Origin of the sequence: Deinococcus hopiensis KR-140, assembly GCF_900176165.1 — a bacterium.
Lineage (GTDB): Bacteria > Deinococcota > Deinococci > Deinococcales > Deinococcaceae > Deinococcus > Deinococcus hopiensis.
The window spans coordinates 223,586-280,189 of the sequence record NZ_FWWU01000008.1; the positions used below are offsets into that span (position 1 = coordinate 223,586).

Annotated in this window: 60 protein-coding genes and 1 pseudogene (1 of these 61 running past the window's edge); 15 read left to right on the forward strand and 46 right to left on the reverse strand. The window is 61.4% G+C overall.

What is annotated here, in order from left to right:
• Positions 1–414: 414 nt before the first annotated feature.
• Positions 415–1,428, forward strand: a complete 1,014-nt coding sequence (locus B9A95_RS11570; protein ID WP_084047429.1) for a tyrosine-type recombinase/integrase — start codon at positions 415–417, stop codon at positions 1,426–1,428.
• Between the two features lie 490 nt (positions 1,429–1,918).
• Positions 1,919–2,188: a hypothetical protein gene (locus tag B9A95_RS32125; protein WP_139806710.1), complete on the forward strand. Its 270-nt coding sequence runs from the start codon at positions 1,919–1,921 to the stop codon at positions 2,186–2,188.
• A 740-nt stretch (positions 2,189–2,928) separates the two neighbouring features.
• Here the strand turns inward: B9A95_RS32125 and B9A95_RS32130 are convergent.
• The 4 genes and pseudogenes from B9A95_RS32130 to B9A95_RS32140 form a co-directional block, all read right to left on the reverse strand.
• The gene (locus B9A95_RS32130) at positions 2,929–3,345 is read right to left on the reverse strand and encodes a hypothetical protein (protein WP_139806711.1); all 417 of its coding nucleotides are present in this window, start codon (positions 3,343–3,345) and stop codon (positions 2,929–2,931) included.
• Between the two features lie 58 nt (positions 3,346–3,403).
• Complete coding sequence (locus B9A95_RS32135) at positions 3,404–3,841, reverse strand: hypothetical protein (protein ID WP_139806712.1); 438 nt, start codon at positions 3,839–3,841, stop codon at positions 3,404–3,406.
• Positions 3,842–3,854: 13 nt separating this feature from the next.
• Positions 3,855–5,210, reverse strand: a complete 1,356-nt coding sequence (tnpC, locus tag B9A95_RS11575; RefSeq protein ID WP_084047430.1) for an IS66 family transposase — start codon at positions 5,208–5,210, stop codon at positions 3,855–3,857.
• Positions 5,207–5,440 (reverse strand): annotated as a pseudogene (locus B9A95_RS32140) (IS66 family transposase); the annotation flags it as partial. The pseudogene B9A95_RS32140 and the gene tnpC, both read right to left, overlap by 4 nt.
• Here B9A95_RS32140 and B9A95_RS36230 point away from each other — a divergent pair.
• From B9A95_RS36230 to B9A95_RS11590, 5 genes are all read left to right on the forward strand, one after another.
• Positions 5,432–5,560 (forward strand): hypothetical protein, encoded by a 129-nt coding sequence (locus B9A95_RS36230; protein ID WP_281255868.1) that lies wholly within the window; start codon positions 5,432–5,434, stop codon positions 5,558–5,560. The pseudogene B9A95_RS32140 and the gene B9A95_RS36230 sit on opposite strands and share 9 nt — an antisense overlap.
• A complete protein-coding gene (locus B9A95_RS34590) occupies positions 5,557–5,718 on the forward strand; it encodes a hypothetical protein (RefSeq protein WP_212648328.1) in 162 nt (53 codons plus the stop codon). The genes B9A95_RS36230 and B9A95_RS34590 overlap by 4 nt, the downstream gene beginning before the upstream one ends.
• Before the next feature lie 502 nt (positions 5,719–6,220).
• Positions 6,221–6,436, forward strand: a complete 216-nt coding sequence (locus B9A95_RS11580; RefSeq protein ID WP_084047431.1) for a hypothetical protein — start codon at positions 6,221–6,223, stop codon at positions 6,434–6,436.
• Positions 6,437–6,732: 296 nt separating this feature from the next.
• Positions 6,733–7,251, forward strand: coding sequence for a P-loop nucleotide/nucleoside kinase family protein (locus B9A95_RS11585; protein ID WP_139806714.1), 519 nt, complete (start codon positions 6,733–6,735; stop codon positions 7,249–7,251).
• A gap of 161 nt (positions 7,252–7,412) precedes the next feature.
• On the forward strand, positions 7,413–7,673 hold the full coding sequence (locus B9A95_RS11590; protein WP_139806715.1) for a hypothetical protein: 261 nt from the start codon (positions 7,413–7,415) through the stop codon (positions 7,671–7,673).
• A gap of 207 nt (positions 7,674–7,880) precedes the next feature.
• On the opposite strand, the gene B9A95_RS11595 is transcribed toward B9A95_RS11590, so the two are convergent.
• Positions 7,881–8,843 carry a hypothetical protein gene (locus B9A95_RS11595; RefSeq protein ID WP_139806716.1) on the reverse strand — a complete coding sequence of 321 codons (963 nt, stop codon included), beginning with the start codon at positions 8,841–8,843 and terminating at the stop codon, positions 7,881–7,883.
• Between the two features lie 200 nt (positions 8,844–9,043).
• The gene (locus B9A95_RS11600; RefSeq protein WP_245808262.1) at positions 9,044–9,250 is read right to left on the reverse strand and encodes a hypothetical protein; all 207 of its coding nucleotides are present in this window, start codon (positions 9,248–9,250) and stop codon (positions 9,044–9,046) included.
• 277 nt (positions 9,251–9,527) lie between these two features.
• On the opposite strand from B9A95_RS11600, the gene B9A95_RS11605 reads away from it, so the two are divergent.
• From B9A95_RS11605 to B9A95_RS11630, 6 genes are all read left to right on the forward strand, one after another.
• Positions 9,528–10,595 carry a hypothetical protein gene (locus B9A95_RS11605; RefSeq protein WP_084047435.1) on the forward strand — a complete coding sequence of 356 codons (1,068 nt, stop codon included), beginning with the start codon at positions 9,528–9,530 and terminating at the stop codon, positions 10,593–10,595.
• A gap of 116 nt (positions 10,596–10,711) precedes the next feature.
• A complete protein-coding gene (locus B9A95_RS11610; protein WP_084047436.1) occupies positions 10,712–12,244 on the forward strand; it encodes a sensor domain-containing diguanylate cyclase in 1,533 nt (510 codons plus the stop codon).
• A gap of 120 nt (positions 12,245–12,364) precedes the next feature.
• Positions 12,365–12,784: a response regulator gene (locus tag B9A95_RS11615; protein WP_084047437.1), complete on the forward strand. Its 420-nt coding sequence runs from the start codon at positions 12,365–12,367 to the stop codon at positions 12,782–12,784.
• Between the two features lie 69 nt (positions 12,785–12,853).
• Complete coding sequence (locus B9A95_RS33615) at positions 12,854–12,997, forward strand: hypothetical protein (RefSeq protein WP_170928599.1); 144 nt, start codon at positions 12,854–12,856, stop codon at positions 12,995–12,997.
• Between the two features lie 513 nt (positions 12,998–13,510).
• Positions 13,511–16,057, forward strand: a complete 2,547-nt coding sequence (locus B9A95_RS36235) for a M23 family metallopeptidase (protein ID WP_084047438.1) — start codon at positions 13,511–13,513, stop codon at positions 16,055–16,057.
• 517 nt (positions 16,058–16,574) lie between these two features.
• The gene (locus B9A95_RS11630; protein ID WP_084047439.1) at positions 16,575–17,486 is read left to right on the forward strand and encodes a transposase; all 912 of its coding nucleotides are present in this window, start codon (positions 16,575–16,577) and stop codon (positions 17,484–17,486) included.
• A 217-nt stretch (positions 17,487–17,703) separates the two neighbouring features.
• Here the strand turns inward: B9A95_RS11630 and B9A95_RS33620 are convergent, their stop codons facing one another.
• Together B9A95_RS33620 and B9A95_RS11635 are read right to left on the reverse strand one after the other, a co-directional pair.
• A complete protein-coding gene (locus B9A95_RS33620; protein ID WP_170928601.1) occupies positions 17,704–17,862 on the reverse strand; it encodes a hypothetical protein in 159 nt (52 codons plus the stop codon).
• A complete protein-coding gene (locus tag B9A95_RS11635; protein WP_084047440.1) occupies positions 17,859–18,218 on the reverse strand; it encodes a hypothetical protein in 360 nt (119 codons plus the stop codon). Before B9A95_RS11635 ends, B9A95_RS33620 begins: the two co-directional genes overlap by 4 nt.
• A 54-nt stretch (positions 18,219–18,272) precedes the next feature.
• Between B9A95_RS11635 and B9A95_RS11640 the strand changes: the two genes are divergently transcribed.
• Positions 18,273–18,485, forward strand: coding sequence for a hypothetical protein (locus B9A95_RS11640; RefSeq protein ID WP_084047441.1), 213 nt, complete (start codon positions 18,273–18,275; stop codon positions 18,483–18,485).
• Here B9A95_RS11640 and B9A95_RS11645 read toward each other — a convergent pair.
• The 17 genes from B9A95_RS11645 to B9A95_RS11720 all read right to left on the reverse strand — a co-directional run bounded on the left by B9A95_RS11645 (position 18,482) and on the right by B9A95_RS11720 (position 41,073).
• Positions 18,482–18,823, reverse strand: coding sequence for a hypothetical protein (locus B9A95_RS11645; RefSeq protein WP_139806718.1), 342 nt, complete (start codon positions 18,821–18,823; stop codon positions 18,482–18,484). The genes B9A95_RS11640 and B9A95_RS11645 overlap by 4 nt on opposite strands.
• Positions 18,801–19,616, reverse strand: a complete 816-nt coding sequence (locus B9A95_RS11650) for a glycoside hydrolase family 19 protein (RefSeq protein WP_084047443.1) — start codon at positions 19,614–19,616, stop codon at positions 18,801–18,803. The genes B9A95_RS11645 and B9A95_RS11650 overlap by 23 nt, the downstream gene beginning before the upstream one ends.
• Positions 19,613–20,068 carry a hypothetical protein gene (locus tag B9A95_RS11655; protein ID WP_084047444.1) on the reverse strand — a complete coding sequence of 152 codons (456 nt, stop codon included), beginning with the start codon at positions 20,066–20,068 and terminating at the stop codon, positions 19,613–19,615. The genes B9A95_RS11650 and B9A95_RS11655 overlap by 4 nt, the downstream gene beginning before the upstream one ends.
• Complete coding sequence (locus tag B9A95_RS11660; protein ID WP_084047445.1) at positions 20,058–20,489, reverse strand: hypothetical protein; 432 nt, start codon at positions 20,487–20,489, stop codon at positions 20,058–20,060. The genes B9A95_RS11655 and B9A95_RS11660 overlap by 11 nt, the downstream gene beginning before the upstream one ends.
• Before the next feature lie 72 nt (positions 20,490–20,561).
• Positions 20,562–20,714, reverse strand: a complete 153-nt coding sequence (locus B9A95_RS33625) for a hypothetical protein (RefSeq protein ID WP_170928602.1) — start codon at positions 20,712–20,714, stop codon at positions 20,562–20,564.
• 382 nt (positions 20,715–21,096) lie between these two features.
• A complete protein-coding gene (locus B9A95_RS36240) occupies positions 21,097–21,219 on the reverse strand; it encodes a hypothetical protein (RefSeq protein ID WP_281255849.1) in 123 nt (40 codons plus the stop codon).
• Between the two features lie 101 nt (positions 21,220–21,320).
• Positions 21,321–22,790, reverse strand: a complete 1,470-nt coding sequence (locus B9A95_RS11670; protein ID WP_139806719.1) for a hypothetical protein — start codon at positions 22,788–22,790, stop codon at positions 21,321–21,323.
• Positions 22,791–22,809: 19 nt separating this feature from the next.
• Positions 22,810–23,154, reverse strand: a complete 345-nt coding sequence (locus tag B9A95_RS11675; RefSeq protein WP_084047448.1) for a hypothetical protein — start codon at positions 23,152–23,154, stop codon at positions 22,810–22,812.
• A gap of 2 nt (positions 23,155–23,156) precedes the next feature.
• The gene (locus B9A95_RS11680; protein ID WP_084047449.1) at positions 23,157–23,393 is read right to left on the reverse strand and encodes a hypothetical protein; all 237 of its coding nucleotides are present in this window, start codon (positions 23,391–23,393) and stop codon (positions 23,157–23,159) included.
• Positions 23,390–23,884, reverse strand: coding sequence for a hypothetical protein (locus B9A95_RS11685; protein ID WP_084047450.1), 495 nt, complete (start codon positions 23,882–23,884; stop codon positions 23,390–23,392). The genes B9A95_RS11680 and B9A95_RS11685 overlap by 4 nt, the downstream gene beginning before the upstream one ends.
• A 10-nt stretch (positions 23,885–23,894) precedes the next feature.
• Complete coding sequence (locus B9A95_RS11690) at positions 23,895–24,527, reverse strand: hypothetical protein (RefSeq protein ID WP_084047451.1); 633 nt, start codon at positions 24,525–24,527, stop codon at positions 23,895–23,897.
• Entirely contained in the window at positions 24,517–24,954 is a 438-nt protein-coding gene (locus B9A95_RS11695; protein ID WP_084047452.1) for a hypothetical protein, read from the reverse strand. Before B9A95_RS11695 ends, B9A95_RS11690 begins: the two co-directional genes overlap by 11 nt.
• A 55-nt stretch (positions 24,955–25,009) precedes the next feature.
• Complete coding sequence (locus B9A95_RS11700; protein WP_084047453.1) at positions 25,010–26,509, reverse strand: SGNH/GDSL hydrolase family protein; 1,500 nt, start codon at positions 26,507–26,509, stop codon at positions 25,010–25,012.
• Positions 26,506–27,324, reverse strand: coding sequence for a hypothetical protein (locus B9A95_RS11705; protein WP_084047454.1), 819 nt, complete (start codon positions 27,322–27,324; stop codon positions 26,506–26,508). Before B9A95_RS11705 ends, B9A95_RS11700 begins: the two co-directional genes overlap by 4 nt.
• Positions 27,314–29,395, reverse strand: a complete 2,082-nt coding sequence (locus tag B9A95_RS11710) for a hypothetical protein (protein WP_084047455.1) — start codon at positions 29,393–29,395, stop codon at positions 27,314–27,316. The genes B9A95_RS11705 and B9A95_RS11710 overlap by 11 nt, the downstream gene beginning before the upstream one ends.
• Positions 29,396–29,403: 8 nt before the next feature.
• Positions 29,404–39,159, reverse strand: coding sequence for a peptidoglycan DD-metalloendopeptidase family protein (locus B9A95_RS11715; protein ID WP_170928603.1), 9,756 nt, complete (start codon positions 39,157–39,159; stop codon positions 29,404–29,406).
• A 1,083-nt stretch (positions 39,160–40,242) separates the two neighbouring features.
• Positions 40,243–41,073 (reverse strand): class I SAM-dependent methyltransferase, encoded by an 831-nt coding sequence (locus B9A95_RS11720; RefSeq protein WP_084047457.1) that lies wholly within the window; start codon positions 41,071–41,073, stop codon positions 40,243–40,245.
• Between the two features lie 157 nt (positions 41,074–41,230).
• Between B9A95_RS11720 and B9A95_RS11725 the strand changes: the two genes are divergently transcribed.
• A complete protein-coding gene (locus B9A95_RS11725) occupies positions 41,231–41,536 on the forward strand; it encodes a DUF6232 family protein (RefSeq protein WP_281255862.1) in 306 nt (101 codons plus the stop codon).
• Between the two features lie 2 nt (positions 41,537–41,538).
• Here the strand turns inward: B9A95_RS11725 and B9A95_RS11730 are convergent, their stop codons facing one another.
• The 21 genes from B9A95_RS11730 to B9A95_RS11830 form a co-directional block, all read right to left on the reverse strand.
• The gene (locus B9A95_RS11730) at positions 41,539–42,024 is read right to left on the reverse strand and encodes a hypothetical protein (RefSeq protein WP_139806720.1); all 486 of its coding nucleotides are present in this window, start codon (positions 42,022–42,024) and stop codon (positions 41,539–41,541) included.
• Between the two features lie 44 nt (positions 42,025–42,068).
• Entirely contained in the window at positions 42,069–42,407 is a 339-nt protein-coding gene (locus B9A95_RS11735; RefSeq protein ID WP_084047460.1) for a hypothetical protein, read from the reverse strand.
• A gap of 237 nt (positions 42,408–42,644) precedes the next feature.
• Positions 42,645–43,118, reverse strand: coding sequence for a hypothetical protein (locus B9A95_RS11745; protein ID WP_084047462.1), 474 nt, complete (start codon positions 43,116–43,118; stop codon positions 42,645–42,647).
• Positions 43,119–43,166: 48 nt separating this feature from the next.
• Positions 43,167–43,385, reverse strand: a complete 219-nt coding sequence (locus B9A95_RS11750; protein WP_084047463.1) for a hypothetical protein — start codon at positions 43,383–43,385, stop codon at positions 43,167–43,169.
• Positions 43,386–43,391: 6 nt separating this feature from the next.
• Positions 43,392–43,802, reverse strand: a complete 411-nt coding sequence (locus B9A95_RS11755; RefSeq protein WP_084047464.1) for a hypothetical protein — start codon at positions 43,800–43,802, stop codon at positions 43,392–43,394.
• Positions 43,799–43,930 (reverse strand): hypothetical protein, encoded by a 132-nt coding sequence (locus tag B9A95_RS36245; protein WP_281255850.1) that lies wholly within the window; start codon positions 43,928–43,930, stop codon positions 43,799–43,801. Before B9A95_RS36245 ends, B9A95_RS11755 begins: the two co-directional genes overlap by 4 nt.
• Positions 43,927–44,316: a hypothetical protein gene (locus B9A95_RS11760; protein ID WP_139806721.1), complete on the reverse strand. Its 390-nt coding sequence runs from the start codon at positions 44,314–44,316 to the stop codon at positions 43,927–43,929. The genes B9A95_RS36245 and B9A95_RS11760 overlap by 4 nt, the downstream gene beginning before the upstream one ends.
• Positions 44,303–44,716: a hypothetical protein gene (locus B9A95_RS11765; RefSeq protein ID WP_084047466.1), complete on the reverse strand. Its 414-nt coding sequence runs from the start codon at positions 44,714–44,716 to the stop codon at positions 44,303–44,305. Before B9A95_RS11765 ends, B9A95_RS11760 begins: the two co-directional genes overlap by 14 nt.
• Positions 44,713–45,126, reverse strand: a complete 414-nt coding sequence (locus B9A95_RS11770; protein ID WP_084047467.1) for a hypothetical protein — start codon at positions 45,124–45,126, stop codon at positions 44,713–44,715. Before B9A95_RS11770 ends, B9A95_RS11765 begins: the two co-directional genes overlap by 4 nt.
• A gap of 3 nt (positions 45,127–45,129) precedes the next feature.
• A complete protein-coding gene (locus tag B9A95_RS11775; RefSeq protein ID WP_084047468.1) occupies positions 45,130–45,627 on the reverse strand; it encodes a hypothetical protein in 498 nt (165 codons plus the stop codon).
• 75 nt (positions 45,628–45,702) lie between these two features.
• Positions 45,703–46,815 carry a phage major capsid protein gene (locus tag B9A95_RS11780; RefSeq protein ID WP_084047469.1) on the reverse strand — a complete coding sequence of 371 codons (1,113 nt, stop codon included), beginning with the start codon at positions 46,813–46,815 and terminating at the stop codon, positions 45,703–45,705.
• A gap of 76 nt (positions 46,816–46,891) precedes the next feature.
• Positions 46,892–47,239: a hypothetical protein gene (locus B9A95_RS11785; RefSeq protein WP_084047470.1), complete on the reverse strand. Its 348-nt coding sequence runs from the start codon at positions 47,237–47,239 to the stop codon at positions 46,892–46,894.
• A 51-nt stretch (positions 47,240–47,290) separates the two neighbouring features.
• Positions 47,291–48,727 (reverse strand): S49 family peptidase, encoded by a 1,437-nt coding sequence (locus B9A95_RS11790; protein WP_084047471.1) that lies wholly within the window; start codon positions 48,725–48,727, stop codon positions 47,291–47,293.
• A gap of 9 nt (positions 48,728–48,736) precedes the next feature.
• On the reverse strand, positions 48,737–50,209 hold the full coding sequence (locus tag B9A95_RS11795) for a hypothetical protein (RefSeq protein WP_139806722.1): 1,473 nt from the start codon (positions 50,207–50,209) through the stop codon (positions 48,737–48,739).
• 105 nt (positions 50,210–50,314) lie between these two features.
• Positions 50,315–52,090, reverse strand: coding sequence for a hypothetical protein (locus B9A95_RS11800; protein ID WP_084047473.1), 1,776 nt, complete (start codon positions 52,088–52,090; stop codon positions 50,315–50,317).
• The gene (locus B9A95_RS11805; protein ID WP_084047474.1) at positions 52,087–53,037 is read right to left on the reverse strand and encodes a terminase small subunit; all 951 of its coding nucleotides are present in this window, start codon (positions 53,035–53,037) and stop codon (positions 52,087–52,089) included. Before B9A95_RS11805 ends, B9A95_RS11800 begins: the two co-directional genes overlap by 4 nt.
• A 45-nt stretch (positions 53,038–53,082) precedes the next feature.
• Entirely contained in the window at positions 53,083–53,286 is a 204-nt protein-coding gene (locus tag B9A95_RS11810; protein WP_084047475.1) for a hypothetical protein, read from the reverse strand.
• 128 nt (positions 53,287–53,414) lie between these two features.
• Positions 53,415–54,527 carry a hypothetical protein gene (locus B9A95_RS11815; protein WP_084047476.1) on the reverse strand — a complete coding sequence of 371 codons (1,113 nt, stop codon included), beginning with the start codon at positions 54,525–54,527 and terminating at the stop codon, positions 53,415–53,417.
• 36 nt (positions 54,528–54,563) lie between these two features.
• Positions 54,564–54,947 carry a hypothetical protein gene (locus B9A95_RS11820; RefSeq protein ID WP_084047477.1) on the reverse strand — a complete coding sequence of 128 codons (384 nt, stop codon included), beginning with the start codon at positions 54,945–54,947 and terminating at the stop codon, positions 54,564–54,566.
• 150 nt (positions 54,948–55,097) lie between these two features.
• The gene (locus B9A95_RS11825) at positions 55,098–55,748 is read right to left on the reverse strand and encodes an HD domain-containing protein (RefSeq protein WP_084047478.1); all 651 of its coding nucleotides are present in this window, start codon (positions 55,746–55,748) and stop codon (positions 55,098–55,100) included.
• 247 nt (positions 55,749–55,995) lie between these two features.
• Positions 55,996–56,604, reverse strand: partial view of a LysR family transcriptional regulator gene (locus B9A95_RS11830; RefSeq protein ID WP_084047479.1) — the 3' portion only. The gene runs 312 nt beyond the window's last position; only the last 609 of its 921 coding nucleotides appear in the window; the start codon falls outside the window, past its right edge; its stop codon occupies positions 55,996–55,998.

The window sequence follows — 56,604 nt, forward strand, 5'->3', positions numbered from 1 at the left end:
CCTGGGCTGGGGCCGTGAATTCGAACCCCACCCTGAGCGTGCCTCCTGACTCCACATCTGCAAGCGTGTCATTCCCCGCACCCATTACGTCGCATGCCTCCCATTGACCGCTTCACCACATCCCCCTCCTTTACCCCTCAGAACCTGCTGGAGGCCCCTTCCTGGCCTTCCTGTGAGCAAGTGATTTTTGCCGCGTCTGGGACGGCGTTTTGCCTACCTTGTTTTCGGCCATGGCAAAGAAGACCATTCTCCTTCTGCTGTGGGACAAAAGAAGGTTCGGGAAAGGTGCCCCGCTTCCTGTCAACCTCGGGAGAGGTCACGATCTGGCGAGTTTCTGGGGGATGGTCAAGCCTTGGGGAGGTTTACCAATAAGTGCCCTTATTGATAAAATCACAGCAAGATGGAGGACAGGCCATGACGCTCGCGCAGTACAACGCAGACCTCCACCACCGGACCAGCAGCTGGTCCAACCTCCACCGTGACGAGCGGCGACGCCGGGCCGTGAAGGCCTGCGCCGAAAAAGATGCAGAAGTGTTGTGGGAGATCGTCGAGTGGTACCTCACCCAGCACGCTCAAGCTGGGCTGCTCGTCAGTCCACATACCCAGCTGAGTTACCGCACAGGCACCAGGCAGCTGGTTGCCTTCATGGCTGAGCACGCCTGGAATGTCCTGTCCCCGGAACGCGAGGACGTGCAGGGGTATGTCAACACCCTGCTCGCTTCTGGCAAAAGCATCGCCACTGTCCAGGCCCGCGCCGCCGCGGGGCGTACCCTCTACGCCGCCCTGCGCGAGGTCGACGCGACAAAGGCCGTTCCCTTCGAAGGACTTCGCGTGCCCAAAGACCGCCGGCACCCGCTGGAGAAGAATGCACCGTACCCGAGGCGACGGATGGAGGACGTCCTGGAGAAAGCGCGCGACCAGGTGGGCCGTGATCCGAAACGTGCGGCGCGCCACCTGGAAGTGTGGGCGCTGCTGCTCCTCCTGGCCCACACGGGGTTGCGGATCGATGAGGCGTTGTCCCTCGGATGGCGTGACGTCCACCTGGACGAGGATGATGCCCGGTTGGTGGTCCGGTCCGGCAAGGGGCGCAAATCGCGCGAAGTACCGGTCTCACCGCGTCTCGCTGCAGCCCTCATCCGCTTCCAGGCCTTGCCGAGATCCAAGCGGCACGTGGGTGACCAGCTCTTCCCATACCGGACCTGGCGAGGGGCGGCCTACCATGTCAAGCCCTTATTCCAGCGTGAGGACGGCAGCAACGACTTCCGGGGCTTTCACGCCATACGCAAGTTCATGGGTTCACGTCTGTATGACACCCTTGGCGACTTCACGGCTGTCGCGGAGGTGTTGGGACATGCCAGCGTCGACACCACGCGAGGCTACGTTCGAGTGGGGGTGAACCGGGCAAAGAAAGCCGTCGCGGACTGGTGAACATCCTGCTCTCCTTCACTTGCCACTTCTGCTCAGCAGGACGCGGTTCTACCGGCCTGTCATCGGCGGCAGGAGCGGCGCAGGGCGTTGCCATTGAGCGTCCGTGATCTCTTTTCGGCACGGGGCTGCTTAGCGGGGGGCCTGAACTTGGGAGAGCAAGTAGAGTAGGGGCATCTCCGACGACGCCTGCCCGAACTGCAACAAATTTGAAACTTAGGTGGCTAAAATGCTCGCTAAGCTACTGGAAATCAGAGCGCGTCTGGGGGTGAACAGCCCAACCTCGAATCAATCTCCAAGCCAGGACAAGCCGTGGACGCCGAAGAGAGAAAAGCGCGTGACAAGACTAATGTGTTGCTTGATAACAGTCCTTACCGTAGGTATGTATTCATGTACCAAGGCTAGCGGGCCAATGAAACAGTCTGATGTTCCTGGTACCTTCATTAGCGGGTTTGTATCTAGCTCAAGTAAATACGATAGCTTCGATAGGCCTATGAGTGAAACTATCACTTTCAATGTTGATGGAACAGTAGATTATGCTCTTCAAGGAGAAGAAAGGAGTCATTCTCAAAAGGCAAATTGGGTTTTCTGCGCCGACTGCTACAAAGATGATTATGGAAAACAGTCTACGATTAATCTAGACATAGAGCTAAGCTTAGGCACTTGGCAAGTCAAAGACAGGTTTGTTCTTTTTGCCGTTGATAAGAATACGCTGTGCTATGATGTCATAGAAGAGTCAATATGCCTGCACCGACAAAAATAAACTGATTGAGTAGTCTTTAGAATGAGCAACGGCAACTATTCAGCGCAAGAGTTGCCCAACACAGTATTTACGACCTTGTAATGATAACTGAGGAGAAATGCCCGGCTATTTTATTTTTTCCTTACTACTAATCGCTCTTCTTATATTCTTTGGCGTTATTGCTACTTACATCATACCGAGGCGCTACTGGTTTTGGCTGTTAATAATTGCATGTCCAATCTTAATATTCTGTCCTGTCGCATGGGCAATATTGCAAGATCGTTGAGTTCGGGTAAAAGGATACCGTAAACAATATTTGCTTACGGCCACATACGATGAGAGATAATCCTCGAGATCGTCTCTTTTTCATTTACTCACATTCTCGCTGAATTCAAGACGACGTACGTCCAAAATATAATGTATGACGTTAGAATCACGAAGTTAAAAACAGTCCAAGATTTGCTTCTTATAATCATATTTATAATTAGGAATAAGATTTGGAATAGGAACGAAGCCAGCATGATACTAATACTTAGATTGGGATCAATATCCATCATAAATCCGAAATAAGATATATACAATACCAAAACAATAAAGTTAAGTAATAGGATAACGGATAATAGATTTACTGTACCCAGTAGTAAGGTGCGATGTGACTCATTCATAAGTAGCATTTCAGCGCGAGAACGAGAGGTGAGGAAGAAGGACGTCGTTCCGGAAAAGTAACTACTCAGCACGAGTCAAAAGCTTTTATTAAGCAGCTATCCAGCTTCTTTAGATATCAGCCTTGTCAGATAAGATATGTCATTATAAGAGTTTATTATAAGTTCTTGATTGTGTTTGCTAAATAGTGCTTGCTCTTTTATGTCTAAGATGTTGGACCCTCTCTTTTCTATGAATAATACATAATCAATTATCGTAATAATTGGAATACTAGGCTTGGTGAGGTTTTCCTCCAATGTCCACCTTGTATACCCTTGAAAATTTCGAACAACCCAACGGAGTTTCCTTAGAAATTCAACGTCATCATCATAAAGCCTAAAAGCTATTATTGGAACGCTAGCTATACCGCCTGCGGCAGACATCTGATCATCTAGATTAGAAAATCTGTATGACCATTTAACTCTTCTGAGAGTATCAATAATTTGAACTACTTCGCTCTTGAATATGCCATTCATATTAAATCCTTGATCAGACGGAAGACTGGAAATCAAGCGAAAATGGCTAAGTTTAACATCAGTGTGGAATAAATTCGTATTTGGTATAGCCATACAAGCTATCTGTGTCGGGTACGGCCTCTAACTCCAAGATGGTCCCCTCATTGCGCTCGTACCTCACTATCAAGGCGAGTGCATTGTGGAGAAATTCTAGAACAGTGCTTTCAGACATTAGTAATTCTCCTTGTTCATCAAATTCGCTCGTTCTGAATAGGTAGTCCTCTCCTACTCTCCTGACACTTTCGCCGGAGTTGTTGGAAAAGACCCTTACTTCTCCGCGTTCAAAAATACTTATAAGATGATTTAGCGAAGAGGAATCTGAGCTCATATCTGTTGAATTAAGCCATCGCAGAAATATCCAGTATTCTTCATTGCCCGTGAAAACAAGCTCCTCAATTATGAGGTCCGCATCTCCTATTTTCACTGAGGAGAAATACCTACATAGACGTGGTTTCATACCTTGTAATAGATCAGCATGAGAACCGAAGTCGAGGAAGAATGATGTTATTCTGGAAAATGCCTATCAAACCCTTGTAAATTGAGAGTTCTTGCTTCTGAAGTGTAGAGAGATAACTGCGGATGCGACAGAAGTTCTTCCCTCCCGCAGCAGAACGAAAGCCACCCGAGATCTTGCGCTTCACACACACCATCCGAATGTCTCGCTCAGCTTGATTATTGTCGAACGGGACATCGTCCTCGTGGAGGAAGCGCAACATCTTGTCCCGGTGCTTCTGACATCGAAGGGCGAGGTTGCGTCCAGTGGACTGCTTCACTCGTCCCCGCTGCTTCGGTACCGGCTCTGCTGCGGGGTTGAAAACTAACCCCGCTTCCACGAGGGCATTAAAGCGAACCAGGAACGCGGCTTTCTCCGGTGGAGTTAGGGTGCCTGACTTGTGTTGATGGTAGACGCCTTGCATTGCGGCCCGCAGTTCTCCTGCCCAGTCTTGGTGCAACTGTTCGTGGAGGAAACGCAACTCCCGAAGCAGGTGGGCGTTACACAGCGCGTGTCGGGCAGAGAGTTGGAAGTACGTGAGCCAGGCATCATGCATCAACAGCCCGCGGTACTGGGGCAGGACCCCCATGGCTTGGATAGCAGCCGACCCGCGGTGCGGGTCGTGCCCATACAGAGTGAGTTGCTTGCTGCTGATGACATGCACCCAGGCGAGCTTGCCCTTCACCTTGCTGCCCGTCTCGTCCACATGGAGGACAGGTTCTTCGAGCAAGGCTTCTTTCAGGCCGGCCTCAAACCCAGCCAGTCGCTCTGTGGCGAGGTTGAGGTGCAGCGCGAGTGTCCCTTCACTGGGACGCTGACCGCACAGCGTCTCAAGCACATCGCCCACCCGCTTGAAGGGCAGGAACTGGGCGACATTCAGGTACACCGCCAGGCCTTGGAAGCGAGGGCCGTACTGCACCTGACCGCGCACGTCCGGTGGGAACGCCGCCTGTTGTCGGTGGTGACAGCGCGGGCACACCTTCACTTCGGCCTGGTACTCGGTCACGTGCAACTGGACTTCCGGCAGGTCCAAGACCTGCCGAGCCAGGAGGTCGTGCACTTCGACCTCGTCCCAATGCTGTCCACACGTACAGCTTCCCGTCACGGGGAGCACAACCACCTCGTCGGGCGAGGTGCTCATCTTCAAGGTGGTGCCAGGGTGTCCCACCTGACCACCAGAGGAGCGAACGCCAGAAAGGCGTTCGCTCTTGGGCTTCTTCTTCCAAGCCTGGTCCTGGCTGGGCGGCTGATGGGACGTCTCGCTGGTCCGTGCGACCTGCGCTTCCAACTCGCGGATGCGCGCTTGGAGTCGTTCGCAATTCGGGCAGGTCACGTCTGAGATGGTTTCACGTTATCGCATCCCAACCGGGCGTGTAGGGGCTGCTGAATAGTCACCCGGAAAATACTAACCAACCCCCTGTAGGCGGGGAGGCCTTGCTTCTGAAGCGTCGAGAGATGACTCCGGATGCGGCAGAAGTTCTTCCCTCCCGCAGCAGAACGAAAGCCACCCGAGATCTTGCGCTTCACGCATACCATTCGAAGGTCTCGCTCGGCATGATTGTTTCGGAGGTGCTGGGCGTCGAGGTGACCAGCTTGGCTGCCCTGACCGCTGCGGACGCCGCCCTGGTCCGTGACTACGCCTACGGGCAGTGGAGCCTCGTAGCTGGGGAGGTGGCGGCGTGATCCGCCACCCGAACCAGCTGGTCGAGTACCGGAAGGTGTTGGGGCTGCCCCCGCTCCCCGAGATGTTCGTGCTCGTCGAGGACGTGCTCGAGAAGTCATTGAGCAGTGACAATCACGGCGCACTTATGAGCTTAATCTCACTTGAGAAATTGTCCTAGCCACAGAAAGAGAAAACAGGTTCCGCTTGCTGTACCTGCAACGATGGCAGGAGCTAAGGGCAACGTCATGGGGCCGGAACCCCTGCCTAAGCGACCCTGGTTCATGGTGTTCACCTGATTCGTCTGGACGGCACCGAAAATCATCGAACCGGCGACAACAGCCAAAACAGTTCCCGCAACATTGAGTCCTGAGAGCACACCAGCCAGCCCCGACGCATGGACAAACAGCCCGAGAAGTCCACCCAGGAGACTTGCCCCAGTCCCCCAGAAAACCCCCCGGATCAGCAGGTCTCTTAGGGCTCCCCAACTCGTCTGAGGGCGTAATGACTTCATGTGCTGACTATAGGCATGCGTCCAGCAAAAGTTAGATTGTCTCGCCGTCCAAGTACAAGAGCAGTGACACTCGCCAGGAGTCTTTGGGGAACCGCGACAAGTTCGAGGTCCAGGGCTTCGAGGATGGTCTTCACGAGGGCACTTCTAGGAGGAGGGACATGAGGCGCGCGTGCGCGAAGCCGAGGTGGCAGGGAACTGGGAGGGAACGTTCAAGGCGGCGTGTGACCTGACCAGCACCCTTGACTACCTGTTGAACCGCGAGGTCCCGTACGGCGAATGGAAGAACCTGCGTGAGTACTGGCAACGCAATGAGGAGCGGAACACCGAAATCCGGGAGCTGGTGGCGCGCCTCCTGGCCAGCGCTGCGCACAAGGTGGCGTCGTGAAGCTGGTCCCCGTGCAAGCGTGAATACGGGCGCCGTAGGGGTCTGTGCCACCCTCTTTGAGGACCGAGCCAGCTCTCGACGCCTGCATGTCAGCGCCCGCGAGGGCGCTTTTCTTGCGTACTGACCAATCCCATCCTGAGATTCACTTTGGACTTGCCCCAAAAAGCCCACCTCACGGCGGGCCTGAAACTGGCGTACCAACGATCACTGGATGCCGAATTCTGGGCACAGTTCTACTTTGACAACACGCCATTCTGCCCATCCCACAGGCTGGCTTCGCTCAGTACGCTGCAAGTGTGAATGATGAACCAAGCACGTGCGACGAGCGACCGACGGCAACCGGGGGGCGCATCATCATCCTGTGTGGCCTACCGGGATCTGGGAAAACAACGATGGCGCGACGACTGGAAGCTGACGGTGCGGTGCGATTCAGCCCTGATGAGTGGGTGTTGCGGCTGGCGCTGGACGAGGTGACCGACGAGGTGCGCCATCGGGTGAACATGCTGGCCCTGGATATTGCCGAACAGGTCGCCGCAGGCGGAGCGACGGTGGTACTCGAGCACGGCTTCTGGCAGAAACAACACCGGGACCAGACCCGGATACGTGCCCGTGAACTTGGGATTGCCGTTGAATTGCATGTGCTGGACGTGCCCATTGACGAGCTGGTTCGGCGGGTATTCGAACGCAACAAGCGTGTCTCGGCGTCGTGGCAGCGCATCGATGAGTTGAGCCTCCGCACCTGGGCAACCTGGTTTGAAGTGCCGACCGACGAAGAGCGCGGTTGGTTTGACCCGCCGCGCCTCGGCGCGTCGTAATCCTCCGCACGAATCGGGGGCAGCCTCGATACCAGTGATTTAACAACTCTTCAAGCAGGTCTTGCATCCCGGACTTCTCAGCTCCAAATACCCTTAGGCAAAAAGGCTGTTGTACTCGGTCAGGTGCCAGTCGTGGAACAGCCCAGCAGTATGCTTGGTCTATGAACGAGCAGAGGCTTCGACGGAACTCGTCCGACTGGGTCGATTTCTTGGGAGTAGGTGGAGGTTTGCTGGCCATCTTAGGTGCTCTTCACGCCTTGCCAGCGTGGTGGACTTCCGATTACACCCTGCTCTACTGGCTTGGTTATGTCGTTCTGCTTGGACTCGTGGCTTGGCGCACGGGAAGGACGAGAATGGCAACAAATTTTGGCATTCTCCTGGCGTTCTTCCTACTGATCACTCTTGCCATCAAATTCGCTTAGCGCCGCTCCTGGCCTATTCGGCGCTTGAGCTGATAGACGGTTCAAGGCTTCAGGCTGACTGAACGACAAGGAGTTATTGATAGCGGCTTGAATCGGAGACGAGTGGTAGGCTGAGGTCATGGTGCGGGTCTGGCGACCCTCAAGGCGACCGGAAGCGACGGCAAACGGCCCCCTGCGACGAGGGGGCGTTCTCTATTTCAGACCGGCTCAGTTGGTCTCCAGATCCAGGAGTCCTCCCTGATAGAGATAATCCGGTTCCTCCAGGTAGGGGAGGAAAAGGCCCTTCAGTCCTGGGAGGTCATGGTATTCACGTTCCAGCCAAATAGCGGCCTTCGCCACGTCCATCACGGTACCCCCGTGCACCATGCCCCGCCAGACGGTCGTCTGCCGACGTCGGAGACGACCTGACATTTCATCCAGGATGCCCTGAGCCATAGCCTCTGCATCGACTTCAAGGAACTCCCCAGATTGGCCTTCAGGCTCCAGAAAGACTTCGGGTAGCTGCGGACGAATCGCACGTTGACGAGACGGCAACGCAGGTTCGCTCACGCCACCCTCTGCAAAAGGATCTACAAACGTGACAACCATGGCGGAGAGATGCGAGGGCTGCGTTTCTCCAGGAGTGCCCTGCAAGTCCTGCTCAAGCACCCGGATGCCTTGCTTCAAATCACCCAGCGTGGAGATCGACCAGGGCTGCAGTTCGCCGGATCGCAGCCTAGCCGCTAGGTCCTCCAGAGACTGGGCCACCATTTCGGCTGGGGAAAGCTCGGGTATGACCCGGGGCGGATGATAGGGGCGTAAGCCAACATGATTTTCAACACCCAGGTACACATCATCGTGATGCATGAGCAGCATGACGGGCGGCTGTACCCCCGGCGGGCACTCAAAGAGCGGGCCAAGTTCAGCTCGGGACAGCAGATGCTGTAGAGCCGTGTGGGCTGCTCTTGTTCCTTGCTCCTCTACGGTGATTTTCGTAACGGCGATGGCGACTTTAGCGGGATATTCGCCCATTCTCGCCTGCTCGGCCACGAAGAATAGAGTATCCTGCACGCCCTCTGGTTCTTGGTCTGCTTTGCCGAGTGAACAGGTCACCACAGTGTGGGCAGGGATTGACGCCTCGTAAATGAGTCGTTCGCCAAGTGCATGGAGCTCTTCTGGGGTCACGCGCATAGCCATTGGCACATTTTAGCCTGGGCATTACGTCGTGAGCGAAAGGCAATTGCCGAAGCCCTCTATGACCAAACAGCAAAAAGCCCCTCCCCGCCACCAGCCGAAGCCAGCGCAGGGAGGGGGAAACGTTTGGCGCAAGTTGTCCAAGGGCTCACTCTGGGCAGGGTTGGACGAACTCAACATCCAGCCAGTACTCGGCGTCACCCACGTCGTGCCCCTCCAGCTCCAGCACGGTGCTGCCAGGCTTCCCACGCTTCGGCCCTGGCTTCCTCGTGGCAGCCGAGGTCATCCGCGAGGGCCTGACGTTCAGGAGTGCTGTCTGGCACGATCCCCAGGCGACGATCCCTCGTGTAGGCGTCGTGCAGGTGGTCGGCAATCTCCCCAGGCGTTAGGTCGGCGTAACGCATGCAGCCAGGATACCCAAACGCCAAAAGCCCCCTCCCTGCGCTGACTTCTGTCAGTGGTGGGGAGGGGGCTTTCTATATCCAAGCAGGGCAAGGCGAACTTGACCGCCCGTACTCGGCGTTCCCGACGTCATACCTCTCCAGCTCCAGCACGGTCTACCAGAACAGCAAAAGAAGGGGGTCTCTCACGCTTTTGCCTTAAGATAGGATGAAGATGTTTGCCTTTTCCTCCACCACTGCTTTGCCTTAGGCGTCTTTCCTCACGCCACTGGGAGAAGAGGTGAGGAGCGACTGGCAGTTCAGTGCTGTCGTGCAGCCCGAAGGTTCTCCCACGCCCATCTACGCGGGCCACAATGCCACCCTTGCCCTGATGTACGCCTCCCTGGCTGCCCTGGACGCGCAGTGGGACGCCTTCACGGTGGTGCCCACCACGCCCCTCCTCCGGGGTCAGGCCCCTCGCCCTGCACCCCAAACCGCTCCTGAAGATCTCCACGTGGTTGCCCTGACTGCCGCAGCAGCGGCGTCCTCCCACATCTCCAGCTTGATTGACGGACGGAACCGGGTGACGCGCCGTCAGCAGTTGGGACTGGAGAACACTGTCATCTATCAAGCTGACCAGCCCTGGTTGGGCTTTCGACCCGAAGAAGTTAAGCAGCAGGACCTGAGCAAAGTCCTGCTCCGAATGCGCCCATACGTAATGGAAGCGTACGCTCGACTTGCAACGTGGGATCTCAAGAGCTTCCCCTATCCGGTGGTCTTCCATCCGGACCTCTTTACCCAGCCGGAATGGGCCATTCGGTGTGACCGCGGCGACCTCTGCCACCCCTTCGGATGGATCGATGAGGGGACGAGGCGGCCCTACGCTGGACGGCAACGGGTCCATCAGGTCAAGACGAACGATGGACCTGTGACACTGTACGCGACCGCCCCTGATCTGGACGGGTCTCTGGAGATGGCCCAGCGCAGGACCAAAGGCTTTCAGTGGGCCGACACATCTGCGCTCGTGTCCACCCTTCACGGTCAGGTCAAGACGCCAAAGCCAGAAGCACCTGTACCGGCGATCACCTGCTTGAATACTTCGGTTGGACCTCAAACAGTGGTGCTGACGGGGTGCGAGACCCTCTGGACGAGGTGGAATCAGGGGCAGACCGGTACGTTGGTGTATGTGCAGGAGGACCCCCGGGTGATCCTGTTCACTCCAGAGGAAGCGCGGACCTGGTCGGTGGCGAAGCGACTCCCGTACCGTTTCGCCCAGGAGGCCTGGGCAAGGCACAGGAGCCTCCGAGGGATGGGCCGCTTACTGTACCCAGCGCCCCAACAACCCGATATGGTGCTCAGTTCTTCTTGACCGCTGCCTGGTACAACGCTTCCAACCCCACACCGCAAAAAAGCCCCCTCCCCGTCACCGGCCGAAGCAGCGTCATCCAGTACGAGAAGTGTAAGTGAAATTTTCTACACTGCCTTATGCTCCCTGCGCCGGTCCCGCCTGATGAAGCCGAACGTCTGCTGGATCTCGCGCACTACCACATCCTCGACACCGGCCGTGAAGAAGTCTTTGACCGCGTTACCCGCCTCGCGGCCCGACTCCTCCACGTTCCCCTGACTGCCATCAATTTTGTTGACGTCGACCGCCACTGGAGTAAATCCATGGTGGGCTACGACGCCCCTGAAGTCCCCCGCAATGCCACCTTCTGCGCCTGGACCATCCTGCAAGACACCCCCCTGGTCGTTCCGGACCTGACCCAGGATGTCCGCTTCGCTCACCACCCTGGCGTCGTCCACGAACCGCATGTACGGATGTACGCCGGTGCCCCCCTCAAAACGCCAGCCGGGCAGCGCATCGGCACCCTCTGCGTTTTGGATACCGAGGCCCGAACGCTGGGTGACGAGGACTTGAAGGCGCTCCAAGACCTCGCAGCCACGGCGATGAGTGAACTGGAGTTGCGAAACCACGTGCAGCGGTTGCAACAGCAGGTGAGCGCTCAGGCCGAACACAGCCTGGACCTTCAGCGCAGCCTGGCCCATGCACACACCCTAGAAGCCGTGCATGAACTGATGGACCTTCCCCTTTCACCCGAAGACGCGGCCCGTCAGGCAGCAGGGCTCATCGGGCAAGCGATCCATGCGGACTGGACCGGGCTCGTCATCTTCGAGGATGGTCGGCCCCACACCCAACGGGTCTACGGGGAGTCAGCGCTTCATCCCGTGTTGTTCGATCTCGCGGCGCATCTCAACGCCAGCCATACCAGCGTTACACATAGGATGGAGGGCTTAACTGAGCCGTACTACCTGGACACTTACCGGGAGCATTCCGAAGCCCTCCCCGCGGTCATCGAAGCGGGACTTCAGGCGGCAGCTTGGGTACCCCTGGGACAGTGGCAGGGAAAGACATTCCTGCTGCTCACCCTACGTGTGGGTCAGGAGCGGGAACTCCCCTGGCGTGGAAGTGACCGGACCCTGTTGGAAGCGGCGGGGCGAAGTGTCCGAGCAGCTTTTCACGCGAGGGCAGGCGTAGAGGCCGCGATACACACTGCCCGTCAGGATGCCTTAACTGGAGCATTGAACCGGCGGGCATTCGATGAGGACCTGGAACAGCATCAGGTGTTGGGAAGTGCCTTCACGCTGGCCTTGATGGATCTGGACGGCTTTAAGGCACTCAACGATACGGAAGGGCACGCACAGGGGGACAAGGTGCTGCAGCTGTTCGCGGGGGCCTTAAAAGCGGAATTGCAGGGGCAGGGCGAGGTGTACCGCCTTGGTGGTGACGAGTTCGTGTTGCTGCTGCCTGAGGCGTGGACGGCAGATGACGTGGACGAGGTCTTGGATGTGGCCGTGCCGATCGCGCAGCAGGGTTGTCTTGGCCGGATAGGGGCGAGTGTAGGCGTGGCTCGGAGTGCGGAAGTGGACGAGCGTGTGTCCCTGCCTGAACTGGCCGACGCGCGGATGTACGAGGCCAAGCGGCGACGGAAAGCGCTCAGGGCAGGCCAGGGAAGTTAGGGACGCGTTCATGACCTCAACGAAAAAAACCTCTAACGCTCCTGTCGACACCCAGGGGCGCTGAGTTAAACCGCAATTTATGGGGCGAATATACCTCTAATAAAGCCTTAATCTTGTCGAGTGACTCTCCCGCAACATTTCCTGCTGATTGATGACAACGTCGCCGATCACCACCTGACCCAGGAAGCGTTTGAGGAACTCTGCCCAGAGTGCACGCTGACCTGCTACACCAATGGCAGAGAAGCGCTGCGTGCCTTACGGCGCGGAACGGTTCAGGCGGAGGTGATCCTGCTGGACATCAACATGCCCGTGATGAATGGTTTCGACGTTCTTCGGGAGCTCAAACGCGACCCGCAGTTGATGACGCTCCCGGTGGTGATGCTCTCCACGTCCAGCAACAAGGGTGACGTGGACATGGCGTACACCTTACATGCCAGTTCGTACTTCGTGAAGGCAACGGATTTTGATGGGTTCATCGCGCAGATTGACGCCTTCCTGGCGTACTGGCGCCAGGCCCAGCTCGCTCCCAAGCCCGTTTAGCAAAACCCCTCCTCTTCCAGCTCCAGCACGGTGCTGCCAGGCTTCCCACGCCTCTGCCCTGGCCTCCTCATGGCAGCCGAGGTCATCCGCGAGGGCCAGGCGCTCCTCCTCGTCCGGACCAGCGGGGGCGAGGCGGCGGTCCTCCTGGTATGCAGTGTGCAACTGGTCAGCGATCTCCACGGGGGTCAGGTCGGCGGGATGCAAAGATCCTGAAGACACCATGATGAATCCAAAAATTAACGCTAGTTTAACGTCTACTCATATAGACTGTAGGCAGCTAACCAATCCCACACTTGGGTAGGAGGACACCTGAAACCCCCAACTTGATTGCCCTTCCTCCCTTAACCCATGCGTGCTGCATGGGACCTTGCCATATCCCTGAAAGGACGCCCATGACCTACGATCAACCACTTCCTACGAAAAACCCAGTCATGTTTGAGCCGCCTAAACGGCGCCCGTACCAAGTGCCCCAAGTGATGTCGTTGGGGCCCTGGACTGCCGTGACCCTCCTCTACACCGTTCCGATTGTTCCCTCATTTTCAGGCTCCAAGACCAATTATTGATGTCGGCTTAGGTTATAGACGCACCTCGCGCTACGCCTCATAAGGATGACGTATCGATAGAGGACATCTTCTCGCAGCACTGTCTCAAACCCAGCTTGGTATCAATAGAGGCTTGTCACCTCAGAGGTTTTCTGTGAGTAAGAATCTGGCTTTCCTGACAAGCATGACGCTGCTCCTGGTGGGCTGTATGCAACCACCAACCCCCACCGTCACCCCCCCTACACCCAGCACAGGAAAATCCACCCCAGGTCGTCCTGATCTGGCCACAAACGGGCGACTATATCAGCTCTCTGTTAAAGACAGCGGAAAACAGAACATCACCGCAACAGCTCAGGAGATCTCTAGCGGTCTCGCTACACAAGCGCTCGTGGACACCACTGCTCCTCTGGCCATTTCCGCTCCCGTATCGGTATTGACATTTACCAATACGACGGCACGAACGCGGCACATTCGGGCTACCTTTACGGTCACCAATCAGAGTAGTTCCACATTGACGAAACTGACGTTTCTACCAGTAGATACCAACGACGTAGACAGTGATCCCACCAATAATGCTTCTCCACCTACGACAGGGGATACACCCTTTCGTGAGGTCAAGCATTACGACGGGAGTGACGCGTCGAGTCAGGCAACCCTCCTGGAGGCAAGTCGAGGCAAGATCTTCAATGCAGGTTCAGGCAACACCGAGATTGATCCGCTCACCAACACTTTTCAGTCCGGTTTAAATATTGCGTCGTTGTTCCCCACTCCGCCCGCAGGTCTAAGTGTAACGGTGAAAAACTACGGATGGGCGGTCACACCCTCACTAGCGCCTGGACAGAGCTCGAACATCACATTTGCATTCGACATTAATAACATTGACCCTGCCAATCCTGAAGCCGACCCTTATAGCTTCAATCTTATTTTCACTGCTGCCGAAGAAAATGTAGGCGCGAGTAATACTATCTCTCCATCGGGTGGAACTATTCAACTTCGGGACATCGCAGACATCACTTTTCCCACCGATTCACTTACAAAGACGCAGTCTGTAGAAGTGCAGCGTATACAGGATCCCCAAATAAAGGAATCTTTTGCAACGTCTGTAGCTGGACAGAAAGTAGAGTTTCTAGCAGACTATCAAGTTCGTATAGTTGCGTCTGAGCAACCAGTCAAGCCCATACATGTATCCCTCAAAATTCCCTCTTCACTTAACATCATCCCAGGAGTTACCCCAGTGATGTTCGGATGGCCAGAAGAAAGTGAGAATGAGGGCGAAGGTGGAGTGCTTGATATTTTTCGCCCACTATATTCTAAATACGATAAGACTACAAGAGAACTGACAGCTGATCTACCCTCTTGGGTATTTACCTCTGGCCGTAGAGAAGACGGTAGAATGGAAGCTATTGTATCTCTTGCCCTTGCCCCTGAGGCGCCATCACTCTCAGCACAAACAATTCTCGAGACTTGCGATATGGAGGAGGTAGAATCTCCACTTCCAGGAAAACCTCTGACAATCTCCAGCCCTTATGGCGGTAGACTGGTCGAAGGAAGCGAATTCCATCACGGACTAGACATTGCTACCCCCGTTGGCACAGCAGTCTACTCAAGTACAGATGGCATAGTAGGTTATATAGATTTTCAGGAGTCGTCAAAGCCTGGGTTGAATAAGAAGAAGCAACCTATCATAAAATGGCGCGGCGCAGGTCAATTTATTACCATATGGTCAGTATCTGGCAAGTACGCTGTTTACATGCATTTAACGAAAGACTCGGTGCAGAAAAAGGTCGGTGATGTCGTTAAACGTGGCGACTTAATAGGGTATTCCGGGGATACTGGGGCAGCCAAGGGTGCACCCCACTTACATATCGAATACCGGAATGAGATGACTGACCGCGCGGCTGGAACCTTTGACCCACTTCCCTGCTTGAAGCCAGTAGAAATAAAGGTCTCTACCAGGGAGCTTAGTGGTGGCGCAATCGGTACTGTGCAAATGTCTGGGACGGTCAATAATATAAACGACGACGGCAATTATCGCAAAAGGCTCATCTGGTCAATCGTGGACAATAAAGGAAAAGAGGTCACTGGAAGTGCCAATGGTGTAATTGATAGGATTACAGGACTATATACTCCTCCCTCAACGCTGGGCAAGTACATCATTCGAGCAACACTACAGCTAGATGTAAACCGAGATCCAAATGCGGCAGATCCTGACGCCCCGTGGGTTATGCAGGACAAAATGTATAAAGATACCGAAATTCGAGTCGGAACCTGTCCTAGTTTTTATGGAGACAACCTTGTTATCTTCCCCCCCACAAAATTATGCCTCTCTGGTTCTGTTGTGGCAAAACGCCCTACAAAAGATGGACGTCAGCTTTGCACTTTTGAGACGACTCTGAAAGTATCTGTTGATGCTTTAGTCGATCGTGCTAGAAGCAGGGCTGATTTAAAAGTCAAGCATTCGGCTGAGCATGTTGCTGATTATCCCCAGTCATGCAGCAATTATTCTACTCCAGAGTTTAAGTTTGAAACAAACGGCTTCATACTTCAACCTGCAACTAGTCTACTGTATGGCTTCTCAACCTCCTCTTCGGTTGGTAGGGGTGACATGATATATATCAACGGGACTGGCAAGGAAAAGCAATTAAAACTTGACTATGCCTGGAATTTTGCGGAATTTGCCAATATGACGAGAGTGGAGATTACCCTTAACGAACTGTCATCGGGGAATTAAAATTTACTCAGAGGTTATCTTTAAACGCATCATTGTTGCTTAAACAGGCTAGGAACTATTTGTTTTAACTTGAACAAGCCCGACCCGCTTATCAACGATCAAATGAATTTAATTACCAAGTTTGGGGTGGCGATTATTCTCGCCACCCTATACCATCTCTCAAGCCTCTCTGACCACAAAGACAAAGCATAAGATGAGTTGAATTTCTAGTAAATAACAAGGTGCGCAAATATTCACCCCAATTCTGCCGGCTTTGAACAGTCTTTGTACGTCGCTCAACTGGCATTTTTCAGTCTGGAAAAAGGACGTCCAGGACGGCTTCCCACCTGATATTGAGGGTGTGTTTAAGGGAAATGACCGTGCTAGACGACTTTATTCTGACATGCTCACCTCCTGATGCTGCTTCCTGGAGGCGCTGGGGATCTCCCGTTTCCATGCGTCCACCGCAAAGTCTCCGGGGGCGATCAGCCGCTTTCTCAATCACCAGCCCTGGAGTTTGCCGACCCTGCTGCGCGTGATGCGCCAACACGCCCTGGACACCTTCCAGGCTTCCCTCCGTGGACGCTGTGGGCGTCCACCGCCGACCCGAGATCATCGTAGATACCACCTCCATTGCCAAAGAAGGCGTATTCGCCGAGCTAGACGGCTGGATGCACACCCTCAACGGTGTGCGTGGCCTCCATGTCGTCATGCTCTACATCTGCTGTGGAGATCTCCGCTTGCCCTGGGGTTCAAGATCTGGCGTGGGAAAGCCACGCCCTCTCCCTCAGACTTGGCCTTACGGCAGGTTCAGCAGCTCCCAAGAGCGATCCGCTCGCGAGCCAAACAGGTGCACCTTCTTGCAGATGCTGGGTTTGGCAGCGTCACATTCATGTCTGGAGTCCAAGCGTTGGGGCTGGATTTCACCGTGGGGATGCGAGCGGATCGGCTGACCGTAGCCGGTCAGCATCTTAAAGACATCACCGCGCAACAGCGTCGCGTCTTCCTTCAAGGGCTCTCTGACCTTCCCTTGTGGCTGTACTGGATCTGGCTTCCCGCCAAACAGGGAGAACGGCAGGAACAACGTTTTCTCGTGTCTTCCCGCCGCAGGACCCCCAGGACCGCGAAGCAAACAGGTCGGCGCAGGTGGAAGATTGAGGCCCTCTTCAAAACCTTGAAGAGCCGCTTTGCCTTCAGCAAGTTCGGTCAGAAGACCAAGTTGGGGATCCTGCGCTACCTCTGTCTGAGCCTCGCCTGTTTTCTGCTCTGTCACTTCGAGTACTTGGACCAGATTGGCTCAGGCCAAGCGGAATCCGCTTGGCCTGACTGGGGCGCACTTGCCCGCCAGGTCCGCATGAAATTGGTAGGCTGGGTGCCGCTTTTCAAGATAGAACGAATGCAGGAGCAGATTTTAGCCGTCTGGGACGAAGATCATCGCCATGCCGCCTAAACTGAAATATCTCAGTCAAGCGCGCCCCACGCTTCTTGCTGGAAGAGGACCATAATTGGCAAACAGTCGAAGCGACGGAAAAGGCCATCGGTGTGATCCGAGAAGAGAGGATTGTGACCAATACACGTCGGGGATAAAGGGGACTGATGGCAACGCCTTAGCACAAGCGTGTTCTCGTGCTAAGGCGTTGCCTGGTTTCTTGTGGAACGGGGAGGCGTTATGCCCCCTGCTCCTCCGCCGTGGCCAGTCGCACGTGCAGTTCATACGTCTTCGGGTTCAGATTGATCATCAGCCCCCGATAGATCGCCCGCCCGCTGAACGGCGTCCACACGTCAGCCTGATCCATCAGCATTACGTGCGGACTGTTGCCAGTCACCACACCAGCGGCGCCCCGTCGCGCACAGCGAGGCTCACCACTCCGGCCACCGTCGTAGCGAGGGACAAGGCCTCGGGGAAGCTCAGCCGTCTGTCCCCGAGTGCGGCCTTGACCTGATCGATTCCGCCCAGCACCTGGGGCAGCAGGCGCGTGAGTAGGGCTGCCAGGTCTGTGTCCCCGAGCGGTGCAGGCGGGAGAGGTGTGGGTGGCGGCAGGAGTTTGGGCAGGGTTGGGATGCCCTCAGGCATCCGCTGAGGCGTGATCGGCGCAGGGGGTGCGGAGAGAATGACAGTGCCCGCCTTACGGCGGGCTTCGAGGATGGCCTTCACAAGATCAGAACCGGCAGGGGGTGTCATGGCATGGGAGGACCTCCACTCAGAAGAGGGCGACAAGCGGACTACAGTACGGGCATGGGCCTTGAAAGCGACCCCTTCAGCACGCAAATCACCAAAGACGGAATCATTCGTATTTCTCGTCAGGGACGTGTGGTTGTCACCCTCGGAGGTGACCGAGCGGCACGTCTGCGCAAGGCGCTGGAGAACGCGGCGGACGAGCATGCTCGCCAGCAGTTGCTCGCTCGCGCAACGGGCAACTACAGGCGCGGCAACGAACGCCATACCTAGCGCTCCTGAGGCCGTAAGTCCGGGAGGGTTGGGGCTGTCTTCTGCGCCGGGTCTGTTGGGTCCACGGGTACCGGAGCCATCCCGTTCGCGGCGTTGGCCCGGTCCGCAGAGATGCCGCGCAGAGTGTGGACGCCGAGCATGGCCACCACGGCCGTCAGCAGCTCGCCCGTCATGGCCGGCGCTTCTCGGCCGGTGAAGTGAGCGTGCAGGTAAACACCCAGGATCACATAGAAGCCGGTGGCGCCCGGCACGAGCGTGTAGAGCCCTCCAGTGGTGCCCGGTACGAGAACGCGCTGCAATCGCTGCAACGGCTTCTCAGGGGGTGCGCGTCGTGACATACAGCTTCTCCCCCACTTGCGTCTTCTTCACGACCTGGTGCTGTCCAGAAGGCAGCGTGATGGTGTCGCCTTCCAGGCGAGCTGTTGTTGGGTCGAACTCGGTGTTGTTCACGAAGAGCCGCTTCCAGGGGATGTTGGGGTGCACGATGGCCTCCTGGCTGGCCAGCGCGGCCTGCTGGTCGCGCAGCAGGGGAATCACCCGGTGGTAGCGCTCCAGGCGGTCCTGAGCCCCGTTTTGGCCGCCGTTGATGCGCTGCGTGATCGTCACCATGTCGCCCTGATCGGCTGCGGCATTCAGCCCCCGGTCCGCCCAGAACAGGCCGCACACCTGAGCCGAGACACTGGCCTGCAGGATCAAGTTGGGGTTGCCTTCCAGGTCCAGCCCGATGCGCTGCCCATAGGCGCGGTAGGCGTCGCGGCCAGTCAGCTGCGGCCAGCCTCCACCCCGGTACGCCCAGCCGTCGTTGGGCCCTGTGTTGCCCATGCGGCCGTTGTAGACCTTGTTCGCTAGGGCCTGCGGGTTGCCTGCGTACGGGGCCGCACTCGCCACGGTGGGGAAGCGCCGCGGCCAGGTCTGGCAGATCCGTGAAGCCTGGGAGTAGTTCAAGTTCTCGCGCACGCCGAGGAACTCGGACTCGTGCGCCCACTGGGCCAGGAACATGCCCAGGCGCTCGGGGCTGCGGTCGATGCCGTGACGCTCCAGTACGGGCCGCAGGGCATCGACGACTGCCTGCAGATCTGGGTTGCGCGGCGCGACCGCACGGATGTGCTCAGGTTGCAGGATCAGGTTCATACGGTGCCTCCATCGGCCAGCTGGCGGGCCATGTCGCGCATCTGGCAACCCTGCGTGCCACAGGTGGCCACTGCTGCCAGTTGGCTGTGCAACTCGCCGTTCTCGCGGTTGAGGGCGTCCTTCTCTTGCTGCAGTTGCTGGATGGTGGCTGCGAGGCGCAGGTTGTGGTGCTCGGCCGCGGCGCCGTCCTTCTCCAGCACCCGCACGCGCTCTTTGAGCGAGTCGTTCTCTTTCTCCAGGGCGTCGTTCTTCTGCTCCAGGAGTGCGAGTTTCCTGTCCTGGTTGGCGATGGTCTTGTCGAGCTGGTCGATCCGCTTTTCCAGCCGGTCGATCAACGCCTGCTCGCTGGTCTTCGCGCTGCTCAGTCGGGCATTCAGGAAGCCCAGCCAGGCCACCAGGACCGTGCCGGCCAGGCTGAGCCCCCCAGTCACGATCACGGGATCAAGGGCCATGCTGCTCCCCTGGCTCGTTGATGCGGCGCGCAGACACGAGCTTGTACACAATCACCAGCACGGTCCAGCCGTAGGTGGTTGTCTCCGTGAGGACCGTGCCGGAGCCGAGGATCAGGGACGTGGTGACGCCAATCCAGAAGAACAGCGCCAGCAGGTACGCGATGCGCCTGCCCAGGTCCGTTGCGCTGAGTACGAGGGTCAGACCAGTCAGCACGGCCAGCCAGCCCCAGGCGGCCTGCGGGAGCCAGGCCATGCCGTTGTAGCTCCGGGCAGTGGTGCTGTGAATCAGGTCCTGCTTCTGTAACAGAAAAACCATGCCGAAACCGAGGGTGTGCCCCGCGATGAGCATGCGCGCCAGGATGTGGCGGTCGTGGAGGTGGGCCCGGAACCGCTGGGGCCAGGTGCGGAGTAGGGGGGTCATGGGGACCTCTCTCCCGGCTAAAAACGAGAACCCGCCAGCGGCCGGGGGCACTGGCGGGAGCGAGAGAGTTATTTACTGCAGGCCGAACATCCGCCGGATCAGCCCAAGCAGGCCGCGTCTGGGGCAGCCGTCATGGGGGCCGAGCAGACCGGACCACATGCTGATCTTGCCGTCAGGGGCGGGGGGCGGAGTGGGAGGGGTGGAGGGGGAATTCGTGTCGCTCATAGCAGCTCCTCCCCGGCCAAAGAAAGACCCGCCAGCGGGCCGGGGCGCTGGCGGAGCAACAAGGGGATGGCGTGGTGAACCTGAAAACGAAATCAGATACACAACATTACGTCGGGCTGAAATCCATGCCCCACGCTGAGCCATGAACGTCACCAGGTACAGCGGGTCCGGCGTCGAGCTGGAGGTGAACGGAGAAACGCTCCGAGCGACACGCCGGGTGGACCGCTATGTAAAACCCGGGAAATGGCGCAGGCCTTCGGAGTACGTCGAGATCTGGTGCCTGGAAGACGGCCGGGAAGTACGGATCAGCCGCATGGGTAACGCACAAACCTGGACCGCCCGCTATCGGTAACCCTCCCGCCTCCGGACAGCGGGGTGGGGATCAGCGCATGAGCAACTGCATGAGCATGAGGGTGGCCAAGACGACGGCGACTGTCAGGAGGGTCATCCAAAAGGCATCATTGCGTCCGAGCCGCCAGCGGAATTTGCGGAACAAGCGCTTCACGCCAGGAGTGTAGGCACCGTTCTTCAGCTGCTCTCCATGCTTGTTCACCCTGCCTCTTCTCCCGGTCAAAGAAAGACCCGCCAGGGGGCCGGGCAATCACATCAGAGCCATTCAAGCGGCAAGCGGAAATGCTCCTGACCGCCCGCACGGACGGTGTAGATGTACTCCACCCCGTCTGCCGTCTTGACGTACTTCGCCCTCTTCCCGTCGTAGGCAACCCCCACCGCGAAGGGAAGGATCGGCGCTGGCTCCAATACACCCGTGACGAGGTCGAAGACGAACGCCCTGACTGAAGAATCCCGGATGATGAAGATTTTTCGCCGCCCCGTAAGGACCGTGGAGGAGGTGCCGGTCGTGATGGTCTCTCCGCCCCAGTACGTCGCTGGCGTAGACCAGGTGTTCGTCCCGATGTTGTAGAGGTAGAAATTCGCCGTCGCCCCCCCACGCAGAGCCATCAGGAAGAACGGGGCCTCGGAGCGCCCGTACATGAGGTTCCCGCCGCCTGAAATGCCTGCAGGCGCAGCCGCCAGGAGTGCGGACCACGCCGGCGCGGTGGTCTGGAGCAGGTCAATGCGGTACAGGGCCGTGCTGGCGTTGCCCGGCTGGTAGTACAAAAAATCGCTGCTGGGCACGATGCGGAACACGCTGGTCGCGTCCGGTGCGGTCGTCCAGGGTCCCGTGCGCGGGTTGCCTGTGGTGGCCGCCGCGAGCGTCAGGGTATCCACCGTGTTGCTCGCGATACGGCGCCGCTGGCCCGCTCCTGTGCCCGCCGTGATCATCACGTCGCTGTTCGCGTACATGTTGACCGTCCAGGCCGCACCGGTATACACGAGCGTGGTCGTGCTGCCGCCCGTCGCCGTCGCCCCCGGCAACTCCAGGACGAACGTGTCCCCCGCGGCGAGCGCACTGGGCAGTGCAGCGCTGAGGGTGAGCAGGGGGCCGCTCGTGGCGGTTGGAGCGCCCACGGCAGAGACGTGCCGGATCTGTCCGGCCTGGGCGCCGCTCGTTACGCGCAGTTGCAGCCCGACGTGACCAGCCCAGAAGCCAGCGCCTGCTGTGCCCGCGACGACCGTGGTGGTGTTGCCAGTGGCGAGCGCTGTGCCGGTGTCCACCGTGATCGGAACATCCGTGTCCAACGGGAGCGTGAAGCTGGCACTGAGGTTCGAGGCGGCCGGGAGCACCGGGGCCAGGGTGGCGACAGCGTACGGTTGGCAGACCACGCCCAGGATGGTCACAGCGGACAGGTTGAGATTGAAGATTTGCCAGCTCGTGAGGGCGGTTCCGTGCATGATGTAAAGCACGTTGCGCAGAGCGTCGTACTCGACCTCAATCCCCTGGTTACCGCTGATGAGGTTCGCCATCCACTGCCACCCACCATCCCAGGTGTCGTAGCGCCACAGCGTGGTGGTGCTGGCCGATCCCGCCGTGGTCGTGCCGTACTGAAACACCCAGTAGATGTACCTTTTCCCGTCGTAGGTGTTGCTCGCGCCGGGGTAAGAGGGGCCGGGCTGGACAAAGGGGAGCCACTGCCAGCTCGGCATGTCCACGCCCTTTTTCAGGTTGTAATTCACGGGCATTGGTCAGGTCTCCTTAAGTGATGGTCCAGCGGTTACGTGCAGCCTGAGCGGTCTGCATGGACAGCTCACGCCATTCCTCACGGGCGTCGACCGAATTTGGGGAGCCTGTGCCGTAGTACAGGGGGTAGACGTTGCTCGCGCCCCAGTACTGCGCAACCGTGTGGCCACCGCCCACGATGTTGACGTTCATCGCGTCCTGTACGGTGCGCGCGTAAGGCCGCTGGGGCGTCAGGACATCAACCAGCCGCTGAAAAATGCTACTCAGCTGCTGGAGCGTGTCATCGGTTGCCGCCTTGTTGTTCAGGGCTGCGAGCGTCGTTTCCGTCGCCACCCCGTCGAATGCGTTTCTCAGCGCCATTTTTAGCTCCCGTCCTCGATCCAGAGGGTGTAGCTGTTGCCGTCTGCCCCCAGGCCGGTCTGGACCCAGAGGTATTTCGCCCCGGCGGGCACCACCGGCTGGGTGGGCTGCACATAGAGATCCGGCGCGCCCTCCAGCCCGTTCAGGCGCGTCTCTGTGCTGTCCACACGCTGCCCAAGGGCTTTGATCGCGCTGCCAATACGGGTGGCGAGCGCGGAGAGTCGCGTCTCCAGGCTCATGGGGCCAGCGCCGCATTGAAGTCGGCCACCAGGTCACGCTCGGTGTCCCCGATGGCTGCCGCCGCCTGCGCACCAATGTTGTCCCGCGCCTGTGCCTGCTGCCCCGCAGTGAGCACCTGGGCCGCGTCGAAACGCACCCGGTTCCCCACGGCCGTCGTCAGGGCCGCCAGCCCACTCTCGTCTGCGGCGAGTTGGTCGACCAGTTCCTTCAGGGTGTCCAGCGCGGTGGGTGCGCCGTTCACCAGAGCGGAGATCGCGGCGCTGATGCGGGCCTCGGTCTTCTGGCTGCTGTAGGTCTTGCTCGCGCTGACACTGCTGTCATCGATCTGCGTGCTGGCGAGCACCTGCGCGCGCAGCTCGTTCAGCGCGGCCACCAGGTTCGTTTTGTCGGTCGTGGTCAGGCTAGCGAGAGTACCGATCGTGGTCCGTACCGCCTTGAACTCGGTGCCAAGGCGGGTGATGAGATCACGGAGTTTCAGTTCCAGGCTCATGGGTGCTCCTTTACAGCAACTGGTTTTCGAACCAGAGGGCGAGGTCAGCGACGTCCAACTCCGACTTGTCGGCCTTGGTTGTTTCGACTGCCGTCAGGCGCGTGGCGTGATCGCGGACATTGCCCGCGAGGTTCTCCTCGACGCGCTCCAGTAGAGCGACGCGGTCGAGCGTGGCCGTGCGGGTGGTCGCAATTACGGGAAGCATGACCGGCTGCCCGTCTGGGGAGCGCAGGGTCAGCGGCGAGAACAGATTGGGGGCGTTGCGCTCCCCCGGCTGGAGGGTCCCGGGATCGTCCCAGAGGGTGTACTGGTTGCCCCAACCGTCGCGCAAGGCCACAATCTCACCGAAGCCCGGGGGCACCGAGAAGCGGGCCTGGTCAGGAGCACCGGCTCCGGAGAGCGGCACCATCTCGTGCTCGATCTCGGCATACGCCAGCCGGTCGACGCCCTGCTCCAGCGCGGTCAGGCGTACGTCCAGCGGCGCCACATCGGCGTCGTTGCCGGGTTCCCCTTGCACGCCGGGCGGGCCGGGCACTGCGACAGCCAGGGAGACCTCAATGCCACCGATGACCTCGTGTGGGGCTTCGACCGTGCCGCCACCCTGCACGCCGCCGACGCTAATGCGGTCGAGGTCAAGGGCCACGGGTCACGTCCTTGCGGACCTTCAGACGGCCCGAGGCGATGGTCCACACAAGGTCCCCGAGTGGGTGCCCCGGGCGCGGCTCTGTGAGCTGTAGGTCGTAGTACAGGCCTTTCGCTGGACTGGGGAGGCCCTCCATGCGGGTTGCCGGGACGTGCAGGGCGATGCCGGAGACAGGAACTGTTCCGTCTGCAGCATCTTCAGGGAGGGGAAGGGTCACGATCTCCACTGCCCCGTCCACGTCGCTGGCATCCACGAGGGGCTCAGGGTCGTCGGGGGACTCACGCACCTGGAAGCGGAGGCCGGTGAAGCGGGCCTTAAGTTCGGCCACGTCGACGGGAGACATGGGAGCGCCGCCAACCTCCAGGGGCAGGAGGCGCTCCAGACTGTCCCCGCGCACGGCCGTGAAATCCAGAAGGGTCGTTTTCATGGCACCTCGCAAAAGCCCCAGCCGGTGAGGACTGGGGCGGGGAGAAAGGGTGGGGTTACTGGGCACTGATGGACTTGACCAGGCGCGTGCCGGACCCAATGGTGCTGATCCCGAAAGCATCCGCCACCATCGGATCGTCCGCCACGGTGGCAGTAGCGCTCGCAGGCCGGACCCCACTGCCCGCATCCCACATCCGCAACTCCATCTGTCCGCCCCCGCGCTGCACCTCCACCCAAACGTCATTACTGGGGATGTCCGGACCGTTTGCCCCTATGAATGTGGTGGTCACGTTGGTGCCCTGCAGAATCCCAGCGTCAAGCCGCGCTGTCGGGTTGGCTGCCGCTTTGTAGACCCAGATGCAAATGGCGCGGTTGTCGGACAGCCGGTGGAAGGCCCGCAGCATGACGCCGTTGCCCGGCGACGCGAGGAAGTTCGCCGTGGTGAACCGCATCGCCACTCGCGTCACGCCCTCCGGAAGGGCGTGCAGGATGCCCCTCGGCTGAGTATCGAACGGCGCGGCCACCTCCAACCCCGAGGCGGTCACCGTCCCTGACTCGCCGTACACAATCCACCCCTCCCGCCCGGAGAGGTTGCCAGCAGAGAGGTCAGCGAACGTGCGGCTGTAGTTCGGCGTCGGCGGGGGCAGCACTGTGCCGCTCGCCCCTGTCGCGCGCATATCAACGTATTGCGCGATCAGCGTGTCACCAGAGCCCGTAGGGTGCAGGTTGTCGCTGTTCATAAACCCGCCTGGCCCACTCAGCCAGGGGGCCAGGTCCCGGCCTGTCTCAATAAGCTCCACTCTGCCGGGGAACTCGCGCATCAGTTGGGCGGCCACGTCGCGCTTTGCCTGACGCACCATCTCCATCGTGTACGTGAAGCCAGTCCCCCTGCGCGTGCCTTCCGCGTAATCACCTCGCCACAGCGGCGTGCAGACGTGGTAGAAGCAAGGCCCCCTGTTCAAGGTCCCGCGCCCCATAACCAAAGAGGCCCCGTAGATCGTGGACGTGTCGGTGCTGCCCGGCACTCCCAGGGGCAGATTCTGGTCGAAATCGTTCGCGCCGCCCATGTCAAAAACGTGCCCCCCGAAGCCGAGTGGCACCAGTGTGGGGTACCGGGACACCATCGGGTCTGTGCCGCCGACAGCGACCGTGCTGCCGTCCACGCCGCCGTTGATGACCGAGCATCCCCGGAGGGCGGCCAGCTTGTTGAGCCATGACCCGGCATTGTCCCCGGCCAGATAGCCCCTCATGATGCTGTCGCCAATGCCGATCATCTCGGCAGTCCCCACCCAGGAGCCGGGCGTGGAATTGATGGTGATGGTGCCCGTGTCCGGATCCTGCTCCAGCGTGATCCCCGCGCCCGCCTGTAGGAGGGCTGCGATAGCGTCCTGCACATCGACAACTTGACCCACAGGGCTGGCCACCACGGGGGAGGTATTGCTCGTGACATAGAGCGTGATCGGCTGATTCACAGCGCTCTGCACGAAGTACAAAGTGTTAGAAACGAGGTCACCCGGTAACGCTGAGACCTTGAAAAACTTGACCCGTTCGCTCACCAGCCCACTCCTTCCCAGTACACGCCGTCTGCTTCCACATCCGGCAGCACGCCGTCCGGCTCCAGCACAGCCGGGCGGAAACTGAGCGTCCCCGACAGGCCCGCCGAGAGCGTGACCGTCCGCATGCCCGGTTTCAGCGAGGGCTGAGGCCCGGTGAGCGCTGTCCGCACGTCCACCCCGCCCCGCGTCACACTCCAGACGCCTGGCGTCGCATCGATCACGAGGGTTTGCCCCGCCTGCAGGGTGCCGTGCCAGGTGCTGACTCCCGCGTCCGTCGTCACGCTCGGGTTCACCACCGCTTGTGCAGCTGTCAGAGTGAGGCGAGGCGTTACCGGTCCCTCGCCCAGCACGTTGACCGCGTTGTTTCCCGCTACCAGTGCCCCCGTCACCTCGGGGAGGAGCCAGTACGCGAGCGCAGGCTCGAACACGGCCGTCACCCTCGCTCCTTCGCTCACCGCTGCGTAATGAACGGGCTTGATGCTGCTCCACCGCGCGATAGGCAGCTCCGCGTTCCCTTTCTGCACCCAGCGTGTGAGAATCGCGGCCCTCGTCACCTGCCCTTTCAACTCACGCACGTGCGCCCGCGTGGTGCCCCACGCGCCCACCGTGACCGAGTAGCTGCCTGGGACCAGCGCGTCTGTCCCCGTGTAAATGCGGCTCCCAATCCCGGGAATGGTCTCCACCTGACCGGCGGGCGTCAGGCTGAACAGTTCCTCCTCCGCCACGCCCACCAGGTGGCTGCCCACCTGCTCCTGACACACCGCGAACAGCGGTTGCCTGTTCGCATCCAGCCACCGCATCGGTTCAACCGTCACTCGCGCCTCCCAGCCGGATATCGCGCCTCAAGCCCAGAAACGCTTCTCTGATGGCCGCCACGCTGCCATTGGCCTGGGGTGTCCCGGCCTCCACCTTGGTCTTGAGGGTGGTGAGGTCATAGGTCACCCGCTGTACGTCCAGGTCCACCTCCTCTCCCCGGAACTCGAAGCGCGCGACCCCATGGCACGGCACCCGGCGCAGCCCGTTGTAGGTGCCAGTCCACTTCCGAACCGGCTGCGTCCGGTACCGCAGCAGGCCATAGGCGTAAGCGAGGATGTCCGAGGTGTCCACCAGAATCAGCCGTAGACGGCCGATCTGGGCGAGTGGGCCTTGCAGGACGAGGCTTGTCGCTCGCACGTCCTTAGAAGGGCTCCAGACCTTCAGTCCGGGGGCGTCCTCGCGGTCTGAGCCCTGCACCCAGTCTGTGAAGACACCCCCAAAGTCCGACTGCACTTTCGTTACCGCTTCAGGCACGAGGAGCGTCGTCCCCCGTTGCAGTTCCTGGAGGGACTGCGGCAGGGTGATCTGTACCTGCGCCTGGAGCGCCAGTCCCCCCACCGGCTCGGCCCAGCGGTGCTCTGGATGCTGCAGGGGCGGAAGACCACGCCCATCCTCCAGCACGTGGGGCTGGTAGACGTACCCCTCCACCCGTTGTGTGGGAGCACCGAGCGGTACGGCCGAGCCCAGGATGATGAATGGGGTGTTCTCGGGCGTGACGCTCGGGTGGATCTGGTTGAAGGAGTTGAGCCCGGCCACGGCCACCGAGATGCCCCGAGGCGGGAAGCCGTTCGCCGTCTGGAAGGCGTGGGCTGCTGCGAGGTCATACCCCACGGACAACCGGTCCAGGACGTGCCAGGACGCCCCAAGGACTGGCACATCGTCTGTGCAGGTGGCCGTGATGTAGCCCTCTGGAGGCGTTGTCCCATTCAAGGGACCTCGGATGCGGACCGGGACACCCGGCTCAGCACGGATATACATGGTGAGGTCTGGGGTCAGCGAGTCTGCCGGGAACACCGGCTTCAGAACGTGCACGCTGTAGTCCGCAAGCTGGTAGTCCCCAGCAGGGACAGGAGGCAAGGGGATGCGGTGATCGAACCCCACACCAAGTCCGAGGTTCAGCCCAGCGAACACGTCTGAGATGTGCCCCGCCCAAGCAGGGTCCAGCAGCGGCGCGACATTCGAGAACTGCACGCTGTTCGCCGCCCCGTCTCGCGGGAAGGGCAGCGCCCCAACAGGCGCCGTCACCGTTACGCCGAAGGTGGGATGGTCTGCCGAGGTCACCGGTAGGTCCGTGGTCTGGACCTGGGTGGGCATCTGGGTGACCTCCCAGGTCTCCCCGTGCTCCTGCACCTCGGGTTCCACTCGGGCCTCAAACTGCGCCTGCGTTCCATCCGGCAGCGTGTAGGGCAGCTGGATGCAGTTGGCGTACCCCTCCATCGTGCCTGGTGGTGTCTCCGTCTGTCCACGCACGAAGCGGTGCGTGATCGTCGAAGTGGGGGCGTAAACTCCCAGTTCCCCCCGCCCGTTCACACCCCAGGTGCCACCCTCGATCACGGGCATCGCCGCCTGGAAGGTGTCCCCGATCAGCTCAAACGAGGTCCTCGCCTTCAGGGTGGCCGGGTTCTCAGGGATGTCGCCGATCAGCAGTCCGGGCAGCAGCACCGCGAGCGAGAGCGCGTGCTGGAGGTACGGCTTGAAGGCCAGCGGCGTCTGTTCCCCGTGCCAGGCCGCCTTGCCCGCGCGCTCGGCCAGGGAACGCAGCTGTACCTCTCCTGGCCCTTCCAGCCAGGGTTCGTTGACCATCTCCCCGGTGTAGGTGGGATCGTCGTCAGCGTCCCCCGGCAGCCAGATTCGCACCCGGTCCAGGGGCTGGGCCAGGGAGCCGTCCTGCTCGTCCGCAGGGGGCGCACTGAGTTTGAGGGTGGCTGCGCCGCACCAGTCGCCGCGCACCGTTTCGAGTTGACCACCGAGGGCCACGGTCTGCCCAGGAGCAGGGACGTGGCCCTCGGTGGTATGGACGGTCAGGTAGGGTTCTACCGCCCGAGGGCGATAGAACGAAGCTCTGTACATGGATGACCTCAGGGTCTGAAAAAGGCGAGTTCAGCGGGCAGGTTGCCCTCTGGAGCCACGAGCTGATTGAGGGACACGACGGTGGTGCCGAACTCCTCTTCCCGGCGCGCGGCCGTGTTGTCCTTGATCGCGTCGGTGAGTGGGGGGAAAAGAGTGTTGAACAGGTCCCGCAGCGGCCCGAGCGTGCCGTTGAGTTGCACGTCGAGCGCGGGCACCTGGGCGGCGATCCGGCGCAGCACATCGTCCGGACTCAGCCCCTTCGTCAGCCGGTCCTGCAGCTCGTCGAACAGAGGATCGAGCTGCTTCATGAAGCGCTTGGCGACGAGCCCCTCACGGATGCCCTGCTGAATCCGGTCGCGGATGCCCTTCGTCAGCGCGTCCAGTGAGTTCCCCCCGTTCAGGAAGGTGTCGATGCCCCCACCCAGGGAGCCTCGCCAGCTCTCCCGGGCCTGCTCCGCAGCGTACGCAGCGGCTTTCGCGGTCTCCTGCTGCTCTTTTCGGGCTGCTTCTGCCGCTTCGCGCACCTTGTCGGCGTTCTCCTTCACCAGCGTGTCGAAGTCCGCCTGCGCGTTTTTGGCCGCCAGATCGTACTTCTGCCGGATCAGGTCTTTCTGCTCCTCGGTCAACTCGGTGCCTGCGAGTTCGGCCTCCATCTCCGCCTTGAGGCGCTTGAGGGTGAGCGCCAGGCGTTTGCGCTCGAATCCCTCCGTGATCCGGGTGCGTTCCTCGTCGGTCTTGGCGAGCAGCAGGGCCTTTTTCTGCTGGAGGTCCAGGTCACTGCCCTCCAAGTCGAGCTTGCGCTGGGCAAGGTCACGCGCAAGAGCGAGTTCACGTTCCCGGGTTTGCTGAGCCGCCTCCTCCTCGGCCAGCTTGCGCTTCAGGCGGTATTCCTCGCGGATCAGCGCCTTCTGCTCCTCGGTCAGACCCTCGACGGCAAGAGCTTCTGCCATTTCGAGATCTAGCCGCCGGAGGGTCAGGGCCAGCACCTTCTTGTCGTAATCCTCCTGACTGATCAGCTTCCCGGCCAGCTGAATTTTGAGCGCCGTTTCCTCGTTGTTCATGCCCCGGGCGTCGAGGTCACGCTGCTTCGCCGCCGCTTTTGCAGCACGCTCCTCGGGCGTGAGCGCGTCGTCTTCCAGCTTTTTCAACGCTTCAAACAGCTTTTTCGCTTCGGCCAGGTCCCCCTTGTACGCTGCCATGAGGACCGCGTAGGCCTGCGCCACCTGAGTGGGGTCACCCGTTTTCAGGGCGTCCGTGTAGCCCTTGATCGCGGCGGCATAGGTGTTTTGCCGGGCTGGATCGTTCAGGAAGCTGTCGATCATGGTCTGCTTCACCGACTCCCGGATGCTGGCCGAGAGGGTCTTGGCAAACAGGCTGAAGTCGTTGGCCTCCAACGCTTTCTGGAAGCCGTTCTGCATGCCGTTCATCACACCAGATGCGATGGTCTGCGCGACTTTGAGCCCGAGCTTGTCGATCTCGTTGACCACCTCGGGCCCGCCGCCGAAGATGTCCGCGAGCCAGCCCCTGGACCGGGTGAACGTCTTCTGGTAGTCCTCAGCGTGCAGGAGGGGGTTCTGCTCCTGGAACTCCTGCTTGAGCCGCCTGACCTCCGCCTGGGCCTTTTTGAAGCCTCCGATGGCCTCAGCGATGCCGGAGACGACCTTCGTGATCGCCTCCACCCACGCGCCGACATCGGCTGGGTTGGCGATGATCTTGGCGACGTCGCCCGCGAGTGCCAGCAGCTTTCCAGCGGCATTGGCCGCCCCGTTCAGGTTGGCCTCCAGGTCCTTCCAGGGGGTCTGCAACTTGGCCCCCGTCAGGCTGTCGTATTCCTCCTCTGCCGCGCCCATGGCTCCCGCGAACGAGTCGAAGGCCCCGGCCACCTCCTGCACGTAGCCCAGGACCTCTTGCAGCTTCCCGAACTTCTGTAGCAGGGCCGCCACCTTGGGGTCCATCGCGTGCAGGGAGGCCGCCAGGTCACGGAACTGCTTGGCGAGGGCCGGGTTCCCCGCGGCTTCCGCCTGCCGGGCCATCTCGCGCAGACCGTCCGCGTTTTTGTGGAGCCCAGCGGTGAACTGCTCCGCCGTGATCTCGTGCTTCTCGAAGGCCGTGCCCAGGTCCTGGACCTGCTTCTGCCAAGTGGCCAGGACGCCAGGAGCCAACTTCGCGTCGGAGAGGGCATCCTGGGCTGCCTGGAGCTTGGTTAGAGCAGCCGCGTAAGCATCCGTCCCTTCGACGAGGCCCTTCATCCCCTCGCGTGCCAGCCGGACCTTGGTTTCGAGTCCGCTGATGAGCTGCTCGCGCCCCTTCGCCCCGAACGACTTCTCCAGGGTCCGCTGGGCCTGCTGCACCTGGAAGTCGGCGTGCTGTTCCTCAATCGAGCGGCGTGTGGCCGTCCCCTCGCGGGTGATGCGCGCCATCTCGTTCTGGTAGACCTGCTCGGCGGTGGCCACGTCGCCGTGGTCATCCTTGACCTGCTGCAAGGCGCGGGCGGCGGCTTCCCGTTCCAGCGTTTCCTTCTGTTCCAGGTACTTCTCGTCGGCGATCAGGCCCTGATCATGCTGCCACTCCAGCCCAGCCATCTTCCCGCTCGTCACCGCGTCTTGCAGGTTGCGGCCTTCCTGTTTGTCGAGTGCGGCGCGGTCCGTGATGCCCTTCTCTTTGATCCGCGTGAGGGTCGCTTCGTACTCGGCTTTGGCGACGGCTGAACTCTTCCCGTCCGCAATGGCTTGGTCGTAGGCCCGGACAGCTGCCGCCTTGTCGAGTTCCTCTTTCTGGCTCAGATACTCGCGCTGGTTGATCAGCCCTCGGCTCTGCTGGTCTTCCAGGGCGGCATACGCCTCTTTGCTGGAGATGTCCTCCAAGGCGCGGGTGTCGTCGCGCTCCAGGGCCGCACGGTCCGTGATGCCCTGCTCTCGAATACGGGTGAGCGTGGCTTCCCGTTCGGCCGCCGCTACCGTCTGGCTCTTCCCATCCTGGATCGCCCGCTGATAGGTGCGCTCCGCGTCCTGGCGGTCGAGTTCCTCCTTGCGCTCCAGGTATGCACGCTGACTGATCAGGTGCCGCGCGTTCTGATCTTCGAGCGTCGCGCGGGCCTTACCTGCCGCTACGTCCTCCAAGCCGCGCGCGTCAGCTTGGTCGAGATTCTGCCGGTCCGTGATGCCCTGTTCCCGAATACGGGTGAGTGTGGCTTCCCGTTCGGCCGCCGCTACCGTCTGGCTCTTGCCATCCTTGAGGGCCCGCTCGTAGGTGCGCTCCGCGTCCTGGCGGTCGAGTTCCTCCTTCCGATCCAGGTACGCACGCTGGCTGATCAGGTGCCGGGCGTTTTGGTCTTCGAGCGTGGAGCGCGCCTTGCCCGCCGCCGTGTTCTCCAGACTCCGGCTTTCCTCGTCATTCAGCTTCTCGCGGTCCGTTTTGCCTTGTTCCCGGATCCGGGTCAGGGTGGCCTGATACTCGGCCCAGGCGACTTCCCCATCCTTATGATCGGCAATGGCGCGGTTGTACGTGATCAGCGCATCGTGCCGGTCCAGCGCTTCTTTCTGGTTCAGATACTCACGCTGGGTGACGAGGTGCCGGGCGTACCGGTCCTCCAGCTCCGAGCGGACCTTGCCCGAGTCCACGTCTTCGAGCGCTCGGGTCTTCTGGAGATCCAACTGCTCACGCCCGGCCCGGGCCTGAGCGTGGATCGTATCAAGCTTTTCCTCTCGCTCGCGCGCCGCTTTGATGTAGGCATCGTCCAGTTCCGAGAGTCCAGCTGTCTCCCGGGTGAACTGGTCCTCTACCGCCTGGGCGTCGAGCTTTTCCTTCTGATCGAGGTAATCGCGGTCTGAGACCAGCCGCAGGGTCTTGCGGACCTCCAGCTGGTTCGCCTCGTGCCTGTGGGCCGCGTCCAAGTCGTCGAGGACCTTCCCGAATTGCTCCCAGAAGGCGTCACGCCCCTCGGAACCCATGTCGGAGAACGCCTCGCTCGCAATCGCCGCCAGCCCAGCCTTGAGCTTGCCATCCAACGTCTCAGGCTGGTTGAACACCTCGTCCATGACCCGCCCGGCCACTTCGTTCGCCTGAGCCTGGGGCAGGGAGAGGTCTTCGGGATTGATCTCCTGGTTATTGCGGTCCTGCGCGTCCTGGATCGCCTGTTTGCCCCGGTAAGCAATGGCGCCCAGGCTATTGCCCCCCATATCGGATTCCAGGCGGTCCAGGTTGTCGAGCACGAATTGCGCGGCCTTGCCTGCCTCGCCGCCCTTCTGGACGATCTCCTGCAGCAGCTTCACGTACCCGCTGTCACGCGGGTCCAGCCCCTGAGCTACCAGTTCGCCCAGCATCCCGCCCAGGTACGTGATTGTGGTGTTGGTATCGTCCGCTGCCGCCTGCTCCGCGTCCGACTCGTCCTTGATCTGCTGGATGCGCTCGCGGCTAGCCTGGATCATCTGCGCGGCCGCCACCCCCTGATCGATCAGGGCATAGGTGGTTCCCCGGATGGACGCCACGAGTTTGGTCTGGGTCAGCCCCAGTTTGTCGCTCTCGTGGGTCAGGTCGTTAAACGATTGGAGCGCCTGCCGCCGGGCCTCGTCGTCGAACTTCCCTTCCTGAATTTGTTTGCTCACTGAGTCGGTCAGCTCGCGGTACCGCTTGGTCAGGGCTTGGACACTCTCCCCCTGTTTGTCCACCACGTCGGTGACCTGCTGATCCGTTTCGGCCTGAGCCTTCCCGACACTCGCGGCTTGGGCGGTGTACGCCCGGCTGATGTCGCGGGTGTAATCGGCCTTGTAGCCCTTGGTCAGCCGGTCCCGGTCTGCCTGGCTTGCTCCCTTCGGAATACTCGCCAACGCCTCAGCGAGGGTGGATTCTGCCTGACGCTTGTCGAGGATCAGTTGCGCATCTGCCAGCCGTTTCCGGATCTCCAGCTCGCGGGCCGCATAGTTGCGCGTGACCGCCAGTTGCTTCTCGGCGTCCCCCTTCGCCTGGTCCAGGGCCTTCGTCCGGTTCTGGGCGAGGACGTCCAGGGCCTGTTGCTCCCCCTGCACACGGTCTTGAGCCTCACTCAGGGTCAACGCTGTGAGCTGCTTCTGGACCTGCTTGGTGGTCTCCAGGGTCTTGTCGTCCAGGGCTTTTTGGGCGGTGGCGACAGCTTCCCTGCGGGTCGTCTCAATGCTGACCCGATCTCGCTCGAACGCGGCATTTGCGTCAACCGTGATCCTGCCCAGGTTGGGGTCTTTCTTGTCGATTGCGTCCTGGATGGTCTTTTTCCGCTTAGCATCCGCGATGGCGAGAGCCCGTTCTGCTTCCTCCTGGCTGTATTTTTTCGTGAGTGCCAACTGCTTCTGAAGGTTCCCGTCAGCCGCTTTGATCTCCGCATCATTCAGGGTCTTGATGCGTGCTGCACGGCTTTCCATCACGCTGATGTCCAGGGCCTTCGCAGCAGACGCGAACTCTCGCTGCTGCTGGAGGCGCTGCTGCCCAGCGGTCTTCAGGGCCTGGCGCTGTTCGGACTCCACGCGGTCGTTGTTCCGCTTCTCGTTGGCCTGGTTCACGCCCTTCTGCCGGGCCACCTCGGCGTCTACCTGTTTGCTGGTCAGGGCCTTGGCTTGCTCACTGTTACGGTAGGCCTCGGCCTCCTCATCCTTCTGGCGGCGCAGCTCCGCGTTCACCGCTCTTGTGGCTGCCAGGATGCCCGGACTGGTCCGCTTCACGATCTGCTCTCGCTGGGCGGCCGTCAGCCCCTCCTGCGCGAGTTCGTCCGCCTGGAGCTGCTTCAGGTCTTCGAGGCGCTGCTGGGCCACCTCGACGTGACGCGCCTGCAGGTTCTTCTCGATGTCCGCTTCCGCAGCGGCGCGTGATTTGTTCAGTTCCTGCTGGCGCTTGTAGCCCTCCTCCACGATCTTCAACACTGAAGCTCGGACCCGGGAGTTCTCGGTGAAGTCGTGGATTTCCCGCGCACTCTGACGCTTCACCTCGTCGGAACTGGACTTCTCGGCCGCCGCCTTCCGGATCACAATGGCCAAGGCCTCGCCCCGGTACTTGTTCAGTTCAGCCGTGCTCGCCACATAGTCGTCGGTGCCCTTCTTTGCCTGCGCGAGCGCAGCCACCTCGTAGTCGAAGATTTTCTTCACGACACCGTTGTCGCCACCGCTGGCCTTGATCCAGGCGTCGATCTGGTTGTCGGCCTGGCTCTGGATCTTGCCCCCCACTCGGGTGCGGGCCTGCAGGGCGGCCATGCGCCCAGCGGCAGCGGCGAACTTGTCGTAATCGGCTGGGGAGACCCCGGCGCTTTTCAGCTCCTTTGCGGCGACCTTCGCGTCCTCGACCACCTTTTTCCAGATGGATTGATGGGCCTTTTTGAAGGCGTCCGCTGCGGCGATGATCTGGCTGTCCGCGTGACCGCTCGCCTTGGTGGCCAGCAGGTTCGAGTAGAGCTTCTTCGCCTCTGCCTCCCAGGCCGCCTGTTGGGCGGCACGGTCAGGCAGGGCTCCGTGGCCTCCACCAACTGGGGCCGGTCCTCCCACAAACGGGATGCTCCGGGCATCCACCGGGGTATTGCTCCCTGCCAGATACCCCATCAGGTGCAGGTGCGGCACAGATCCGGCTGTGGTGCCGGTGTTTCCGACCGTGCCGAGCTTCTGCCCGCGCAGCACGAGAACCTTCTTTGCTCCGGCGGCCAGCGCCTTCTGAATGCCCTCATCGAAGGCGTCAAGGTGAATCCCGGTCAGACGATTCCCCGCGGCGTCAATCAGGTCGAACACCTTACCGTTCGCATCATCCTTCCGGAACGACACTGCTCCAGCAAAGGGAGAAAAGATCGGCGTCCCCCTCGGGGCCTTCAGATCAATGCCGTTGTGAACGGCATCCGCCCGGACCGCACCGTCGTGATGGTAGTCCTTCCCGCTCACACCGAAATCGTTCAGGATCTTCCGTCCGGCCAGGCCAAGCCCTGCGAAGAGGGACGCCGCTGTCGCGTCCGGTTTAGGCGCGAACGTCGTGGCGGGGTTCATCAGGTTGTACGCTTCCCGAGCACTCGGGGCCACGAGATTGGCGGGGAGCGGTTTGCCGAGGTTCTCGCGGATCTTCAGGTCCGCATCCTGCGCCATTTTCAGGTACTTCTCGAAGTTCTCGGCGATCTCTTTGTATTGCGCGATCGCTTCCCCCGGCGTCTTCGGGTTCGGCATTAGGCCGCCACGCACGAGGGCATCCTGCAGGCGGTCCACGTTGTTGAACTGGCTGACACTTCGTCCGACAGCCACAGGAAGCATCAGGAACTTCAGCACGCGCGTGGTGCCATCGTCTCCCGGGTAGATCGTCAGCTTGGCCCACAACTCGCCCGGCGACTTCAGGTTTTGCAGGCTCTGGCTGAACTCCATGAGGCTCTGCGCCATGGGGCTCAGGACCTTGGTCACGAAGTCGGACAAGAAGGGCATGACCGACATTCCCAAGTTCGTTTTAAAGGCCGTCCAGGCGTTGCTCATCGTCTGGACCTGGTCCTTGTAGTTCGCTGCTGCTTCCTGGGCCTTGCGCATGGCGAGGGTGGAGTCGTTGCTCCCCTTCGTCATCACGTCGGTGTTCTTTGCCACCAGGGGCATGGCGAGCGCGAGTTCCGCGAAGGTGCGCTGGACCTGCTGGCTCTTGAGGTTGACGTTCCCCAGCGAGAGGCTCAGGGCCTGGCCCTTATCGTCCAGCTCGTTCGCGCCGGTGACGAAACGGCGGAGGAACTCCATGGGGTTCTGCTTCAGGAGGGCGGCGGCCTCGTCGCCCGTCATGTGCATGATCTTGCCCCAGGCTTCGAGCTTCGGTCCGCCTTCTGCAGCGGCCTGTGCGGCCCGCTGGAAGAAGGTGGAGAGCGCACCGCCGGCACCCTGTGCCCGGGCACCGGTCTGAATCAGGGCAGCGGACAGCGCCGTCATTTGCTCGATGGTCAGACCGACGTGCGCGCCCTGAGAGGACCAGAATTTCAGGAGGTTCGTGACCTCGGGGATGGCCACGCCGGACTCGGTTTTCAGGGCGACCAAGCCGTTGACCATGCGGCCGAAGCCCGCATTCACCTCAGCGGTGGTGGCGCCCGTCGAGCGCAGGACCTTCACGATCTCCTGCCCCACGTGTTCCAGACCTGCTGCGTGCCCATTCACGTCACGGAGGACCACGCTGAGGGCCGCCATGTTCGTCGTGTAGGTCTTGATGCCCTCACTGCCGTGCAGGCCCACCAGGACCGCCTGACGGCCCAGCTCGATCAAGTCCTTTGAGGCCACGGGGAGCTTGGTGCTGAGGGTCCGCACGTACTGCCCGAAACGGTTGATCTCAGTGGCGCTCTCTCCGGACAAGGCCTTCACCTGGGAGAGTTGCTTGGTGAACTGCCCAGCCTTGTCCACACCGTCGCCAAGGGTGTGAACCAAACCAGCAACGGCTGCAGCGCCAGCGACAACGGGTCCCATCGTTGCGGCCATCGCCGCCATACCGAGTTCAGGACTCACGAACGAGGCGGCGATGGCCGCATTGTTCATGCCACCCGCTCCACGCACACCCAGGGCGCCGCCCACAGAAGCCCGTTGAGCGGCTGCGGCGGCCTGCTGCGCACCTACCGTCCGGGCGAGCGCTGCCGTGTACCCGTTCTGCGCCTGGGCCAGCTGGGCGAGGCGCTCGGTCTGCTGCACATCGAGCACGCCCAGGTTCCGCAGGGCGACGATTTCCGTCTGAATCATGCCCAGTGAGTTGCGCATCACAGCCTGCTGCGAGGCCAGGGCAGCGGCCAGCTCTCTCTTGGTGATGAGCCCCGCCTGCTCGGCGTTCTGCAGCCGGGTGGTCTCGTCGGCCAGTCCCCTCACGGTGGCGCGCAGGTCCTGCACGCCCGCTGCCACACCGGCCGCGAGGCTGCCCTTCGTGATGGTGCCGTTGATGCTGTTCTGAACACTGACGGCGACGCGCAGCTGCTGGCTGTAGTTGTTGAGGAGCTGGGTCAGCTCCTGGATGCGTTTCATCTGCGCTTGTTCAGGCACGCCGAGGTCCATCAGGGCGGTCTTCTCGGCTTCGAGGGCCACGATGGTGCTGCGGATACGCTGCTCCCGCTTCGCCATCTCGGCAGCAGCCGTCACGTCGTTCACGGCCTCGGACTGCCAGGCGATTCGGTAGGTGTTGATGCTCTGGGACGCCTCACGGGCCGCCGCCGCTTCTACCTTGAAGCGGTTCGCTGCGGGGGAGCTGGCACCTGTTGCCCCCTCTGCTGCTGCCAGGGCCTTGAGGGCCTTCTCCGCAATGGCGGCTTCCTTACTGAGGAACCCTTCTGCTTCCGTTACGCCGGTCAGGACGAGCTTCAAAGCGGCGCTCTTGCTCTTGAATTCGTCCATCCCGACTGCCCCTCGGGAGTACATGTTCGAGAGCGTGCCGACGCCTCGGGCAGCGGCAGAGAGCGCGCCGTCCACCCGCTGGGTTTCCTGAATAACGATCTTCTGGCGACCCACGAAGCTGTCAAGTCTGCCTGCCACTTCATTCAGGGCCGCGATCAGCCGGTCCGTGCCTTCCATGCGGATATTGAGGGTGGTGGTTCCCTTCTGGGTCATCTGGTCGAGTTCCCGCTGAAGGGCTGTCGCGTCGAGTTTGACGGGGACCAGCAGGGCGTCGGTGAGCTTGGCCAGTCCAGAGCGCACCTCAGTCACGTCGAGGGTGGGCTTGATCCTGACCTTGCCGGTCGCCTGGGCTTCCGCACGCTCCAATTCACGCAGCAGGGCCGCGTCGTCGTAGTGCAAGAGGATCGTGCCGGTAATCTCGCCTAAGTTGGGCATGTGGAACGCCACCTCCTTCAGGGGCGCAAAAACCCGCCGCGAGGCAGCGCAAATCTGCCTTCGGAAGGGTGAAGTTCGTGGTATGGGTGAGACATGACTGCAGCGCCCGGCGGACATGCCGAAACCACGTTCTTTCAGGGCAACTACTCAGCATGTCGTCCCGTCTCGCGCTGAGAAATCATGCCCATTATAATTTATTGTGTATAGGGAGGGTCCTTATATGAACATAATAATGAGATGCCTATTTATATTGTTTGTAATACTTACAGTATATGTCTATATGCTTGCCGCGTATTTTAATAGAAGCACACTAGAACGTAACACATCATCAGATGTGTTTGGTAGAATTGCGAGAGATATGGCAGAAGGATGCGCAAAGCAGGAAAAGTTGATTGGCAATTGTCAGGATAGAGATTTTAGTAAGGATAAACTATATCAAGTAGTGGTAATTAATAGCGGCAAATCAAGGATTTCGTTTGTAAAATCAATCTATGCACCAATACAGGTATACATATATGAGAAGTAAAAAATTTTTCTACCTGATACCTACAGCTCTATTAATTTGGTTTATTTATAGTGATATAAAATATAGGTTCATTGGGCACTTTGCGAACTCAATAGCTGAATACTATGTCATACAATGCCGAAACAACTTACCCAAAATGGATACTCGCTCCTTGAAAGGTAAGTGCGAACTTGGTAACAATATATCAACACTTATTGCTGGCAAATTCGTAAAAATGTATTATTCAGATAAAGACACATATATAGTGGGCGATTCTTTTGGAGGAGTTTCATACATATTTAGTGTTAACCTAAATAATATAATGAAGCTTGGTCACGAGTAAATTTCTTGTAACTACTCACCACGAGGATGTCTCTCGTGGTGAGTAGTTACCTTTCAGGACGAGAAGGCAACGCTGACAAACGCCCGCTTGTAAATACTCACCACGAGTATGGCTCTCGTGGCGAGTAGTACACTTAAACTACGTAGCTACTTGGCACGAGAGCGGATCTCGTGCCAAGTAGCTACCAAAGTTCTATGGAATGATCCTATGCGCTCTGTAAAATAGCATCAAGTTACTACGTCTTCGAAGAGGCGATCGCCATTACATGTGCACTCGCACCTAACAGCGTCACCTCTTCCTCAAGGCGTTGAGCCACCTGAATCAGCCACTTGCGACGCTCTGGATCTGCCCAAGCCTCATCAAAGTCGCGCATGGTCCACCCAGGACCTTCTACACCCAGCAAAGCACTGACAGTAAAGCCTGCTTCTAACAATTCATCTCGAAGCTCAAACGGATGGTGGAAGAAGGTGGTGGTGAAGTACGGCTTTCCGGGTGGCGGACGATGCTGACCGTCCAGAAGGTCCTGGTTAGCCATTGCCATGAACTCCGGATCAGCGTACATGCCACCGAACAATCCATCAAAGGTAGATGCAAAGCGGTTCACGTTCATCGCCAGCAGAACACCACCCTCTCGCAGAACACGGCGCGCCTCGCTTAAAGCCTTCAAACGGTCTTCGCGCTGAGTGAGATGATAGAGAGGCCCGAACAACAACACGGCATCTGCACTGCCCGTCTCAAAAGGTAGCGCGCAAGCATCTCCCACAACAGCGCCATTCAGGGGTGTCTCCGCTTGGAGTTGTGAAGCAGCGAGGGCCTGTTCTACATGCAAGGGAACAACATCCAGCAGGTCAACAACGTATCCATGATGAGCCAACCAAAGAGCGTGCGCACCTGGACCACCACCGATATCGAGGACACGAGCAGGTGCCGGTGGCAGGAACCGCAGCATAAGTTCCTGAACCCGCAGTTGCTCCAACTGGTTGTGGCCACTGGAAAGGCGCGCTGCTTCCACGCCCTCCGTGTACATCTGCATCGCTTCGTCGGGAATACTGGTTTGTTCAGTCATGTGCGCCTCCTGAGCCAAATGTAGCGAAATACACACGTCTCAACCAGATAAGCCAGACGACCAGTCAACCGTTTGCTTCATCGTCTGGCGCAAACTTGCCCCCGTCGCACCATTCAGTACGAAAACTTGGTTCGCACTGAGTAGTCACGCCCGCTTTATCTCCGACAGGCAGACGCACGCTATGAGCGGCATCACGTCAGTGACCCAAATGGTAGACCGCCCGTACATTAGAACGCCCATCCTGCTCGGCATCATTGCCGTGATCTGCTTTATAGCGGGCGCAGCTTTAGTCGGCGGGCTTTTCATCCTGGGCGCCCTGTGGAGCTGGTTTGGCTACCAGACGAAGTACACCGTCGTGATCCGGACATCAGCCGGGGAAATCAAGGCCCTGACGGACGCGAACGGTGAGCGCGTGGGGAAGATCATCGCGGCGCTGAACGACGCCATCGTTTTCAGGGGCTGAACTCACGGCTTTGCAGCGGCCCTGATGGCGTCCCATGCGGGCAGGACCTCGCGCGCCCAAACCTCGTCGGGGCAGCCTCCATCCCGCACCCAAGCCAGAATCGCCCGTGCTTCCTCCCGCGACATGCCTGGGAAAGGTTTGGTCTCCACCTCGGGCCGGGCCGCCTGCGCTGAGGCCTCCCGCGCGTCCGGGTCTCCCAGATACTCCTCCATGACGATCCGGAAGGCGCGGTGATACCGCCGGTCCTTCAACGTCATCGGCTCCAGGATGCCCGCCTTCCGCTTGTCGTAGTCGTCGAGCGCCTTCTGCACTGGACTGGGCTCTCCCTTTGACCCTTTCTCGTCGTGCAGCCCTTCGAGGCGTTTGACGGCCAGCTCCGCGCGGATCTCCGGCCACATCAGCTGGCCCTGGTGCTGCAGGAGGTCTGTGAGTTGTGGGGAGGTGAGTCGCCCGATCTGTTCCGGCGTCCAGCCCGTCACGCCCATCAATTCCCTGACCTGCGCGTGCAGTGCGGCCTGCGCCTGGGCCGGGCTCAGTCTTTTTTTGCCTCACCACCTGCATCCTTCGGTTGTGGCATCTCCGCGTAGATCAGTACGTACTCCACCAGGTCGAGGCCAGGGACCCCTACCTGTTCCATCAGCCAGTCCCGCGTGATGGTTATGGGGTCTGTCTTCTGCACGCGCAACCGGAGTTTCATGGCGATGTACTCGGCCCGTTCGTCGAACGTGATCCCCCCAGGGCCAGCGCTTCGGCTCTTGATGGCGAAGTACTCGCCCACCTCCATCAGCGTCAGGGGGGCGGCCTCAAAGACGATGCCCCCAAGCGTGAAGGTGTCCTCGCTGCGGCCCGCGATCAGGGTAAACAGGTTCACTGGACCTCCGGAAGGAAAAAACCCTCGCGTGGCCGATTCATGCCCTCGGCCAGCTTTGGGAGTCTGTATTTGTGGTTCTCAAAAACGATGCGCGTCCCAGCCCGGATGGGCCTGTGCGCGCACAAACTGGGCGCGCGCAGGCCCTCAGGCGTGACGCGGGGGCAGAAGAAGGTGACCAGCACAGGGCGGCCACGCTTCTTCTCCCGAATCTCGAAATACCCCGCGTCACTCATGGGATTAGCTGGGGAAGACGGGGGCGCCCACGCGCGTCCATTCGAGGGTGAAGCCGCGGATCAGCGTGTCATCCGGGCCGGTACCTTCTTCACCCGTGTAGACCAGCTTGGCCTGGCCCTGGTAGCTCACGCCCTCGGGGTCCGTGTAGCGGGCCATCACGTCGTGATTTTGCGTGTCACCCTCGCTGCCCCGCTGGATCATCTTCTTGACCGTCGCGTTCTTCGGCCCAGCAATGGTCTGGAAGGTCTGAGCACCGGCACGGTGGACCACGCTGGCAGCCGTCTGCGAGTTGCCGTCCTCATCGTCGAACAGGGGCGTGCGGTTGGTGGTCACGCCCGGCTTGTAGCCCGCGATCTGGTTGGCGCTGGGCACGAAGGAGTAGACGAGGGGCGTGACGCTGGGGCTGAGGGCAATCTCCAGCTTGGCCTTGGTGCGGGTGTTCGCGCTGGTATCAGGAGCGTAATCGAGGTCAGGCATGTGCTGTGTCCTTTATGGGTGTGAGAGGGCGGAGGGCCGGACGAGGGGTCAGGACTGGAGATTCTTGTACTGGGCGAGCAGGGCCGCTTTCGCTTCCTTCTCGTCCTTGGCCACGACGGAGAGGCTGTTGCCCTTGCCGTCCGAGGCACGGACCTTCACGCCACCCTCGACTTTCACGGGCTCGCTGTAGGTCAGGGCGGACCTGGCGTCGGTAGTGGACTCTGCAGGCGTGGGGGTGGTGCTGTCGTTTGCATCTTTCTTGGTCATGGCGGTTCACTCCGTGTAGGTGAGGATGAGGCGGACAGCGGCCCAGGGGCGCTCCCCCTGGCTGCTTCCTGGGCGAGGGGCCGCGCAAGGACCCAGGGAAATGCCACCCAGCGGCGGGAGGCCGGGGTGGCGGGTGACGAGGTCCGGCAACTTCCGGGCCGCGTGATACAGGGGCCGGAAGTCGGCCAACTCCTGGTCCTGCCCGGCGAACAGGGTGACCAGCACGGTCAGGCGGCGCACCTGAGGGGCGTGGCCGTCTTCCTGGGCGTGCAGCTGGAATTCCTTGCCGTCGAGGCCATCAGTGACCACGGCGTAGGGGCCTGCAGGCCTGGGATTCGGCGTCGCGTCGTGAACGGACAGGGTGACGGGCGGGGACAGTCCGCGCGCGAGCATGGGCAGGGCTTGCAGGGTGTTCACTTCGCTCCCGTCACCACCTTGATTGGCCGCTGCTCCATCGCAGCCAGCAGCTCACGCGAAAGAAGCAGCGCAAAATTGTCGGCAATCACGAACAGCCCGATCTGCGTCTTTTTCTTGCGCTTGCTCACTTGCCTGTCACCCCCATCGCCACCCGGATGACTACGTGAATGTCACGGTCGTGCAGGGCGTCATCCATGTAGGGACGGCCACCCTGGTCTGGCGGCTTGAAGTGCAGGTCTACGTTGTAATCGGGCGGATCGTGGATGCTGCCGAACTCGGCGCGCAGGAGTCCTGCAGACCTCGCGCCAATGCTCTCTCGCAGTCGGCCGGTCTGCTCGGCGGGATACTCGCCCTCAGTGCTGGCCGCATTGGGCTGGCCTGGGTACTGGGTCCCACTGCCCCCACCGGAGAGCTTCTCGCGCAGCACGTCCGCCGCAGCTTCAGCCGCCTTGAGCACCTTCAGGGTGAGCTGTTCCTTGTGCTGGGCCACACCCGCCCGGTTAAGGCTCGCCACGTTCAATCACCTCCCCTGGAGCGCCGAGAGGCGCGAACCACACGACGTGGAGGCCCTGCAACCCTTCATCACGGGCGTCAGCAGTCGGGTAGTACGCCACGTCCTCGAACATCAGGTGCCACCCTGGTTCTGCAACGGGCGCATCGTGCGGCAGGTACACCTCGAACTTGGGGATTGGCAGGTCACTCCCCGCAGCGGCCTGCTGGGTCTGGGTTGAGGCAGGCATCAGCAGGCCACGCACGGGCACGGACGTACCCGCTTCCACCTGACGCCGCCCATCGTCGTCGAAGTCACCCACGGGTTTTCCGGGTGGCACGATCTCCAGGTCCTGGCCGAGCGCTGCTGCCACTCGCGCGAAGAGGGGACGGGTGAGCGCCCGAATTTCATCCCTCGTGATCATCGTGCAACTCCAGGGAAGAAACGAGGGCGGATCTGGGCAGGAAGCGCGAGGGCAAGAAAGGTCTCAGCGTGCATGTCCCAATCCGATGCAGCGATCACTGCCTGCCCTCGCTCATCCGTGCTGGTGGCGAGCTTGAGTTCGAGCCCTCCAATCTTGACCTGCTGAACACCCTGCTCGGCTGGCGTGTCCAGCGCGATCACGCCTCCCAGCCCGGCTTTCAGCGCCAGTGCTTTGGCTGCCAGGGCTATACGCGCTGCCTCCACCTGCTCGGGCGACAACTGCCCTTCCGTCACCCGCCGCTCCGTCAGTTCCCGAGCCAACCAAAGAGCGGCTAGGTTCACATGCACCTGCTCCGGTTCCGGCGCGTCCGGAATCAGGTCTGGCACCTGCCCGGGCTTCACCGTGATCACGGGTTACTCCGCCAGGACGAGCGTGCCGTCTACCAGAGCCCGGCCCACGGCGTGCGTGAGCTTCACCGACAGGGGCTCCTTACCGATCACGCGCTTCTCAGGGTCCTGCTCAGGATCCCCGAACGTTCCACCATACCCAGCAATGACGCTGTTCACGGTCACCAGCACCGTCTCATTTGGGGTGGCAGAAGGCGCGGTTGGAGCCAGGTCGTTCGCGTTCGACCCTCCGTTGATCTCCGCGAGAACCGCCTCGCGCTCGGTGTCTGCCCGGCCTAACCAGTTCTGCAGTTGCTCGACCGTCACCCCCTCGGGTTCGAGTTCCACGTCCAAGGTGTTCTGCACCTGCCACGTGAGCACTTCCTTCTGCACGGCGTCCTTCTCGGTTGCCAGGCGATCTGCCCAGCCCTGAAGTTGCGGGGCTTTCGGGTCGGGTCCACTGGTGTCGATTTCCAGGCCCAGCTCCTGCTTGAGGACCTGGGCATTCTCTGCGCGGGTGGCCACGTTGGGCCTCCTTTCGTACGGGGTCCCCACAACCCGCGTCATGGGGACGGTCTAAGCTCCGCTGAGGGCGTGGTCTCAGGCGCTGCGGCGCGTGAGGGTGGTGCCCACACCGATGTCCGTCTTGGCAAAACCCATCTTCTCGCTGACCTGCACGACCTTGATCTGACGCTTGATGATCGTGTCGTACTCCACCAGGTCGAAGCGGGGATCCACGGCCATCGTCAGCCCGCGCGAGGGGTCAATCGCCAGCAGCTGGCGGCTGCCATCCAGCACGCTCTTGATGGGCGCCATGCGGGGCTCCATGCCCAGCAGAACGGGCAGGGTGCCGGTATTCCGGACGTCCTCGGCCGCGCGAGCGCTGCTGCTGGGCGAGGAGATGAAGTCCAGGCTGAACATCGCAGCGAACTCCGTGGGATCACCAGTCACGATCGTCGGCTCGGCCCCCACATCGCCCGCCTTCTGCAGCAGCGCAATAATGTCCGCCAGCTCGAAGGTCCCGACGTTCAGGGTGTCCACGTTCGGCGCGGCGTTGTTGTTGCCGTCACCGTTGCGGATGATGCGCAGCGCCGTGCGAATCTTGTTGTTCTCCGAGCGGCGCGCGACGTTCCCGAGCCAGCGGTCGAAGGTGCTGAGGCTGGCGTACAGGATGGCCTCGTACGTGGCCTCCAGGCGACCACCGAACTTGTACAACACCACCGTCTTGCCGGTGCTCTCGATGCGCAGCACGGGGAACTCCGCGCCCTCGGCGATGCGGCTGAGGTCAGCATTCTCGTCGTCGTCACTCTCGCGGATGATGCCAATGTCGGTCGCGCCGCCCTCGGCGGTCACGGTGTCCGCCACCAGGTCGGCCAGGCGCAGGCCATTGCGGCGGGTGTTGTTGATCTCGCGGTACCGCTCCTCGATGTACAGGGGGAACAGGATGCGGTCCGCGTCGTTGGTGAAGAACGCGTCATTCACGCTTGTGGCCGCGTGACGGCCCTTGGGCTGGATACCCGCGCCCCGCGCGATGATCTGCTTCCAGGCAGGGACCGTGTTCCCCTGCGCGTCACGCGCCTCGGGGATGTAGAGCTTTTCGCTCAGGTCGCCCTTCTCGGCGAGGACTTGCAGGTGCTGGGCGAAGGTGCGCTTGTTCGCGCGGGCGTCCTGCTTCAGGTCGAGGCTGATGTCCTTCAGTGCGAGTTTGGTCATGGTGCCCTCCAGGGCGGGTACAGCGAAAACCGCCCTGGCGCGCTGGCCGGGGCGGGCGAGTGGGGCGGGGTGACCGTTACAGCTGAATGTTGGCGACGCCGGCAGCCGCACCGTTCACGAGCAGCTGCTTGCCGCCCGATCCGACGAGGGCCTTACCCGCGCCGTCCACCACCAGGTTCTGCAGGCCAGTCGCAAGGGTGCCCACAGCGGGAATGTCGGTGAAGCCCGCGCCGTAGATGGCGACGGTGCCGTACCCGTCCTTCTCGATCTTCAGAACCTTGCCGAGCAGCGGGTTGCCGTTCGCGCCGCGGCCCGCACGCCCGGGGCCAGTGAAGGCCACGGCGTCACCCTCCTGGGTGCCCGCATCGATCTGCATGGTGGGGAAAGCGTTCTGGCCGTTGAAGATGAGGTCTGCAATACGCATGGTGTGTCCCTCCTGGGGATGGGGTGATGGCCTGGGGCCGGAGAGGCGGACTTAGATGCCGATGACGGTCGCGGTCGCCGAGGCTTGGGTGTCTTCTTCCTGCTCGGGCTTCTCGGGGGCATCCACACTCAGGCGGCTGTTGGGGAACTTCGCGTTCTTCTGCGCGGTGAGGTCATCGACCATGCCCTGGAGGTCCTCGATCTCGGCCTTGCCCGCGAGGCGGGCCATGCGGTCCAGGGCCGTCTTGTTCTCCGCGCCGTACACGCTGGTGGCGAGCGCCGCCACCTTGCTTTCGAGGTCCGCGCGGTAGGCCGCGCCGTTCCAGGCGGCTTCCCGGACCTGCTTCAGGCGCTCGGCGGTGAGGTCGTTCACCTCGATGCTGAGCGCCGTCGCCATCAGTTCACGCTGCTGCTGCACCCCTGCTTCGTACGCGCCGGTCTCCAGGCCGGTGACGGTGCCCTGCGCGTCCGCCTGTGCGGTGGCGCTCTCAGTGTCGATGGTGTGGGTCTTGCCGGTCCGGTCTTTGACGGTGAGGATCACGTGGCCCTCCTGGGGGGTCTCGCCCGCCGGGCGCGTCTGGCCCTGACGAACGGTAGAGGTCGGAGTGGGTTTGGCGGCCGTGAGGTGGTCTTGCATCACGCTGTCCAGGGTGCCCACGCTGTCGGCGAGCCCCGCGTCCACCGCTTCCTGCCCGAACCACACGTCGCCCGTGCCCCACTTCTTCGCCGTGGCAACTGTGACGGAGCGTCCGGCAGCGATGTCCGCGACGAACAGATCGTGAATGCGGGTGATTTCGGACTGCCACTGCTCGAGCACCGCGCCGTCCATGGCCTCGGCGCTCTGCCCGAGGGCCTTGCGGTCGGTGGACCGGACGTACGTGACCTTGAGGCCCTGTTCGTCCAGCCAGGCGGTCTCGTCGGTGTGCGTGCCGATCACGCCAATGCTGCCCACCTCACCGGCGGGCGTCACCACGATCTCGGTCGCGCCGGAGGCAATCCAGTAGGCCGCCGAGCAGGCCATGGTGTTCACGACGGCGGTGACGCGCTTCTGGGTGGCGGCGTAACGCACAGCCTCGGCGGCCACGTCCACGCCGCTGACGGCACCCCCACCGCTGTCCACGTCGAGCACGATGCTGGCCACGGTGGAGTCGTTCGCTGCGGCGCGCACGCGGGCGGCGAAGGAATGGGCGTCCAGCGCCCCACACAGGTCCACCATCATGGAACCGCGCGGGAAGATCGTGCCGTGCATGGGGAGGATGGCGACGCCAACCGATTGGTCCTGCGCCTGCTGGGTCTGCTCGGCGCGCCGGGAGCGTGCCTCACGCACCTGGGTGAGGACGTCATCTCCAGCCACGTTCCCTTTCAGGTAGGTGTTGAAGCCTGTCACGATGTCGTTCAGCTCTGACTGCTTGATGGCCCAGCGACCATTCATGATCAGGGCAGTAATACCGGAGAGGCGGGTGGGGGAGCGGGTCTTTTCTGCAGGCATGGGGCCTCCTCAGGGCAAGGAAAAGCCGCCCGGGTCGGGCGGCGCGCGGTGCGGGGCGTGGATGTAGCGGCGGGCACGGGGGCGGTAGGCGAGGGTGAGCCGGACCTGCTCGGCCTCCGCGCCTGGTGGAGCGGGACTGGCCGGTGAGGCGGGCGCGGTCTCCTCTCCCCCATCCCCCCAGCCTCCCGCCCACGGCGGAGCGTGCTGGTCCTCGTCGTCGGACAGGTCGAGGTCATCGGCAACACGCCGGGCGTAGGCCTTGCCGAGCACCTTCTTCCCGATCTCGTGACCCTTCATCTTCGTGAGGTAGGCCTCCGCTTCCGCCTGCTTGAACGCGCTCTCCGCCTGCTGGAAGCGGACGTACGCCACAGCGGGAATGCCCCTCAACCTGAGGTGCAGGTTCAGACCGAATTCCAGCTGCCGGGCGAGGGTCGCCTGGATGTTCGTCGCGCGGGCTTCGATCATCGGGTAGACGACTTTGGCGAGGGCTTCGGTCGTGGAGTCCATGTGACCGCGCAGGAAGGGCGTGGTGCCCAGGCCTGACCAGGCGCGGCGGTTGTTCTCCTGCATCACGTCGTCAAGGCCAGCCAGGGAGTGCGTGACGTTGTTGATGGTGAACTTCGTGCCCTGCGGTCCCACGAACAGGCCCTGGGGCGCGAGGCCCAGGATCATGTCGGCGGCCTGCTCGGCGTACTCGCGCTTGTAGTCCGCGTACCGGGGATCGTCCGCGCTGGGCAGGCCGAAGTCCTGCGGCGTGGGCATGGGCAGCTCCACACCCACCAGAGCAATCTGGCGCATCAGGTCGATCACGCGGTCCGTGTTCTGAATCAGGCGGTCCTTGCGGTCCAGCGCGCGCAGGGCGCTGAGGAACATCGGCACGCCGTGCGGATCGCCGCCCATGGTGACCAGCGGCGCGTACAGGTACGTGGCAGGGTCCAGGCGGATGGGTTGCAGGGCCACACCCACCTGGTGGAAGGTGCGTTCACCTGTGTCCGGGTCCCGCCCGATGACGACGTGCTCGGCCGCGACAACCGCCACGCCGCTCAGGCCGGAGCGGTCCGCGTTGGGAATCCACTCCAGGCTGCTGGCGGGGCTGGCGAGCAGTTCCATGACCTGGTTGTTGATCAGACCGTCCACGCCGCCACCCTCGGGATACAGGGTGCGGGCGAGCAGGTCGAGTTCCACCCGGGCGGCCTTCACGGCCTTGCGGCTGCCGGTGAACTCCACAGTGTGGCCAGGGTTCACGATGGCGAGGTAGTCGCTGACCGTGCCGCTGACGTCCTCGTCGTTCTGGATCAGGGCGCGGAGGATGCCGCTGAGGCGGGTGCGGGTCTCCTTCGGGTAGCCGGGGTAGGCGCCCGCGAGGCGCACAAGCATGCCCTGCGGGGAGTCGTCCCGGCTGATCTGCCCAGGTGCGCGGGCCGCGCCGGTACGCAGGGCCGCGCCGACGCCCAGGGTGAGGTTCGAGGCGGGGCGCGCCACCTGTCGAGGCGAAGCGCGGGAGCGCCGGGCAGGGAGCAGGTCGGTGAGTGGGGTGTTGAGCACCTGCCAGGCGCGGGCAAAAGAGTCTCTCAGCGCGATGGGTCATCACCTCCTTGGTAGACGCTTGTTGAAAGCATTGAGGACGTCAAACACATCCTGAGGTGTGGCGCGGGGCGCTTCCGGCTCGGCCGGCGGACTGATGGCAAAGGCGTACATGAGGCTCTCTGCCCAGTCCGGACTGGGTGCGTTGCGGTCCCCGCCGAGTTTGTCGATGAGGATGCGGTCGCTCTGGCCGCTCCGGCGGGTGGTGGGCTGCGTGATCTGCTGCCGGACAGTCTGTTCGGCCTCCGTGCCCTTCAGGGCGACCAAGCTGATGCAGTCGTCCGGCTCGTGGTAGGCCTTGCCGGTCACGAACTCGTACGTGGCTTTGAAGCGCAGGTACAGCCGCCACCAAAGCTCCGTCGCGTAGTTGGCGAAACGCTGCCGAGCGGGCGTGTCCGGCGCATCGTCGTAGAGGGTTTCGCTGGCCTTCTCACCGTTGGCGATGCCCATCACCTGGAAGGGAATCTCGTTGGCCTGGCTCTGGCGAACGAGCGTCGCCGTAATGGACGCACCCACGCCCATGCGGTCGTAATGCAATGCCCGGATGCCGTCTATCCCAGCCAGGTCCTTGACGCGCACGTCTACCGGCGTACCGGATGAGGCAGTGACGTTCACCATGCGAAGGACGCGTGGCCCATCGCGGCTGGTGTAAACACTCCGGTCCTGTCCGGTGTCGGATACGTCCAGTCCTCCGGCGAGCTGACCGTTCCCCTGCAGGTCCAGCTCGAAGGCGGCGTCCACCCACGCCTTGGGAATAAGGATGCCTTCCACCGAGGCGTCGTAGTCGATGTCGATTTCCTGGGCCACCGTGACGGGACGCAGATCCTTCTTGCGCTTCTGCGCCTCGTACCAGGGGTAGATGGTGGTGACGCGGGTGTCGCTGCCCTCCTGCACGCGGAGCTGCGCGGTGAAGTTCTTGTCGGGGTTGTCCTTCCAGAAGAAGGTGAACACCTTGAGGCGTCCGCCGAAGCGCTTCTGCGCGAAGAGGTTGCCCCGTCCACGTGGCGTGCTGAGGTTGAACACGGTCTCTGCGTTCTGCGAGAGGGCGTTCTCTACCAGCTGGGGCCGCTCCAGGTTCGCGTGTTCGTCCACCAGGTATTCGGTGCTGCGGCCACCGCGCCCGATGTCGTCGCCACCTTCTCCTGTAATGGTCGCTTCGTTCGCGGGATTCTGGATCCGCATGTACGGCATGTGCTCGTCAGGATCGAAGCCCTTAGGGAGCATCCACACGGGCAGGTACCGGATGATGAACCGGACTTTTTCGAGGATGCTGTCGAGTACCCCGCGCTTGTCCACGAAGTCCACCTTGCGGCTGCCGATGCCGATCTTCCAGCCGTCCCACCACAGCCAGCGGCGCACGGCGCGGGCCACATACACCCAGGTGGCTCCTTCGTCTCGGCTCTTCTCGATCAGCCCGCTCTCCCGGGCCTCGATCCGCGCCTCGCACCAGAGGACGAACTCCTCCTGCTTGGGCCGTAGCACCAGGGGCACGTTGCCCGGCAGGCCCACCGCGACGTTCCGCGGGTCGTAGGTCCAGCACCAGTCGTTGATGAACAGCAGCGGGTCACGGATGCACGCGGCGATGGTCGCGGCCTGCGCGCCGGAGTCCTTCCCAATGCGGTCGAGCAACTCAATGCGGCGTTTGATTTCCTGCAGGATTTCAAGCTGCCGCTGGGCCTTGTGCCATTCGAGCGTCTCCTCTATCGCCACGTCGATGTCGTCGTAGATGTGAGCCGGAGGCATGGGGCGGTGGATGCTCACTTGCGAAGCGGCGGTCATGATCTGCCTCGCAGCTGGTCATACGCGGCGAGCAGCTTACCCATGTCGTCGGCCGAGGCGTTGCGCACCATGTCCAGCGGCGTGCCGTCCGGGTTCTCCACGCTGAGCCGCTCCTTGTACAGGCCGTGCACGCGGGCGGCGCGGTCCACGCCGTCCATAAAGTCGTGCAGTTCGATCTCGTACCCGTACTTGCCGCGCTTGACGCCCTTGATGAACCGGGACAGGCCCAGCTCGCGTGCCTTCTTCAGGTCGATCAGCGGGATTTCTTCCAGGCGCTCGACTTCCACGATGGTCAGGGCGTTTGGGTCCTGATCCAACAGGATTTCGAGGTCCATCACCCGCAGGCGCAACCGGCTGAGGCGCATCTGAAGGGGCTTGATCTCCGCCTCGTCCGCCTCCTCGATCTTCAAGTCCTCCACCGCCGAGCGGACGATTTCCAGCTCGCGGCGCACCTGCTCGGCCACCTGCTGCGCGGGCCGCTCCTCGTGATCGGTGGTTCGCTGGCGAACGATGGTCTCGATCTGGGAACGGTCAAAGTTGGCGAGGGCTGCGATGAAGGCCAGAGTGCGGGCGGGGCTGATGCCTGCCGCCTCATACCCGGCCTCCAGGGCGTTTTTCACCCTGCCACGGCTGACCAATCGGCTTCCAGTCTCTGGAGCGCGGCTCTCCGCGTACTCGGCGCGGATGGCCGCCTGGGTGTAGTTGTGCCCTTCGAGGACAGCGAGCACGAATTTCCGTTCCTGGATGGTGCATTCCCGGAGGAGGTCGTGGAACTTCTGCTGCTCGGGGGCGAGTTGCACGAGCTTGTGCTCCGGCTTGCGGCCCTGCCCGCCTTTGGTCTTGAGGGGGGTCTTCCGGGGTTTGGCGGAGCGGCTCTCCCCTGCTGACGCGCTGGCGACCTGATCAGGGGTGCCCCGCGCTGGCTTGGGATTTTTCTTCTTCGTCACGGGGTCACCTCCTGTCGTGGGAGTGCGTCTTTACGTTAAGACGGGTCAGGGGAGGAAGCGCCGGGCTTCCTTGTAGGCGTATTCCTGCTGGAGCACGTCCGCGTACTGGCCGGGGAGGTCTTTCCCTTCCTCTTTGGCGATGACCTCGGTGAGGCGCTCCCGACTCCAACCGCGCACGAGCATGCGCCAGGCGAACAGGCTGTAGATGATGTGGACGTTCTCCCAGAAAGGGAGCGGGGCGCGGCGCATGGGGTCTCCTGAGCGCATGAAAAATCCCCACCAGTGAGGCGGGGACAGGCGTTTGGGGTGATGTAGAGCAGATTAATTGCATTGTGGCCTTTTGGAAGTGGATTGTCAACGTTTTCTGCAGGCGCTTCTCAAGCTGGTTCGAGCGCGCAGCGGATGGCTTCGAGCGCGGCGATCAGGCCGGGGTAGTCGCGGTTGAGGTGGCGGCGCAGGACGAGGCGGGTGTCGTGCTGCCACTCCCAGATCAGGTGGGCGTGGCCCTGGGGACGGCGGCCACCGCCCCGCCCTTCGACGAGGGCCGCATGGGTGTCCTCGATCCACCGGGCGAGGCTGCTCCAGCCGGTTCCAGCGCGGATGCCGGTGCGGCGCTCGATCCGACGGGCACTGTCCCCCGTGACTTCGAGGTGCAGGCCGCTGGCGTCGTAGCGAACGTCCAGGTGGATGAGGTGGTGGCCGGTGCCGTCCGGGTGGGGGAGGTGGACGTGATAGGTGTCACCGTCGGCGTAGGGGCGGCCCTTCAGGGTGTCGCGGCGTTCGGCGGTGATCTGGGCGTGGGCGCGGTCGTACTCGGTCTCAGCAGTCTGGGCCTGCAAGGCGTAGTGAAGGGCGAGCTGGTCCTGCCCAGCGAGGGTGTACCTGCGGCAGAGGCGGTCACTGCTAAGGAGCCGGGCGTGCGCCTCTTCCAGAGTCTGGGTGAGGGGGTCAGCACTTTCTCCAAGGCCCCGGTCACGCTCGGTGGTCTCCGGGAAGACCAGGGCGCGGGCGATGGCGTTTTGCTCCTCACGCTGGGTGTGGGTGACCTGCTCGGGCGTGATGGTGAGGGCCGGACCTTCGGGAAGAGCGGAGCGGAGCGCCGGCGGACGGTTGAGTTGGGCGGCGCGCAGAGGACGCCGCTGGACTTCCAGGCGGGCGTGGGTGGCGAGGGCGGCCGTGACTTGATCCCGGTGTTCAGAGGGAACGCGGCTGGTGGTGACGATGCGCCGGGCCTGGGCGGCAGTGGCCGTCCATTGTTCGGCCAGTTGGCTCTCCAGCGCAGCGACGCGTTGGCGCAGGTGCCGCTCGTGTTCGGGGTCCGTACGCCAGTCGTGGTCTTCGAGGCTTTCCTGCACCTCCTGCAGCTGTCGCTGGGTGTCGAGTTCGGCACTGGCGTGGAGCAGCAGGCCTCGGTAGGTGACGCGCGAGCGAACCTCCTGCACGAGGAGGTCCACGGCGTCCGCGGGCAGGGGTTCAGCAGGCGTGGGCATGCGCTCCATTCTGGCAGGGGCGTGGGCGTCTTTACGTTAAGACGCGCCTTCGAGGCGGTGAGGGCGAGCACGGTACACGGTGGGCTGCTTGCATTTGAAGCACAGGGCGCGGTCACCTTCCTTGATGTGGGGGGAGGGGGCGACGTGCAATTCCAGGCCACAGTGTGGGCAGGGCAGGGTCAGGAGGTGGGTCTCGAAGGGTTGCCACGCGGCAAGGCGGGCGCGGCGGCTCAGGGTCCAGAACCGGGTGCGGTGCGCGGTCCCCTGCCGGTGGAGGTCCTCAAGCACGCGTCCCGCTTCCTGGGGGGACACACGGAGGTGGCCGGCGAGCTGCTCACGGGTGACGAAGCGGTGGCGGCGAAGAAGGTCCAGGGCGGGCAAGTGGAGATCCGCGCCGACGGCTTCAGGCAGGCGTGGCATCGTCGGTCCTTGGCTCAGGCAACCAGACGCGAGAGGGTTGACCATTCCAGAGGTGTGCGGGGGTAAACCTCCACTGCATGGCCCGGTCGGCCAGCACCTTTAGGCCTGGAACGGGGGGATTCAGGGTCCAGGCGGTCATGGCGGACCCGCTCAGCCAGCAGCGATCGTGCCAAGCCGTGTAGCTTCATCAATCATCTGCTGTGCCCACCTCCACAATGCTGGAAACGCCTGTAGATGCTTTTCTTTGAGCATTAACAAGCGCCGAGCGGTGAGATCAGGCTCACGCTCCAGGCAGCCTTTCCCCCCCTCACCCCAGGTCAGCAGCATCGGTTGCAGCGCATCCAGCGCTTTAGCGAAGCGGGCTTCCGAGGTCTGCTTCGCTTCGAATTCTTCCCACAGTTTTTGAAAGTGGCCACGCCGATCAACTGGGAGCAGACCAAACAACGCCTGAGCGGCTGCTTGCTCCTGCAGGGCCTGCTCGTCATGTTGTTCGTCAGTCGCACCGAAATACAAATCGCCAGCGTAAATTTCCACCAAATCATGAATTACCAGCAACTCCACAACTCTCGGGAGGTTGACGTCAGGTGGAGCGTACTCAGCCAATGTCAGAGCCGTTAAAGCAAGGTGCCACGAGTGCTCAGCGCTATTCTCAGCGCGACTACCATCATGGAGGTGAGTGGTGCGTACGACATTCTTAAGTCGGTCGCAGGTTACCAAAAACGCCAACTGGGCTCGCAGACGGTCAATCACTTGAGGATAAGTTGCTTCGGCGATGCGGTCATTTTCGGATTGGTTGGTCATGCCACTTTTTCCCTCTCGCATTCATTTAGGTGCCAGATAATATGGGACCGTCAAGACCGTCTTCTGACTTGAGGAATGCAATTTTGACATAGGCGTAAACCATAGAATTAGAGCGTGTCTCATTGGTTATGAGCGAATAAGCATTCAATCAAATTCTAGCAACCTTTCTAAGCTTCTTCTTTCGAGTTAGATTTATGGATACCATGATGGCGCTCTTCTCCAAACTGAACAATCTCAGATCCCCTCTTCAGGACGATTTGAGCTGGAGCGGTGTGGGCAGGGTGACCGCAGTCTTGTGCGCCTGCATGGCTTTGAGAAACGCCTGAATATGGGGCAAACCGGCTCGGCCCGGCTTCACGGCCACGCCGATAGAGCGGTGCACCGGGTTGGGAAGCGGCAGGGCCACCAGTCCGTCGCGCAGGGGAAGGGTGGCCAGGCGGGGCATGACGGTCAAACCCAGCCCGTGCTCAACCATGGAGAAGATGACGTCGTCGTCCGCAATTTCCAGGACGCTGTATTCCTGGCCCAGGTGTGTTGCGAGATGTGCCCGAATGGCGGTATAGCAACTGGAATCCGGTGGAAGAAGCAAGGGCTGTTCGCGAAGTTCGGACCACTGCACAGGACGCTTGCCGCGCCGTATGGGGAAGACGGCCCAGTACTCATCGTCGAGAAGCGGCCAAGTCAGCAGATCGTTCGACTCCGTCAGCTGAATCAGGCCCACATCCACTTGACCTTCCCGAATGAAACGCTGTCCGCTCTCACCGTCCAACTCGGCGTCCATGACTTTGACTTCAAGCAGGGGATGGGTCGAACGCAGGAAGCCCAAGATGGGTGTCAGCAGGTGGACACCCAGGCT

Coding starts and splice junctions, on each gene's coding strand:
- B9A95_RS11570 (WP_084047429.1), top strand. CDS start 415: ATGACGCTCGCGCAGTACAACGCAGACCTCCACCACCGGACCAGCAGC.
- B9A95_RS32125 (WP_139806710.1), top strand. CDS start 1,919: ATGAGTGAAACTATCACTTTCAATGTTGATGGAACAGTAGATTATGCT.
- B9A95_RS32130 (WP_139806711.1), bottom strand. CDS start 3,345: ATGAATGGCATATTCAAGAGCGAAGTAGTTCAAATTATTGATACTCTC.
- B9A95_RS32135 (WP_139806712.1), bottom strand. CDS start 3,841: ATGAAACCACGTCTATGTAGGTATTTCTCCTCAGTGAAAATAGGAGAT.
- B9A95_RS36230 (WP_281255868.1), top strand. CDS start 5,432: ATGATTGTTTCGGAGGTGCTGGGCGTCGAGGTGACCAGCTTGGCTGCC.
- B9A95_RS11590 (WP_139806715.1), top strand. CDS start 7,413: ATGAACGAGCAGAGGCTTCGACGGAACTCGTCCGACTGGGTCGATTTC.
- B9A95_RS11595 (WP_139806716.1), bottom strand. CDS start 8,843: ATGCGCGTGACCCCAGAAGAGCTCCATGCACTTGGCGAACGACTCATT.
- B9A95_RS11600 (WP_245808262.1), bottom strand. CDS start 9,250: ATGCGTTACGCCGACCTAACGCCTGGGGAGATTGCCGACCACCTGCAC.
- B9A95_RS11610 (WP_084047436.1), top strand. CDS start 10,712: ATGCTCCCTGCGCCGGTCCCGCCTGATGAAGCCGAACGTCTGCTGGAT.
- B9A95_RS33615 (WP_170928599.1), top strand. CDS start 12,854: ATGGCAGCCGAGGTCATCCGCGAGGGCCAGGCGCTCCTCCTCGTCCGG.
- B9A95_RS36235 (WP_084047438.1), top strand. CDS start 13,511: ATGACGCTGCTCCTGGTGGGCTGTATGCAACCACCAACCCCCACCGTC.
- B9A95_RS11630 (WP_084047439.1), top strand. CDS start 16,575: ATGCGCCAACACGCCCTGGACACCTTCCAGGCTTCCCTCCGTGGACGC.
- B9A95_RS11635 (WP_084047440.1), bottom strand. CDS start 18,218: ATGACACCCCCTGCCGGTTCTGATCTTGTGAAGGCCATCCTCGAAGCC.
- B9A95_RS11640 (WP_084047441.1), top strand. CDS start 18,273: ATGGGCCTTGAAAGCGACCCCTTCAGCACGCAAATCACCAAAGACGGA.
- B9A95_RS11645 (WP_139806718.1), bottom strand. CDS start 18,823: ATGTCACGACGCGCACCCCCTGAGAAGCCGTTGCAGCGATTGCAGCGC.
- B9A95_RS11650 (WP_084047443.1), bottom strand. CDS start 19,616: ATGAACCTGATCCTGCAACCTGAGCACATCCGTGCGGTCGCGCCGCGC.
- B9A95_RS11655 (WP_084047444.1), bottom strand. CDS start 20,068: ATGGCCCTTGATCCCGTGATCGTGACTGGGGGGCTCAGCCTGGCCGGC.
- B9A95_RS11660 (WP_084047445.1), bottom strand. CDS start 20,489: ATGACCCCCCTACTCCGCACCTGGCCCCAGCGGTTCCGGGCCCACCTC.
- B9A95_RS33625 (WP_170928602.1), bottom strand. CDS start 20,714: ATGAGCGACACGAATTCCCCCTCCACCCCTCCCACTCCGCCCCCCGCC.
- B9A95_RS11675 (WP_084047448.1), bottom strand. CDS start 23,154: ATGGCGCTGAGAAACGCATTCGACGGGGTGGCGACGGAAACGACGCTC.
- B9A95_RS11680 (WP_084047449.1), bottom strand. CDS start 23,393: ATGAGCCTGGAGACGCGACTCTCCGCGCTCGCCACCCGTATTGGCAGC.
- B9A95_RS11685 (WP_084047450.1), bottom strand. CDS start 23,884: ATGAGCCTGGAACTGAAACTCCGTGATCTCATCACCCGCCTTGGCACC.
- B9A95_RS11695 (WP_084047452.1), bottom strand. CDS start 24,954: ATGAAAACGACCCTTCTGGATTTCACGGCCGTGCGCGGGGACAGTCTG.
- B9A95_RS11710 (WP_084047455.1), bottom strand. CDS start 29,395: ATGTACAGAGCTTCGTTCTATCGCCCTCGGGCGGTAGAACCCTACCTG.
- B9A95_RS11715 (WP_170928603.1), bottom strand. CDS start 39,159: ATGCCCAACTTAGGCGAGATTACCGGCACGATCCTCTTGCACTACGAC.
- B9A95_RS11720 (WP_084047457.1), bottom strand. CDS start 41,073: ATGACTGAACAAACCAGTATTCCCGACGAAGCGATGCAGATGTACACG.
- B9A95_RS11745 (WP_084047462.1), bottom strand. CDS start 43,118: ATGCCTGACCTCGATTACGCTCCTGATACCAGCGCGAACACCCGCACC.
- B9A95_RS11750 (WP_084047463.1), bottom strand. CDS start 43,385: ATGACCAAGAAAGATGCAAACGACAGCACCACCCCCACGCCTGCAGAG.
- B9A95_RS11765 (WP_084047466.1), bottom strand. CDS start 44,716: ATGATCACGAGGGATGAAATTCGGGCGCTCACCCGTCCCCTCTTCGCG.
- B9A95_RS11780 (WP_084047469.1), bottom strand. CDS start 46,815: ATGACCAAACTCGCACTGAAGGACATCAGCCTCGACCTGAAGCAGGAC.
- B9A95_RS11785 (WP_084047470.1), bottom strand. CDS start 47,239: ATGCGTATTGCAGACCTCATCTTCAACGGCCAGAACGCTTTCCCCACC.
- B9A95_RS11790 (WP_084047471.1), bottom strand. CDS start 48,727: ATGCCTGCAGAAAAGACCCGCTCCCCCACCCGCCTCTCCGGTATTACT.
- B9A95_RS11800 (WP_084047473.1), bottom strand. CDS start 52,090: ATGACCGCCGCTTCGCAAGTGAGCATCCACCGCCCCATGCCTCCGGCT.
- B9A95_RS11810 (WP_084047475.1), bottom strand. CDS start 53,286: ATGCGCCGCGCCCCGCTCCCTTTCTGGGAGAACGTCCACATCATCTAC.
- B9A95_RS11815 (WP_084047476.1), bottom strand. CDS start 54,527: ATGCCCACGCCTGCTGAACCCCTGCCCGCGGACGCCGTGGACCTCCTC.
- B9A95_RS11820 (WP_084047477.1), bottom strand. CDS start 54,947: ATGCCACGCCTGCCTGAAGCCGTCGGCGCGGATCTCCACTTGCCCGCC.
- B9A95_RS11825 (WP_084047478.1), bottom strand. CDS start 55,748: ATGACCAACCAATCCGAAAATGACCGCATCGCCGAAGCAACTTATCCT.